At 63.6% G+C, this 57,380-nt stretch carries 51 protein-coding genes and 4 tRNA genes (2 of these 55 running past the window's edge); 34 read left to right on the top strand and 21 right to left on the bottom strand.

What is annotated here, in order from left to right; translation table 11 throughout:
• A protein-coding gene (locus P3T42_RS34080; protein ID WP_429308470.1) for a tetratricopeptide repeat protein crosses the window boundary here: on the top strand, positions 1-622 show its final stretch. The gene continues 1,226 nt to the left of window position 1, outside the view; 622 of the gene's 1,848 nt are visible here — the last part of the coding sequence; its start codon lies beyond the left edge, outside the window; its stop codon occupies positions 620-622.
• A 114-nt stretch (positions 623-736) separates the two neighbouring features.
• On the opposite strand, the gene P3T42_RS34075 is transcribed toward P3T42_RS34080, so the two are convergent.
• A complete protein-coding gene (locus tag P3T42_RS34075) occupies positions 737-2,032 on the bottom strand; it encodes an MFS transporter (protein ID WP_074301725.1) in 1,296 nt (431 codons plus the stop codon).
• Positions 2,033-2,361: 329 nt separating this feature from the next.
• On the opposite strand from P3T42_RS34075, the gene P3T42_RS34070 reads away from it, so the two are divergent.
• Positions 2,362-2,907 carry an N-acetyltransferase family protein gene (locus tag P3T42_RS34070; protein WP_429308469.1) on the top strand — a complete coding sequence of 182 codons (546 nt, stop codon included), beginning with the start codon at positions 2,362-2,364 and terminating at the stop codon, positions 2,905-2,907.
• Between the two features lie 120 nt (positions 2,908-3,027).
• Here the strand turns inward: P3T42_RS34070 and P3T42_RS34065 are convergent, their stop codons facing one another.
• From P3T42_RS34065 to P3T42_RS34055, 3 genes are all read right to left on the bottom strand, one after another.
• Positions 3,028-3,786 (bottom strand): DUF2968 domain-containing protein, encoded by a 759-nt coding sequence (locus tag P3T42_RS34065; protein ID WP_429308468.1) that lies wholly within the window; start codon positions 3,784-3,786, stop codon positions 3,028-3,030.
• Positions 3,787-4,129: 343 nt separating this feature from the next.
• Complete coding sequence (locus tag P3T42_RS34060; RefSeq protein ID WP_429308467.1) at positions 4,130-5,626, bottom strand: gamma-glutamyl-gamma-aminobutyrate hydrolase family protein; 1,497 nt, start codon at positions 5,624-5,626, stop codon at positions 4,130-4,132.
• Between the two features lie 160 nt (positions 5,627-5,786).
• Positions 5,787-7,544, bottom strand: a complete 1,758-nt coding sequence (locus P3T42_RS34055; protein ID WP_429308466.1) for a cation:proton antiporter — start codon at positions 7,542-7,544, stop codon at positions 5,787-5,789.
• A 165-nt stretch (positions 7,545-7,709) separates the two neighbouring features.
• On the opposite strand from P3T42_RS34055, the gene P3T42_RS34050 reads away from it, so the two are divergent.
• From P3T42_RS34050 to guaD, 10 genes are all read left to right on the top strand, one after another.
• A complete protein-coding gene (locus P3T42_RS34050; protein WP_074300420.1) occupies positions 7,710-8,396 on the top strand; it encodes a DUF2848 domain-containing protein in 687 nt (228 codons plus the stop codon).
• Between the two features lie 7 nt (positions 8,397-8,403).
• Positions 8,404-9,771, top strand: a complete 1,368-nt coding sequence (locus P3T42_RS34045; RefSeq protein WP_429308465.1) for an MFS transporter — start codon at positions 8,404-8,406, stop codon at positions 9,769-9,771.
• 123 nt (positions 9,772-9,894) lie between these two features.
• Positions 9,895-10,572 (top strand): GntR family transcriptional regulator, encoded by a 678-nt coding sequence (locus P3T42_RS34040; RefSeq protein WP_429308464.1) that lies wholly within the window; start codon positions 9,895-9,897, stop codon positions 10,570-10,572.
• A gap of 33 nt (positions 10,573-10,605) precedes the next feature.
• Entirely contained in the window at positions 10,606-11,985 is a 1,380-nt protein-coding gene (locus P3T42_RS34035) for an amidase (RefSeq protein ID WP_074300423.1), read from the top strand.
• Between the two features lie 88 nt (positions 11,986-12,073).
• Complete coding sequence (locus P3T42_RS34030; protein WP_074300424.1) at positions 12,074-12,583, top strand: disulfide bond formation protein B; 510 nt, start codon at positions 12,074-12,076, stop codon at positions 12,581-12,583.
• Between the two features lie 406 nt (positions 12,584-12,989).
• Positions 12,990-14,534 carry a xanthine dehydrogenase small subunit gene (gene xdhA / locus P3T42_RS34025; RefSeq protein ID WP_429308463.1) on the top strand — a complete coding sequence of 515 codons (1,545 nt, stop codon included), beginning with the start codon at positions 12,990-12,992 and terminating at the stop codon, positions 14,532-14,534.
• Positions 14,534-17,008: a xanthine dehydrogenase molybdopterin binding subunit gene (gene xdhB / locus P3T42_RS34020; RefSeq protein ID WP_429308462.1), complete on the top strand. Its 2,475-nt coding sequence runs from the start codon at positions 14,534-14,536 to the stop codon at positions 17,006-17,008. Before xdhA ends, xdhB begins: the two co-directional genes overlap by 1 nt.
• Positions 16,993-18,000, top strand: coding sequence for a xanthine dehydrogenase accessory protein XdhC (xdhC, locus tag P3T42_RS34015; protein WP_429308461.1), 1,008 nt, complete (start codon positions 16,993-16,995; stop codon positions 17,998-18,000). The genes xdhB and xdhC overlap by 16 nt, the downstream gene beginning before the upstream one ends.
• Positions 18,001-18,072: 72 nt before the next feature.
• Entirely contained in the window at positions 18,073-19,107 is a 1,035-nt protein-coding gene (locus tag P3T42_RS34010; protein ID WP_429308460.1) for an adenosine deaminase, read from the top strand.
• A gap of 124 nt (positions 19,108-19,231) precedes the next feature.
• A complete protein-coding gene (gene guaD / locus P3T42_RS34005; protein WP_429308459.1) occupies positions 19,232-20,587 on the top strand; it encodes a guanine deaminase in 1,356 nt (451 codons plus the stop codon).
• Between the two features lie 19 nt (positions 20,588-20,606).
• Here the strand turns inward: guaD and P3T42_RS34000 are convergent, their stop codons facing one another.
• Positions 20,607-21,296 (bottom strand): DUF4136 domain-containing protein, encoded by a 690-nt coding sequence (locus tag P3T42_RS34000; protein ID WP_074300427.1) that lies wholly within the window; start codon positions 21,294-21,296, stop codon positions 20,607-20,609.
• Positions 21,297-21,477: 181 nt separating this feature from the next.
• On the opposite strand from P3T42_RS34000, the gene pepN reads away from it, so the two are divergent.
• From pepN to P3T42_RS33975, 5 genes are all read left to right on the top strand, one after another.
• Positions 21,478-24,180, top strand: a complete 2,703-nt coding sequence (gene pepN, locus P3T42_RS33995) for an aminopeptidase N (RefSeq protein ID WP_429308458.1) — start codon at positions 21,478-21,480, stop codon at positions 24,178-24,180.
• A gap of 181 nt (positions 24,181-24,361) precedes the next feature.
• Positions 24,362-24,643: a type II toxin-antitoxin system RelE/ParE family toxin gene (locus tag P3T42_RS33990; protein WP_074300429.1), complete on the top strand. Its 282-nt coding sequence runs from the start codon at positions 24,362-24,364 to the stop codon at positions 24,641-24,643.
• 17 nt (positions 24,644-24,660) lie between these two features.
• The gene (locus tag P3T42_RS33985) at positions 24,661-25,116 is read left to right on the top strand and encodes a HigA family addiction module antitoxin (protein WP_074300430.1); all 456 of its coding nucleotides are present in this window, start codon (positions 24,661-24,663) and stop codon (positions 25,114-25,116) included.
• A 121-nt stretch (positions 25,117-25,237) separates the two neighbouring features.
• Complete coding sequence (locus P3T42_RS33980) at positions 25,238-26,254, top strand: class 1 fructose-bisphosphatase (protein ID WP_074300431.1); 1,017 nt, start codon at positions 25,238-25,240, stop codon at positions 26,252-26,254.
• 54 nt (positions 26,255-26,308) lie between these two features.
• Positions 26,309-26,384 (top strand) — tRNA-Thr (locus tag P3T42_RS33975).
• Positions 26,385-26,439: 55 nt separating this feature from the next.
• Here P3T42_RS33975 and P3T42_RS33970 read toward each other — a convergent pair.
• The 3 genes from P3T42_RS33970 to P3T42_RS33960 all read right to left on the bottom strand — a co-directional run bounded on the left by P3T42_RS33970 (position 26,440) and on the right by P3T42_RS33960 (position 29,573).
• The gene (locus P3T42_RS33970; protein ID WP_429308457.1) at positions 26,440-28,677 is read right to left on the bottom strand and encodes a TOMM precursor leader peptide-binding protein; all 2,238 of its coding nucleotides are present in this window, start codon (positions 28,675-28,677) and stop codon (positions 26,440-26,442) included.
• A 171-nt stretch (positions 28,678-28,848) separates the two neighbouring features.
• Positions 28,849-29,202: a BMA_0021/BMA_0022 family TOMM bacteriocin gene (locus P3T42_RS33965; protein WP_429308456.1), complete on the bottom strand. Its 354-nt coding sequence runs from the start codon at positions 29,200-29,202 to the stop codon at positions 28,849-28,851.
• 23 nt (positions 29,203-29,225) lie between these two features.
• Entirely contained in the window at positions 29,226-29,573 is a 348-nt protein-coding gene (locus tag P3T42_RS33960; RefSeq protein WP_429308455.1) for a BMA_0021/BMA_0022 family TOMM bacteriocin, read from the bottom strand.
• Positions 29,574-30,194: 621 nt separating this feature from the next.
• Here P3T42_RS33960 and P3T42_RS33955 point away from each other — a divergent pair.
• Positions 30,195-31,013 carry a hypothetical protein gene (locus tag P3T42_RS33955; protein WP_429308454.1) on the top strand — a complete coding sequence of 273 codons (819 nt, stop codon included), beginning with the start codon at positions 30,195-30,197 and terminating at the stop codon, positions 31,011-31,013.
• Between the two features lie 48 nt (positions 31,014-31,061).
• Here P3T42_RS33955 and P3T42_RS33950 read toward each other — a convergent pair whose 3' ends face one another.
• Positions 31,062-32,123, bottom strand: coding sequence for a saccharopine dehydrogenase family protein (locus P3T42_RS33950; protein ID WP_429308453.1), 1,062 nt, complete (start codon positions 32,121-32,123; stop codon positions 31,062-31,064).
• Positions 32,124-32,263: 140 nt separating this feature from the next.
• On the opposite strand from P3T42_RS33950, the gene P3T42_RS33945 reads away from it, so the two are divergent.
• Complete coding sequence (locus P3T42_RS33945) at positions 32,264-32,857, top strand: TetR/AcrR family transcriptional regulator (protein ID WP_429308452.1); 594 nt, start codon at positions 32,264-32,266, stop codon at positions 32,855-32,857.
• 39 nt (positions 32,858-32,896) lie between these two features.
• Here the strand turns inward: P3T42_RS33945 and P3T42_RS33940 are convergent, their stop codons facing one another.
• Positions 32,897-34,108: an MFS transporter gene (locus tag P3T42_RS33940; RefSeq protein ID WP_429308451.1), complete on the bottom strand. Its 1,212-nt coding sequence runs from the start codon at positions 34,106-34,108 to the stop codon at positions 32,897-32,899.
• Between the two features lie 125 nt (positions 34,109-34,233).
• Complete coding sequence (locus tag P3T42_RS33935; RefSeq protein WP_074300439.1) at positions 34,234-35,160, bottom strand: LysR family transcriptional regulator; 927 nt, start codon at positions 35,158-35,160, stop codon at positions 34,234-34,236.
• Between the two features lie 118 nt (positions 35,161-35,278).
• On the opposite strand from P3T42_RS33935, the gene P3T42_RS33930 reads away from it, so the two are divergent.
• From P3T42_RS33930 to P3T42_RS33920, 3 genes are all read left to right on the top strand, one after another.
• On the top strand, positions 35,279-36,403 hold the full coding sequence (locus tag P3T42_RS33930) for an aldo/keto reductase (RefSeq protein ID WP_429308450.1): 1,125 nt from the start codon (positions 35,279-35,281) through the stop codon (positions 36,401-36,403).
• A gap of 812 nt (positions 36,404-37,215) precedes the next feature.
• On the top strand, positions 37,216-37,365 hold the full coding sequence (locus P3T42_RS33925; protein WP_171991723.1) for a hypothetical protein: 150 nt from the start codon (positions 37,216-37,218) through the stop codon (positions 37,363-37,365).
• Between the two features lie 232 nt (positions 37,366-37,597).
• Entirely contained in the window at positions 37,598-38,194 is a 597-nt protein-coding gene (locus P3T42_RS33920) for a chorismate mutase (protein WP_074300441.1), read from the top strand.
• Between the two features lie 14 nt (positions 38,195-38,208).
• Here the strand turns inward: P3T42_RS33920 and P3T42_RS33915 are convergent, their stop codons facing one another.
• Positions 38,209-39,366, bottom strand: coding sequence for an exonuclease domain-containing protein (locus P3T42_RS33915; protein ID WP_074300442.1), 1,158 nt, complete (start codon positions 39,364-39,366; stop codon positions 38,209-38,211).
• 427 nt (positions 39,367-39,793) lie between these two features.
• A complete protein-coding gene (locus tag P3T42_RS33910) occupies positions 39,794-39,997 on the bottom strand; it encodes a cold-shock protein (protein WP_074300443.1) in 204 nt (67 codons plus the stop codon).
• Between the two features lie 414 nt (positions 39,998-40,411).
• On the opposite strand from P3T42_RS33910, the gene P3T42_RS33905 reads away from it, so the two are divergent.
• Positions 40,412-40,660 carry a hypothetical protein gene (locus P3T42_RS33905; RefSeq protein WP_074301728.1) on the top strand — a complete coding sequence of 83 codons (249 nt, stop codon included), beginning with the start codon at positions 40,412-40,414 and terminating at the stop codon, positions 40,658-40,660.
• A 542-nt stretch (positions 40,661-41,202) separates the two neighbouring features.
• Positions 41,203-42,354, top strand: a complete 1,152-nt coding sequence (locus P3T42_RS33900) for a porin (RefSeq protein ID WP_429308449.1) — start codon at positions 41,203-41,205, stop codon at positions 42,352-42,354.
• 117 nt (positions 42,355-42,471) lie between these two features.
• Here the strand turns inward: P3T42_RS33900 and greB are convergent, their stop codons facing one another.
• Positions 42,472-43,041 carry a transcription elongation factor GreB gene (gene greB, locus P3T42_RS33895; RefSeq protein WP_429308448.1) on the bottom strand — a complete coding sequence of 190 codons (570 nt, stop codon included), beginning with the start codon at positions 43,039-43,041 and terminating at the stop codon, positions 42,472-42,474.
• Between the two features lie 119 nt (positions 43,042-43,160).
• On the opposite strand from greB, the gene P3T42_RS33890 reads away from it, so the two are divergent.
• Positions 43,161-43,237: transfer RNA gene (locus tag P3T42_RS33890), tRNA-Arg, on the top strand.
• 85 nt (positions 43,238-43,322) lie between these two features.
• Positions 43,323-43,399 (top strand) — tRNA-Arg (locus tag P3T42_RS33885).
• A 78-nt stretch (positions 43,400-43,477) separates the two neighbouring features.
• On the opposite strand, the gene P3T42_RS33880 is transcribed toward P3T42_RS33885, so the two are convergent.
• The 5 genes from P3T42_RS33880 to P3T42_RS33860 all read right to left on the bottom strand — a co-directional run bounded on the left by P3T42_RS33880 (position 43,478) and on the right by P3T42_RS33860 (position 48,402).
• Entirely contained in the window at positions 43,478-43,966 is a 489-nt protein-coding gene (locus tag P3T42_RS33880) for a phage protein NinX family protein (protein ID WP_074300446.1), read from the bottom strand.
• An 83-nt stretch (positions 43,967-44,049) separates the two neighbouring features.
• A complete protein-coding gene (locus P3T42_RS33875; RefSeq protein WP_074300447.1) occupies positions 44,050-46,422 on the bottom strand; it encodes a RelA/SpoT family protein in 2,373 nt (790 codons plus the stop codon).
• An 81-nt stretch (positions 46,423-46,503) separates the two neighbouring features.
• Positions 46,504-46,707, bottom strand: coding sequence for a DNA-directed RNA polymerase subunit omega (rpoZ, locus tag P3T42_RS33870; protein ID WP_031359151.1), 204 nt, complete (start codon positions 46,705-46,707; stop codon positions 46,504-46,506).
• A gap of 60 nt (positions 46,708-46,767) precedes the next feature.
• On the bottom strand, positions 46,768-47,448 hold the full coding sequence (gmk, locus tag P3T42_RS33865) for a guanylate kinase (RefSeq protein ID WP_074300448.1): 681 nt from the start codon (positions 47,446-47,448) through the stop codon (positions 46,768-46,770).
• A gap of 30 nt (positions 47,449-47,478) precedes the next feature.
• Positions 47,479-48,402, bottom strand: a complete 924-nt coding sequence (locus tag P3T42_RS33860; protein WP_074301729.1) for a YicC/YloC family endoribonuclease — start codon at positions 48,400-48,402, stop codon at positions 47,479-47,481.
• A 239-nt stretch (positions 48,403-48,641) separates the two neighbouring features.
• Between P3T42_RS33860 and rph the strand changes: the two genes are divergently transcribed.
• The 5 genes from rph (at position 48,642) to P3T42_RS33835 (ending at position 53,021) form a co-directional block, all read left to right on the top strand.
• Positions 48,642-49,394 carry a ribonuclease PH gene (gene rph / locus P3T42_RS33855; protein WP_074300449.1) on the top strand — a complete coding sequence of 251 codons (753 nt, stop codon included), beginning with the start codon at positions 48,642-48,644 and terminating at the stop codon, positions 49,392-49,394.
• 76 nt (positions 49,395-49,470) lie between these two features.
• Complete coding sequence (gene rdgB / locus P3T42_RS33850; protein ID WP_429308490.1) at positions 49,471-50,061, top strand: RdgB/HAM1 family non-canonical purine NTP pyrophosphatase; 591 nt, start codon at positions 49,471-49,473, stop codon at positions 50,059-50,061.
• A gap of 5 nt (positions 50,062-50,066) precedes the next feature.
• Entirely contained in the window at positions 50,067-51,287 is a 1,221-nt protein-coding gene (hemW, locus tag P3T42_RS33845; RefSeq protein ID WP_429308489.1) for a radical SAM family heme chaperone HemW, read from the top strand.
• 65 nt (positions 51,288-51,352) lie between these two features.
• Positions 51,353-51,442, top strand: a tRNA-Ser gene (locus P3T42_RS33840).
• An 811-nt stretch (positions 51,443-52,253) separates the two neighbouring features.
• On the top strand, positions 52,254-53,021 hold the full coding sequence (locus P3T42_RS33835) for a hypothetical protein (protein WP_429308447.1): 768 nt from the start codon (positions 52,254-52,256) through the stop codon (positions 53,019-53,021).
• A 265-nt stretch (positions 53,022-53,286) separates the two neighbouring features.
• Here P3T42_RS33835 and P3T42_RS33830 read toward each other — a convergent pair whose 3' ends face one another.
• Positions 53,287-53,952 carry a LexA family transcriptional regulator gene (locus tag P3T42_RS33830; protein ID WP_429308446.1) on the bottom strand — a complete coding sequence of 222 codons (666 nt, stop codon included), beginning with the start codon at positions 53,950-53,952 and terminating at the stop codon, positions 53,287-53,289.
• 132 nt (positions 53,953-54,084) lie between these two features.
• On the opposite strand from P3T42_RS33830, the gene P3T42_RS33825 reads away from it, so the two are divergent.
• The 3 genes from P3T42_RS33825 to P3T42_RS33815 all read left to right on the top strand — a co-directional run bounded on the left by P3T42_RS33825 (position 54,085) and on the right by P3T42_RS33815 (position 56,513).
• A complete protein-coding gene (locus tag P3T42_RS33825) occupies positions 54,085-54,534 on the top strand; it encodes a hypothetical protein (protein WP_429308445.1) in 450 nt (149 codons plus the stop codon).
• A 90-nt stretch (positions 54,535-54,624) separates the two neighbouring features.
• Positions 54,625-55,056, top strand: a complete 432-nt coding sequence (locus P3T42_RS33820) for a nuclear transport factor 2 family protein (RefSeq protein WP_429308444.1) — start codon at positions 54,625-54,627, stop codon at positions 55,054-55,056.
• 2 nt (positions 55,057-55,058) lie between these two features.
• A complete protein-coding gene (locus P3T42_RS33815) occupies positions 55,059-56,513 on the top strand; it encodes an MFS transporter (RefSeq protein WP_429308443.1) in 1,455 nt (484 codons plus the stop codon).
• Positions 56,514-56,567: 54 nt separating this feature from the next.
• Here P3T42_RS33815 and P3T42_RS33810 read toward each other — a convergent pair whose 3' ends face one another.
• On the bottom strand, positions 56,568-57,380 hold the 3' portion of the coding sequence (locus P3T42_RS33810) for a DSD1 family PLP-dependent enzyme (RefSeq protein WP_429308442.1). It continues 366 nt past the right edge of the window; the window shows 813 of its 1,179 coding nt (coding positions 367-1,179); its start codon lies off the right edge, out of view; its stop codon occupies positions 56,568-56,570.

The raw sequence follows: 57,380 nt of genomic DNA, 5'->3' as shown, positions 1-57,380 counted from the left end.
GATCGCCCAGGGCACGCCGCGCCCACAGGCAGATCTGCAATGTCCGCTGCTGAGCTTGCCGCTGGCGCTCGGCATGAACAGCGAGACCATTCCGGCGCGCACGCCCTACCTCAGCGTGCCGCCTACCTACCGGCGCAAGTGGCGCGGCTCGCTCGGCGGCCACGCCAAGCGCAAGATCGGCCTCGCCTGGTCCGGCCGCGTCCAGCAACATGAAAACCGCACGATGCCGCTCGCCGTGCTCGAGCCGCTCTTCGCGCTCGAAGGCATCGACTGGATCGTCCTGCAGCCGAATCTCAGCGCGGCGGAATGCGCCACGCTCGACTCGCATCCGCGCGCCGGCTCGATTCACCGTTTCGACAAACGTGTCGGCGATTTTGCGGACACCGCGGCGATCATCGAACGGCTCGACGCGGTCGTTTCGATCGACACCTCGATTGCCCATCTGTGCGGCGCATTGCGCAAGCCGCTCTGGCTGATGCTGCCGTTCGCCGCCGACTGGCGCTGGTTCGTCGACGAACCGCGCAGCCCGTGGTATCCCGGCGCGCGCCTCGTGCGTCAGCCGCAACCGGGTGCGTGGGATGCCGTGGTCGAGAAGGTCGCGAACGAACTACGTCAGGCTTAGACGGCCGCCTTCGCAGCCCCAGACGCTCCAAAAGAAACCCCCCACGCTCTTGCGAGCGTGGGGGGTTTCTTTGCATAGGGGCCTGAAGCCGCTTTGAAGCCGCTTTGAAACCGCTTAAGCCGCGCGGTACTGGTTGCGCGATTCGGGCGTGCGATACAGCACGAGCGTCGCGATCAAACCGCAGATTGCCGCCAGACCGAGCCACAAGCCAGGCGCAGCCTTGTTGCCGGTCGTATGGATCAGCAGCGTGGAGATGGCCGGCGTGAAACCGCCGATCGTCGTCGCAAGGCTGTAGGCAAGCGAGAAACCCGCGGTACGCACTTCGACCGGCATCACTTCGGTCAATGCCACCACCATCGCACCGTTATAGCAGGCGTACAGGAACGAGAGCCACAGTTCGACAATGAGCAGGCGAGCGAACGACGGCTCGGCCACCAGCCATTGCACCGCCGGATAGGCCGTGAGGATCGTCAGGATGGTGAACACCAGCAGCACCGGACGACGCCCGACGCGATCCGAGACCGCGCCGGCGAGCGGCAGCCAGACCAGATTCGACAGCCCGATGCAAACCGTGACGACCAGCGAGTCGAGCGACGACAGCTTCAGCACTTCCTTGCCGAAAGTCGGCGTGTAGGCCGTGATCATATAGAACGAGACCGTCGTCATGATCACCATGCCCATGCCGCCGAGCACAATGCCCCAGTTGTCGAGCATCGACTTCATGATCTCGCGCATGCTCGGACGATGCTTGCGCGCCGCAAACTCTTCAGTTTCCTGCAGCGAACGGCGGATCAGGAACAGGAACGGCACGATCAGGCAGCCGATCAGGAACGGCACGCGCCAGCCCCAGTCAGTCATCTGTTCAAGCGGCAGAATCTGGTGCAAGACGACACCAATCAGCGCCGCAAACACGACAGCCACCTGCTGGCTGCCCGACTGCCAGGAGCAATAGAAGCCCTTGTTACCCTTGGTCGCGATCTCCGACAGGTAGACCGACACGCCGCCCAGTTCCACGCCGGCCGAGAAGCCTTGCAGCAGACGGCCCAACAGAACGAGAGCCGGCGCGAGCATGCCGATTGTCGCGTAGCCCGGAATGGCCGCGACCGTCAGCGTGCCGAGCGCCATCAAGCCGAGCGTCAGCATCAGGCCTTTGCGCCGGCCGTGATGGTCGATGTAAGCGCCGAGGACGATGGCGCCGAGCGGCCGCATCAGGAAGCCTGCGCCGAATACCGACAACGACAGCATCAGCGAAGCGAAATCGCTCCCGCTCGGGAAGTAGGTCTTGGCAATATACGAAGCGTAATAGCCGTAGACCATGAAATCGTACATTTCCAGAAAGTTGCCGCTGACGACGCGGAAAACTGTCCGGACCTTCGATTCATTGGAAGATGCGTGAGACGCAGTAGACATGACATTCTCGAAATGGCCCACCGCCGGATCGAGCCCGGCATGATTGGGCAGTTGACAACACTTCACCGCGTCGGCGAGCAGAGGCCACTGGCGAGGGAAAACCTGGGAACAAACAACGCGCCGGGGGCGCTGCATTTTGATGCTGTGCAGATTGCAGCGGTATAAGGGTAAACCTAGGGGTGCCGCTGCGATATCTGCGAGACCGCATGTTACCGTTCCTGACGCAAGCTTGCAGTCAAGTAACGCAATGATCGCGCCCCTTCGCGGCGCTCGCAGTACACTCGCGGTACCCTTGGTCGATTCCCCTCTTTCACGTGACTGTCGAACAGATGTCCACCGCCCGCGCGCTTTCGTTGCGCCCCGCCACGCCGGCCGACGCCGACCTGATCGCCTCGATCCATTCCACCAGTTGGCAAGCCACCTACCGTGGCCTCTTGCCCGACGCCTTCCTCGACGGCGAGGTAACGCGCGAACGCGCCGCCTACTGGCAGGTGCGGCTGAACGCGCCGGGCGCCGAACGGCGCAATGTGGTGATCGCCGAGATCGCCGGCGAGCCGATCGGGTTTGCGTGCGTCGAACGGCAACCCGACTCCCAGTGGGGCGTCTTGCTCGACAACCTGCATGCGCTGCCCGGCCACCAGGGAATCGGCGTCGGCAAGCTGCTGATGCGGGCGGTCGTCGACTGGGCACGCGCGCAAGGCGAAAACCAGATTTATCTGTACGTGCTGGAGGGCAATACGCCGGCCATCGGTTTCTACGAACGCCAGGGCTGGCAATTCGTCGGCGCGGAACCCGATCACATGGGCGGCGTGGATATCACCGCGCTGCGCTATGTATTGCGGCTGGAAAGCGCTTCCGGTACCGGCGGACGTTGAAGCAGCCGGCGGTGTCGGTACGTCGGCAAAGCGGGAACCCATCAGCGGCGGCCCACAAGCAGAAAGCCCGGCAATTTGCCGGGCTTTCTGCCTGAAACCACTACGAGGATTGCGGCCTGCCTAACGCGTTGGCGGCAACCCCGACTCGTTCTGACGCTGCAGTTGCAGCACCTGGTTTTGCACGGCACGCAACTGGGCCTGAGCCTTTTCCTTCTCGGCCCGCAGCGCAACCGCCTCGGTCTGCGACTGGCGCTGGTAATCGTTGACCTTGGCCTGCTGGGTACGCGCCACATCCAGGTCAGCCTGCAGGCGCTTCGCGCGGTCTTCCGACAGTGCAATCACATCCTGGATAAACGCCTTTTGCGCCTGCAACTGCGTGCGGCGGATTTCCACTTCGGCCAGTTGCGCGGTTTGCTGCACGAAGCCGGCATAAACAGCCTCGGCGCGCGCATCGTCCTGCGACTTGATGACCCGCCAGAAATGCTTGTCTTGAAACAACGCTACGTAGTACGTCATTTCCTGCGGATAGAAAAACAGACTCGCGCCATAGCTGCCGTTGTAGCTGGTGCGCAATTCGGTGAGTTGCGAGTCGTGAATCATTTGCATCAGCTCGGCGACATTGCCTTGCGCATCGCCGCCGGCGCTATCTGCAGCAACGGCGCCACTCGAATCGCCGGCACCGCCTGCAACCGACGCCGCTTGCAAGGCCGCGGCAACCGGCTGTGGCGTCAGCGTATTCATGGCCGGACGCGTGCCGACGACCGGCACCGAACCCGATGAACCGGCGCCCTCTCCTGCCAGCACGAGACCACCATGCTGCAGCAGCGCGCACGTGGTCGCGAGCAGCATTGCGCGCCGTACAGTTAAGAGGTACTTCATACTTGCATGCTCCATGCGAATTCCAAACAGCCGTGGATTATCGCGCGGATTTAGATGCAAGCGAAGCGTTACCGTGTCGCGTAACGACACTTTAAATCGAGATAGATGACAATCTTAGGATTCCATCAAATCAATCTGCACATCGCGAAAAAGTGTCCTGCTTGATGCGCTAAAAAAGAAACAATTGCATCACTTACTATCGCGCTAAAGCAGCGCATGGCCGCTGTCCTCTTTCAATCAAATCGCGAGACAGTATCTCCATAAGGAAACGGCTCCGTATGAAAACGGAGCCGTCTGGGTGTCGTCGCATCGAATCCGGCAGCGTGGTGCTGCAAACGCGTCCCTAGAAACGCGTTTCGCGCGCCACACGCAAAAACGTATCGAGCAGCGGTGTGCAGTCGAGCAACTCGGGGCCACCGGCACGGTGAAACTCGGGGTGCCACTGCACGCCCATCACGAAGGGCGCGCGTCGATAGCGAACCGCTTCGATGATGCCGTCCGCCGCCGACACCGCCTCAATATTGAGATCGCGTCCGAGCGTCTTGACCGCCTGGTGGTGAATCGAATTGACGATCGCGTCGCGGCGGCCCGGGAACATGTTGGCGAGCGTCGAGCCGTCCGGAAAATGGATGCCGTGGCGATGCTGGTCGTAGTGCTCGTTGACGTGCGCGCCGGCGGTCGGCACATCCGTGGCGATGTCCTGATACAGCGTCCCGCCGAATGCCACGTTGATTAGCTGACAGCCCCGGCACACGCCGAGCACCGGCTTGCCCGACTCGATGAATTCGTGCAGCAGTTCCAGCTCGTACATGTCGCGCACGCGGTCGCCTGGCCACTCGGGGCTCGTCGCCTGTTCCGCGTAAGACTGCGGCGACACATCCGCGCCACCTTGCAGCAACAGGCCGTCGAGATTCTTCGCGTAGTCGCGCAAACGGATATTGCTCGGATGCAGCATGCCCTGATGGCCGACCGTCGGGATCATGAAGACCAGCACGTCACGCGACATCACCCAGTGCGCGATCGATTCTTCGAGATATTGCAGGGTCTTGCCGCGCAGGCCTTTGGCGCCCGGCTCCGGGTGGAAAATCCGCGCCGATACGCCAATCCGCAAGGTACGCTGGGTGATCCGTCGCCCTGCCCGGTCGAAGATCTGGCGCGCCCGCGCCGCGATGATGCGGCCGAACACGGACCAGGCCGAGTCCGTCTGCTTCAGATAACGCGGCGGAGACGGCGGCAGCGCGTTCGGCGGTGGGGGATTCGTGGCGGTGAAATCCGGGGCGGCGCCGAAACCCGGCGGCACCGAACCCGCTCCGGCACGCGCGCCGGATGGAGCCGACGAGGCGCTCTCGGCATTCGCATTCGCTGCTGCCGCAGACGCCGCTTCCGCGGCGCGCGGCGCGGCGGCCGGCCCGGCACGCGCGGCGTCGCGTAACTGCTTCGTCTGGGTTTCCTGCTGTGCGTAAGCCTCCTGCCGCGCCGTCGATTCGGCAGCGGACGCGCGCGCTTCGGCGGCATCGCGTTGCTGGGCCGCTTTGGGATCGGTGGGTGTGACGCTCGATGCGCTGGCGGGATCGTCGGTCGACGAGCGAACCGCAGCTGCTTCGGCCGCAGGCGATGGTGTGACCGCCGGAGCAGACAGATCTTTGAGCGGCGACTGGACGGAATCCTCGTGTGAAGGCGGCAAGGTGACCTTCGGGGAGGTGGACGCAGTATCGGCTTGCGAGCCAGCGGCCTGTGAACCCGCTGACTGTGAAACTTCAGGCTTGGAAACCTCAGCCGGCGCGCCGGACGGGGATGGGGTGCCGGGCGTACCGGCATTCTCTGGCTTGTTTTCGCTCATGACTGTCGGACGGGCGCCTTCCACGCGAACGAATGGATATGGTTTGATTATCCGCTACCGGGCCATGCGCGGCAAACCTGCACACAATTGCTCACATTGTTCCGCCACGTTCGCCGGTTCATCGGCCGGCGCAACAACAGGATTCACGCGCGGCCGTCGCTCATGGATCAGGCTGCTCGTCGAACGTTTCGCGCAGTGCGATCTGCAAGGTCGCGTGGATTTTCACGCACCAGCGCCACAGCAGCGTCATCAGCAGCGCGGCGCACACCAGCACGACGATGAGCAGCCCGGTGGGCGGCAGGATGCCGCCCGAGAGCGCCGCCACCAGCAGAAACACGCCCACCATCGAGACCACCGGCACGAGGTCGGAAATCGCCGAGCGGATCGCGCGGGTGAAGCGCCCCGCTTTGGCCGGCTGGACGCTCAACTCGGCAAGCAGCAGCGCGAGCGATTTGGTCTTGCGATAGACCGCCACCAGAAACGGCATCGACACCAGCAAGGCCGCACTCCACAGCACGACGCGCTGCAACGGTTCGGACGGCAGCCAACGATCGAGCAGCGCACTCGCGTGAGGCGCGCCGTACGTCGTCGCGAGGAAGATCGCCACCACCAGCGCGAGGTTCACGACGATCTGCAGAACGATCCGGCGTGTGATGCCGAACAGCGTCGGGCCGTCGCTGGCAGGCCGCAGGCTGCCGAGCCATTGCGAATACATGCCGAACACATTGGCCACCGTGCGCGGCATTGCGTGGCCGAGCCGCTGCGTGAGGGGATCGGCGGCGCGGATCAGGTAAGGGGTGAACAGGGTCGTCAACGCCGACACCGCGACCGCGATCGGGTACAGGAACGCGCTCGTCACCTTCAGCGTGAGACCGAGCGAGGCGATGATGAAGGAGAACTCACCGATCTGCGACACGGTCATGCCGACCCGCATCGCCGTGCGGCCGTCCTTGCCGGCCAGGAAAGTGCCGAGGCCGCACGAGACGATCTTGCCGACGATCACCGCCACCGTGATCACCGCGATCGGCCAGGCGTAGTCGACCAGCACATGCGGGTTGAGCATCAGCCCAATGGTGACGAAAAAGATTGCCGAGAAGGCGTCGCGCAGCGGCGCAATCAGATGTTCGATGCGCCGCAGATGCCGCGACTCGGCCATGATCGCGCCGATCAGAAATGCGCCGAGCGCGATGCTGTAGTCGAGCTTCACAACCAGCAGACAGAAGCCGAAACAGAAACCGAGCACCGACACGAGCAGCATCTCGTCGCTACCCGAGCGCGCCACGTAATTCAGCGCCCGCGGCACGACGAGAATGCCCACCACCAGCGACACGGTCATGAACAGCAGCAGCTTGCCGAGCGTGACCAGCGCGACGCCGGCGCTCAACTGCCCGGTCTGCGCGATGCCGGACAGTAGCACCAGCATGGCGATGGCGAGGATGTCCTCGACGATCAGAATGCCGAACACCAGTTGCGCGAAGTTTTCGCGCTTGAGGCCGAGCTCGGACAGCGCCTTGACGATGATGGTGGTGGACGAGATCGCGAGGATCGCGCCGAGAAACAGCGAGTCCATCGGGCTCCAGCCGAACGCGCTGCCGATCTCGTAGCCGAGCCACAGCATCAGCACGATCTCGGACAAGGCCGCGACGATCGCCGTCGCGCCGACCTGAAACAGCTTGCGCAAACTGAATTCGAGCCCCAGCGAAAACATCAGGAACACGACGCCGAGCTCGCCGAGCGTCTGGATGGTCTGCTCGTCGTGGATCAGCTGGAACGGCGGTGTGTACGGCCCGATGATCACCCCAGCGGCGATATACCCGAGCACCACCGGCTGTTTCAGGCGATGGAACAGCACGGTGACGACGCCCGCGAGCGCCATGACCACCGCCAGGTCCTGAATGAAGCCGATACCGTGGTGCATAGGCCAAGCCTCCTTACAAAAAGTAATCTGAACGCCAGATAGTAACGCACCGCGACGACAAGCCCATCTGCCGTGCCGTCCGGCACAAAAATGTTTTTGAAACGCTGGACGCCTGTGAAATATCACAATAATATTTGCCGAATATTCAGCAGACGGAGTGCAGCAATGACGCAGGTATCGTTCAACGTGGTCAGCCGTTCGGGGGCAAGCGCCGCCTGTGCGGTCGAGGTGAACCGCTTGACCATCGCAGGCTGGGCGGGACGCGACCGCGCCGCGATCGAACACCACATCGCCGAACTCGCGGAACTGGGCGTCAAGCGGCCGTCGACCACGCCCTGCTTCTACCGCCTCGGCGCGGAACTGCTGACGCAGGCCGAACAGATCGACGTGGTCGGCGCGCATTCGAGCGGCGAGGCCGAGTGCGTACTGGTGCAATCGGCGCAAGGCCTGCTCGTGACGGTCGGCTCGGACCACACCGACCGCCTCGTCGAAGCCTATGGCGTCACCGTGTCCAAGCAGATCTGCCCGAAGCCCATCGCGCGCGACGCGTGGCGCTTCGATGACGTCGCCGGGCATTGGGACCAGTTGCAGTTGCGCGCCTTCGCGATCGTCGACGGCGTGCGGCGCGTCTATCAGCAAGGCAGCGTCGCCACGCTACTGGCGGCCTCCGACCTGCTGGAGCGCGCCCCCGTCGCAGCAGGGGCGGCCATGTTCTGCGGCACGCTCGCGGTGGAAGGCGGCATTGTCGGCATGGCCGAGGGCGACGCGCTCGAACTCGAACTGCACGACCCGGTTCTGAACCGCACGCTGCGCCACGCCTATCGCGTGCATGCGCTGCCCATCGTCGAATGAGACGCCCATGAACCCCGTTCCGTCTTCAGCCACGCCGCCCGCCGCTCAAGCCGCCGGCTCGAGCGCGGCGCCCGACGCCGCCCTCGAAGCCACCGCGCTGCGCAAGATCACCTGGCGCATCATGCCGTTCCTGTTCCTGGTCTACGTGCTGTCGTATCTGGACCGCGTCAATATCGGCTACGCGAAACTGCAGTTCACCGGCGATCTCGGTCTGTCGAACACGGCCTACGGGCTTGGCGCAGGCATCTTCTTCTTCGGCTATTTCGTCTTCGAAGTGCCAAGCAACCTGCTGCTGAAGAAGTTCGGCGCGCGCGCGACGATCGCCCGCATCACGATGCTGTGGGGCGCGCTGTCGTGCGTGATGATGTTCGTGCGCTCGGAGACGATGTTCTACGTGCTGCGCTTTTTTCTCGGCGTGGCCGAAGCCGGACTGGTGCCGGGCGTGGTGCTGTACCTGACGTTCTGGTTTCCGTCGGACCGGCGTGCCCGCATGGTCGCCGTGTTCATGGCGGCGATTCCGGTGGCCGGGATCATCGGTGCGCCGCTCTCGGGCTTTCTGATGTCGGCGCTGCACGACGCCCATGGGCTGCGCGGCTGGCAGTGGATGTTCCTGATCGAAGGCATTCCCTCGATCCTCGCCGGCTTCTGGGCGCTCGCGGTGCTGCGCAACACCCCTGCCGAAGCCGCCTGGCTCAGCGATGACGAAAAGCGCGTGGTCCTCACCCGGCTGGCCCGCGAAAACACCGCCGCCGCCACGGCCGGCGCCGAACATAGCCTGCGCGCGGCACTCGCGTCGGGACGCTTCTGGCTGCTGACGCTGATCTACTTCTGCCTCGTCACCGGCAACGCGGGCTTCTCGTTCTGGCTGCCGCAGATCGTCAAGGATCTCGGCGTGACGAATCTGGTGAGCAACGGCTTCGTCACCGCGATTCCGTATCTGGCGGCGGGGATCGGCATGATCCTGATCGGCCGCTCATCGGACATCACCGGCGAGCGGCGCTGGCACTATGCCGTGTGCTGCTTCATCGGCGCGGCGGGGTTGCTGGGCAGCGCCTCGGTCACGAACTCGATCCCGCTGGCGGTGACGGGGCTGTCGATTGCCTACATCGGCATCCTGGCCGGCTTCGGCATCTTCTGGTCGATGTCCACCACGTTCCTGCAAGGCAGCGCCGCCGTGGCCGGCATCGCCGTGATCAATTCGATCGCGAATCTCGCCGGCTACGTGAGCCCGTATGTGCTCGGCGTCGTCAAGGACGCCACCCATAGCGTGACCTTCGGCCTCGTGCTGATCGCCGGCGCGCTGATTGTCGGCGGTCTGGTGACGCTGATGATGCCGCGGGTCAAGGTGCCGCACGGTGTGGCGGAGCTGGCCTGATGGCGCGCTTCGGGTCGCCTGAGGGTGCGCCGCCAGCCTCAGGCCGGCGGCGTGAAGCCTTGTTCTACAATGCGTGCGAATGAGTTTCACCTTGGCCCCCGACCCCGTCCGCACTTCCTGTTCATGACGCTTTCGCAAACTTCCCTCGCTCCCAGGGCCGCCCGGCAAAACGGCGCGAGCCTCGCCGAACAGGCCTATGAATTCGTCAAGCGCGAAATCATCACGATGCGTTTGCGTCCGAGCGAAGTGCTCAACGAAGCCGAACTGATGACGCTGACCGGCATCGGCCGCACGCCCGTGCATCAGGCGCTGCACCGGCTCGTCCACGAAGGCATGCTCACCATCATGCCGCGCAAGGGCATCATGGTGCGGCCGGTCTCGCTCGACGACGTCCTCGCCATCATCGACGTCCGTCTGATCAACGAAGGCCATTGCGTCGAACTGGCGGCGCGCCACGCCCAGGCGCACGACTACGCCGCGATGGAAGCGCTGCTCGAGCGCTCGAAGGTGTGCGTCGCCGCGCACGACGTGGAAGGCATGATGGAGATCGACCGCGAGTTCCATCTGGCCATTTCGGCGGCCTCGCGCAATCCGGTACTCGCCGACATCCTGCGCGGCCTGCATGAACGGTCGCTGCGTTTCTGGTTTATCTCGCTGTCCGAGCCGCACCATCTCGAAGATGTCCACGAGGAACATCTCGAACTGTTTCGCTTGCTGCGCGAGCGCGATGCCGAGGGCGCCCGCCAGTCGGTGCAGCGCCATATCGAAGCGTTTCGCGCGACTCTCTTCAACCGGATTTAACCGTCAATCGCCTCTAACCGGACCCGAACGACCATGGCCACTGAATTCACGCCCTTCCCGCCGCTCGCCCAGCTTGCCGCCGATCTGGCCGCGGGCCGCACCACCAGCCGCAAGCTCGTCGAAACCGCGCTCGAACGCATCGCCGATCCGGCCGGCCAGGGCTCGACCGTCTTCATGCACGTGGATGCCGACAGCGCCCGCGCCGCCGCCGACGGCCACGACCGGCTGCGCGCCGCGGGCACGGTGCTGTCGCCGCTGGCGGGCATCCCGGTGTCGGTGAAGGACCTGTTCGACATCGAAGGCCAGGTGACCCGCGCCGGTTCGACCGTGCTGGCCGATGCGCCGCCCGCCACCGCCGATGCAGTCACGGTGGCTCGCCTCAAGCGGGCCGGCGCGGTGATCGTCGGGCGCACCAACATGAGCGAGTTCGCGTTCTCCGGGCTCGGCCTGAACCCGCACTACGGCCATCCGCTGTCGCCCTATCGCCGCGACGTGAAGGGCGACGAGCGGGTGTCCGGCGGCTCGTCCTCGGGTGCGGCGGCCTCCGTGGCGGACGGCATGGCAGCGATCGCGCTCGGCACCGACACCGGCGGCTCGATCCGCATCCCGGCGGCGCTGTGCGGCCTGACCGGCTTCAAGCCCACCGCCGATCGCATCCCGAAGCACGGTGGCGTGCCGCTCTCGGCGACGCTCGATTCGTTCGGGCCGATCGGCGTCTCGGTGGCGTGCTGCGCGCTGGTCGACCGCATGCTGGCGGGCCTCGAGCCGCGCATTCCGGCGGTTCGCCCGCTCGAAGGCGTGCGCCTCGGCGTGCTGACCAACTATGTGACGGATGGCGTGGAGCCGGCGGTGGCCGCCGCCCTCGACACGGCGCTCAAGCATCTGGAAGCCGCCGGCGCGATTGTCAGCGAAGTGCGCTTTGCGCCGCTCGACCGCTTGCCGGAGATCAACCGCTTCGGCTTTCCGTCGATCGAAGCGTATGCGTGGCACCGGCCGCTGCTGAACAAGCACCGCGAGCAGTACGACCCGCGCGTGCTGCTGCGCATCCTGAAGGGGCAGCCTGCCAGCGCCGCCGACTATCTCGACCTGGTGGCCGAACGCACCGCGCTGCTGGACGCGGCCCGCAGCACGCTGTGGCAACGCTTCGACGCGATCGTCGCGCCCACGGTGCCGGTGGTGCCGCCGCGCGTAGCCGACCTCGTTCAGGACGACGATGCCTTCACCCGCACCAACGCGTTGATCCTGCGCAATCCGAGCGCGTTTAACTTCCTCGATACCTGCGCGCTCTCGCTGCCCTGCCACCGGCGCGGCGACGCCCCGGTCGGGCTGATGCTGGCGGGCGCGCCGCACGGCGACGACGCGCTGCTGGCGATCGGCCGCGCCGCCGAAGCGGTGCTCAACACGATCCGTTAGCGATCCGTCGGACGAAAAACAAAGGGGCGGTGTTCGCGCTAGAATCGCGGGCACCCGCCCCTTTGGATTTTCGACAGCCACACGATCCATGAATAACGACAATGCGATGCTGCGCCGCGAGCGCACCCTGCTGGTTCTGCTTGGCCTGATCTGCGTGGCGCTGGTCGCCGGCGCGCTGTACCTGCAATACGGCCTGCACGAAGACCCTTGCCCGCTGTGCATTCTGCAGCGTTACTTCTTTCTGCTGATTGCGATCTTTGCGTTCCTCGGCGCGCGTTTCAATACCTGGCGCGGCGTGCGGCTGCTTGAAGTGCTGGCCGCCATCTCGGCGCTGGCCGGCATCGTGACGGCGGCACGTCATGTCTACGTGCAGGCGAACCCGGGTTTCAGTTGCGGCTTCGACGCGCTGCAACCGGTGGTCGACAGCCTGCCGCCGGCTCACTGGCTGCCGGGCGTGTTCAAGGTCGCCGGCTTGTGCGAGACGGCGTATCCGCCGATTTTCGGCCTTTCGCTGCCGCAGTGGTCGCTGCTCGCCTTCTTCGTGGCGTATGTGCCGCTGGCGCTGAGCCTGATCCGCAATCGCCGCCGGATTGCCTGAAAAATAAGCCATGAACCCGGCTCCCCGCCGGGTCGCGACACGCCGCCAAAGCGCGCGTCGTCGTAAACACCTGGGCGCCGGCTCGGCCCCTTTTTACCCCCTTCCAGCCTCGATTTCCGCCCATCGGCACCTGATCGGCGCCTCTCAGCGCCCCACGCGGCGGCCGCCGCGCCCGGCTCCGCCTGGCTTTCCGGCCCAACCGCCCGCCCTCGCCGCCGCGCCGTAGCCCGCGTCGCGTCCGACGCTCATGACCACCCGCGAATAACCCGCATCACCCAGGGGAAATATTTTCGGGACAAGGTAGTGCTATCGTCGGATATGGATGGCGATCTACGTGCGCGAGGCCGGCTACGGTACGACCCCCTGCGTAACGCGCGCCCGGTCCGCAATGTCTTTCGGATTCGCCATGACAACGCAAACCATCCGTTTCTATCACCGTGGGGCCGTCCGTGAGGTTCTGGGCGTGCCGGCGACGCGCACCGTGCTGCAGCACCTGCGCGAGGACCTGCATTGCACGGGCACCAAGGAAGGTTGCGCGGAAGGCGATTGCGGCGCCTGCACGGTTGTGGTCGGCGAACTCGATGTCGATGGCGGCCTGACGCTCAAAGCCGTCAACGCCTGCATCCAGTTTCTGCCTACGCTCGACGGCCGGGCGCTCTTCAGTGTCGAGGACCTGCGCGCGGCAGATGGCGCGCTGCATCCCGTGCAGCAGGCCATGGTCGACTGTCACGGCTCGCAATGCGGCTTCTGCACGCCCGGCTTTGTGATGTCGATGTGGGCGCTGTACGAAAACCAGCCCGCTGCCGCCGGACTTCCTACGCGCGACGAAATCAATACCGCCTTGTCCGGCAATCTGTGCCGCTGCACGGGCTACCGGCCGATCGTCGAGGCGGCGCAGAAGATGTTCGACTACGGCCAATACCCACGCGTACCGTTCGATCGCGCCGCCGTCGCCGAGGCACTCGAGCCGCTGCAACGCAAGAACACCTTCGAATACCTCGCGCCCGACGTGCGCGGCGCCGCTTTCGGCACACCCGCGTTCTACGCACCGGTGACGCTGCAGGCCTTCGCCACCTTGCGCGCGCAGCATCCGCAGGCTCGCATTCTCGCCGGTAGCACGGATGTCGGCCTGTGGGTCACCAAACAGTTTCGCGACCTCGGCGAGATCCTGTATCTCGGCAACGTGGCCGAACTGAAGCGCATCGAGCGCGATGCGCAAACGCTGACGATCGGCGCGGCGGTCACGCTGGAAGACGCCTACGCCGCGCTCGCCGTGGATTACCCCGAACTCGCCGAACTCTGGACCCGCTTCGCCTCGCTGCCGATCCGCAATGCGGGCACGCTCGGCGGCAATGTCGCGAACGGCTCGCCAATCGGCGATTCGATGCCGGCGCTGCTCGCGCTCGGCGCCGAAGTCGTGCTGCGGCACGACGCCAAAACTCGCACGCTGCCGCTGGAGGCGTTTTACCTCGGCTATCAGAAGACCGCCCTCGCCGCCGGCGAATTCGTCGCGGCGATCCGCGTGCCGCGTCCGGCGCCCGATCTGCGCTTTCGCACCTACAAGGTCTCGAAGCGGTACGATCAGGATATCTCGGCGGTGTGCGCCGCCTTCGCGCTGCGCGTCGCGGACGGCGCGATCGTCGAAGCGCGCATCGCCTTCGGCGGCATGGCGGCAACGCCGAAGCGCGCCGCCCACGCGGAAGCCGCCCTGACCGGTGCGGTCTGGGATGACGCGACGGCCCAGCGCGCAATGGACGCGCTCGCCGCCGACTATCAGCCGCTCAGCGACATGCGGGCGTCGAGCGCCTATCGCTTGAAGGTGGCGCGCAATCTGCTGCGGCGCTTCCAGATGGAAACGCGCGATAACGCACCGCTCGCCCTGCTCGACGTGAATGCCTTCGCATTCGAGGCCGGCGTGATGGGCGCGGCGGCCGCGCAGGAGTCGTCGTGATGAACAAGCAAACCGACGCTTTCATCAAACATGCCGCGGACCGCGAGCAAACCGCCGCGATCGGCACCTCCTTGCCGCATGAATCCGCCGCGCTGCATGTGAGCGGCGAAGCCACCTATACCGACGATCTGCCGGAACTGCACGGCACGCTGCACGCCGCGCTCGGACTGGCGCGCCATGCACATGCGCGCATCGTGTCGCTCGACCTCGCCGCGGTACGCAAGGCGCCAGGCGTGATCGCGGTGCTGTCCGCGGCCGACATCCCCGGTGAAAACAACTGCGGCCCGGTGCTGCACGACGATCCGATTCTGGCCGACGGCGAAGTGCTGTATCTCGGTCAACCGGTGTTCGCGGTGATCGCCGAGAGCCACGAACTGGCGCGCCGCGCCGCTGCGCTCGCGAAAAGCGACGACGTGGTCCGCTACGAACCGTTGGAAGTCGTGTTGACGCCGGCCGAAGCCAAGGCGAGGAAGCAGTTCGTCCTGCCGCCGCTGCATCTGAAACGCGGCGAGCCCGCCGCTAAAATCGCCGCCGCGCCGCACCGGATCGAGGGGACGTTCGAAGTCGGCGGTCAGGAACAGTTCTATCTCGAAGGTCAGGTCGCCTATGCGATCCCCAAAGAGATGAACGGCATGCTCGTCTACAGTTCGACCCAGCATCCGAGCGAAATGCAGCAGGTGGTCGCGCATATGCTCGGCTGGCCGGCACATGGCGTGGTCTGCGAATGCCGTCGCATGGGCGGCGGCTTCGGCGGCAAGGAATCGCAGTCGGCGCTGTTTGCCTGTATCGCAGCGCTCGCAGCCCAACGGCTGCAGCGCCCGGTGAAAGTGCGCGCCGACCGCGACGACGATTTCATGATCACCGGCAAGCGACACGACGCCGTCTACGAATACGCAGCAGGCTTCGACGAAACCGGCCGCATTCTCGGCGCGCGCGTCGAGATCGCGCTGCGCGCGGGCTATTCGGCGGACCTGTCCGGCGCCGTGGCCACGCGGGCCGTGTGCCACTTCGACAACGCGTATTACCTGTCCGACGTCGAGATCGTCGCGTTGTGCTGCAAGACCAATACGCAGTCGAACACCGCGTTTCGCGGCTTCGGCGGCCCGCAGGGCGCACTCGTGATGGAAGTGATGCTCGACAGCATCGCGCGGCAACTGAAGCGCGATCCGCTCGAGGTACGGCTCGCCAACTACTACGGCGTGGGCGAGCGCGACGTGACGCCGTATGGCCAGCGGGTCGAAGACAACGTGATCGCGCCGCTCACCGACGAACTGCTCGCCAGCAGCGACTATCGCGCGCGCCGCGCGGCGCTGGCGGCGTATAACGCGGCGAGTCCGGTGCTCAAACGCGGCATCGCCTTCTCGCCGGTGAAGTTCGGCATTTCGTTCAACGTACCGTTCCTCAATCAGGCCGGTGCGCTGGTGCATGTCTACAAGGACGGTTCGATCCTCGTCAATCACGGCGGTACGGAGATGGGCCAGGGCTTGAACACGAAGGTGGCCCAGGTGGTGGCGAACGAACTCGGCGTGCCGCTCTCGCGCGTGCGTTCGACAGCGACGGACACCTCCAAGGTCGCCAACACGTCCGCGACGGCCGCCTCGACCGGCAGCGATCTGAACGGCAAGGCGGCCGAAGCCGCGGCGCGTACGATCCGCGACCGGCTGGCCGCGCTGGCCGCCAAAGAACTCGGCGGCGAACCCGAGGCGGTGCAGTTCAGGGACAGCATGGTGCACGCCAACGGCGTGGCGATGCCCTTCGCACAACTCGTCAACGCCGCGTATCTGGCCCGCGTGCAGTTATGGTCCGACGGCTTCTATACGACGCCCAAGGTGCACTGGGACGCCAAGACGCTCACCGGGCATCCGTTTTACTATTTTGCGTATGGTGCGGCGGTATCGGAAGTGGTGATCGACACGCTGACCGGCGAATGGAAGCTCGTGCGCGCCGACGTGCTGCACGACGCCGGGCAGTCGATCAACCCGGCCATCGACATCGGTCAGGTAGAAGGCGGCTTCATCCAGGGGATGGGCTGGCTCACCACTGAGGAACTCTGGTGGAACCGCGAAGGTCGACTCATGACGCACGCGCCGTCGACGTACAAGATTCCGGCCGTGAGCGACACCCCGGCGGCGTTCCACGTGCAGCTCTATCGCAACGAGAATGCCGAGCCGACGGTGTTCCGCTCGAAGGCGGTCGGCGAGCCGCCGTTGCTGCTGCCGTTCTCGGTGTTCCTCGCGATTCGCGACGCGATTGCGGCGGCAGTGCCCGAAGCGAACCATGCGCCACCGTTGCGCGCCCCGGCGACGCCAGAGGCGATTCTCGACGCGCTGGAGGCAATGGTGCAGCCGGCAGCGACACCGCCACCTGATTTTTCACGCGCTGCGCGACACGAACGCACAGCGCCATGCGTAACCGGCCATACGGACACCCCGTGCGGCCATGGACGGAGCACCACCGGATGCAAGCCTGGCTGACCGATCTGCAACAACTGCTCACTCACGGCGACGCCGCCGTGCTGGTGACGGTCGCGCGCGTCGAGGGTTCGGCGCCCCGCGAGGCCGGCACGAAGATGATCGTCACGCGCGATTCGGCGCGCCATACGATCGGCGGCGGCCACCTCGAATGGAAAGCCATCGAAACCGCGCGCCAGGTCCTCAAGGAAGGCATGCGCGTGCCGCATCTGCGCCGGCTCGAACGCTTCGCGCTCGGCCCGAGTCTTGGCCAATGCTGCGGCGGCGCGGTGGTGCTGGCGTTCGAACGGCTGGACGTCGGCGATCTCGGCTGGATCAGCTCGCTCGCGAAGCGCGTGGCGGCAGGTCTTTCGACCGTGCGTAGCGTATCATTCGGCCCCGCACCGGATGCGGTGATGCTGTCCGAGCCGGAACCGGGCGTCGAAAGCGCCGACTGTCTGCTGTGGGACGGCGCCGGTTTCGACGAGAGCAGTTCGCTGCTCACCGAAACCATCGCGCCGCGCGACTTCGCCGTCGTGCTGTTCGGCGCCGGTCATGTGGGCGCGGCGCTGGTGCGCGTGCTGGGCACGCTGCCATGCCACGTGCGCTGGGTCGACGAGCGCGATGCGCAATTTCCGCCGCCCGAATTGCTGCAGGCGTCGAACGTGACGATCGATCCGAACGACGCGCCCGACGAGGCCATCGACCAGGCTGCGCCGCACACGTACTTCATTGTGATGACGCACAACCATGCGCTCGATCTCGACCTCGCCGAGCGCATCTTGCGGCGCGGCGACTTCGCGTTCTTCGGCATGATCGGCTCGCACAGCAAGCGCAAGCAGTTCGAGCACCGGCTCGCCGCGCGCGGCCTCGACCCTGCGCTGGTGGCGCGGATGAAATGCCCGCTCGGCGTGGACGGCATCGTCGACAAGTCGCCGGAGATCATTGCGATCTCCGCGGCCGCGCAGGTGTTGCAGGCGGTCGAAGCGAACGCTCACGCCACCCAGGCAGCATGATGGGGCAACGTTCGGCGGCACGCATCCGGCGCGGCTCGACTCATCCCGAATCACCTCATTAAACCAACGAACATGAATACGACGACCACCCTCACTCTCGCCGACAAGGTGGCAGCCGCGCCGAAGGCCGAGCTGCATATCCATATCGAAGGCTCGCTGGAACCCGAACTGATCTTCGCGCTTGCGGAGCGCAACGGCGTGAAGCTCGCCTACGACTCGATCGAGGCGCTGCGCGCCGCGTATGCGTTTACCGACTTGCAGTCGTTCCTCGACATCTACTACGCCGGCGCCAGCGTCCTGCTGCATGAGCAGGACTTCTACGACATGACGATGGCCTACATCGAGCGCTCGCTCGCGGACAACGTCACGCACACCGAAATTTTCTTCGATCCGCAAACGCATACCGAGCGCGGCGTATCGATCGCCACCGTCGTGGCGGGTATCGAGCGCGCGCTGGCCGACGCCGAAAAGCGCGGCCTGACGAGCAAGCTGATCCTGTGCTTCCTGCGCCATCTGTCCGAAGAGGATGCGCTCGCAACCTTCGAAGAGGCGTTGCCTTTGTTCGACCAGTACCCGCATCGGCTGATCGGCGTGGGCCTCGATTCGTCGGAGCGCGGCCATCCGCCGTCGAAGTTCGAGCGCGTGTTCGCGAAGGCGCGTGCCAAGGGGCTGAAGCTCGTCGCGCATGCGGGCGAAGAAGGCCCGCCGTCGTACATCTACGAAGCGCTCGATCTGCTGAAAGTGGATCGTGTCGATCACGGCGTGCGCAGCATCGAAGACCCGGCGCTCGTCACGCGTCTGGCCGACACCCGCGTCGCGTTGACCGTGTGCCCGCTGTCGAACCTGAAGCTGTGCGTATTCGACGACCTGACGAAACACACGTTGAAGGCGCTGCTCGACAAGGGTGTCGCCGTCACTGTGAATTCCGACGATCCGGCTTACTTCGGCGGCTACGTCAACGCGAACTACCTCGCCACCATCGAGGCGCTCAAGCTCACCGACGCCGAGGTCTACACCATCATCCGCAACAGCTTCGAGGCCGCGTTCGTCACGCCTGCCGAACGCGACGCCTTGATCGCGAAGCTCGACGCGCACTGGCACGGCTAAAACACGAACCGACTGGCGCGGTTGCGATTGACCAGCAGGGGCGGCGCATTCAGTGTCGTTCAAGCGCCGTCGCCTGCGTCCCCTCTACACGCTTATTGCTCATATAACGGAGACAGTTTTCCTCATGACTCACTCGGCTCAAGCGGTCCAAACCGCATTCCGCGCGCAACTGCTGACGTTCAACGGCGACCCGGCGCAATCGTCCAACGCGGCGGTCTTCCACGAAGACGGCCTGCTGATCGTCGCAGACGGCCACGTCGTCGCGACCGGCGCGTATGCCGCGCTCGCGTCGCAACTCGCGCCCGGCACGCCGGTGCAGGACCTGCGCGACAAGCTGATCGTGCCGGGCTTCATCGACACGCACATCCACTATCCGCAGACGGACATGATCGCCTCGCCGGCGCCCGGTCTGCTGCCGTGGCTCGACACCTACACGTTCCCGACCGAGCGCCGCTTCACCGACCCGGCCTATGCGCAGGACACCGCGAGCTTCTTCGTCGAGGAACTGCTGGCCTGCGGCACGACCACGGCGCTGGTGTATTGCACGGTGCATAAGGAATCGGCGGATGCGCTGTTCACCGAGAGCGAAGCGCGCAACCTGCGCATGGTGGCCGGCAAGGTGCTGATGGACCGCAACTGCCCCGAGTTCCTGCGCGACACCGCGCAGTCGGGCTACGACGACAGCGCCGAGCTGATCGGCCGCTGGCACAACCGCGGACGCCAGATGTATGCGCTCACGCCGCGCTTCGCGCCGACCTCGACCGAAGCGCAACTCGAAGCCTGCGGCGTGCTGGCGCGCCAGCATCCGGACATCTTCATCCAGAGCCATGTCGCGGAGAACACCGACGAAGTGAAGTGGGTAGCGGACCTGTTCCCCGGTCACCGCAGCTATCTGGACATCTACGATCACTATGGCCTGCTGCGCCGCCGCGCCGTGTACGGCCATTGCATCTACCTCGATCAGGAAGACCGCAAGCGGATGGCGCAGACCGGCACGGTGGCCTCGCACTGCCCGACCTCGAACCTGTTCCTCGGCAGCGGCCTGTTCGATTTCGACAAGGCCGACGAAGCCGGCATGCCGATCGCACTCGCCACCGACGTCGGCGGCGGCACCTCGTTCTCGATGCTGCAGACCATGAACGAAGCGCACAAGGTGGCGCGCCTCACCGGCCATCATCTGACGGCCACGCGCATGTTCTGGCTCGCTACCGCAGGTGCGGCCGAAGCGCTCGACCTGGCGGACAAGGTGGGCACGCTCGCGCCGAAGTCGGAGGCGGATTTCGTCGTGCTCGATCCGCAGGCTACGCCGCTGCTCGCGCGCCGCACGGCGCGCACCGGGTCGCTTGAAGAACTGCTGTTTGCCTTCGCCCTGCTCGGCGACGACCGCGCCATCTTCGAAACCTACGCAGCCGGCAAGCGGGTGCACAAGCGCGACGCAGCGCGTCAACATGCGGCGCGCGGGACGAAGATCGCGGCGTAACGCCCTCAGGCCAGAACCGTTACTGCACCACCACCGGCGCGGAAGCCGGCGAAGCGGGCGCCGGCGCGCCGGCCGCCTCGTTCGAGATCCCGGCGTTCTTGTCCACCGGCAGCTTGACCGTACGCACAGCGCCGTTGCCGAGCGGGAAGTCCGCCAGCGCGCTACGCGCCAGATACGGCATGGCCCGTACCAGCGACGGCTCGTCGCCTGCATTGCGCGCCATCACGTTGTAGACCTCCTTGCCGGTCGCTCGCTCTACGATGCGGATGCCAAGCGTATGCGTAAATACCGGGTACGACTGGCTCACATAGGCCGGCGGGAACGCGCCGAACGGCCCCCACGGGTCGAGCGGACGGCCCCAGTAAGGCCCGGGCCACGGGCTGCTGTAGAACACCGGCTGGGTGACGCTCATCGTCTCCGTCTTGCTGCCGTAGGAGAGGCCCACCAGGTAGTGAGCCTGCTGCGCATCGACCTGGCGGAACGCGCGCGTGGCCAGTTCATTGGCCACCAGCACTTCATAGGTTTGCTGCTCCAGGCTGTTCTGCTGCGTAGGGCCGCGCGTGAACGCATAGGTGCGGCTCGCGTCGTTGCCGCTCCAGTCGGAGAAGGCCGTCACCTGGGTCGTCACATAGCTGGTGCAGCCGGAGAGCACTGCCGTCAACGCCGCCAGCATCAGCATGGCGCGCCGGGTCCAACGATCTGATTTCATGGTCTTCCTCGTCCTTACGTTTAATCGCCGCACGCACGCGCGGCGGCCCGATCATACGCTGACCTGGCCCCAAGGCAAAAAGTTCGGCGCGCAGAGCGCGCCCGGGCTTTGTACAATGGCTCGGTATACCGGTGCGCACTGGGTGCGCGGCCGGCTTGAGACCCTATTCTTACAAAGTGCCATGGCTGATACCGCTACGCCCCCTGTCATCCGCCGCGCAGACTATGCGCCGCCCGCCTTTCTGATCGATACCGTTGCACTCGAATTCGATCTCGTTGCCGAACGCACAGTCGTCAAGAATACGATGCGCGTGCGCCGCAACCCCGACGCCACCCACGCCGCACATCTCGAACTGCTGGGCGAGCGCCTCGAATTCGTTAGCGCAGCCATCGACGGCGCGCCGTACGCCGCCGTGCGCCCGAACGAACACGGCCTGACGGTCGAAAACGTACCGGAAGCCTTCGAGCTGACGCTCGTCAGCCTCTGCAAACCCATTGAAAACACTACGCTCTCCGGCTTGTACGTGTCCAGCGGCAACTTCTTCACCCAATGTGAAGCGGAGGGCTTTCACGGCATCACCTACTTCCTCGACCGGCCGGACGTGATGGCGACGTATACGGTCACGCTGCGCGCCGACAAGGCCGCGTACCCGGTGCTGCTGTCGAACGGCAACCTGCTCGAAGAAGGCGACCTGCCGGACGGCCGGCACTTCGCCCGCTGGGAAGATCCGTTTCGCAAGCCCTGCTATCTGTTCGCGCTGGTCGCGGGCAAGCTGGTGTGCGTCGAAGAGCGCGTGAAGAGCGGCTCGGGCAAGGAAAAACTGCTGCAGGTGTGGGTCGAACCGCACGACCTCGACAAGACGCGTCACGCCATGGACTCGCTGATCCATTCGATCCGCTGGGACGAGGAGCGCTTCGGGCTCGAACTGGATCTGGACCGCTTCATGATCGTCGCCGTGAGCGACTTCAACATGGGCGCAATGGAGAACAAGGGGCTCAACATCTTCAACACGAAGTACGTGCTGGCGAACCCCGAAACCGCGAGCGATACCGACTTCGCCAACATCGAAGCCGTGGTCGGCCACGAGTATTTCCACAACTGGACCGGCAACCGCGTGACCTGCCGCGACTGGTTCCAGTTGAGCCTGAAGGAAGGCCTGACGGTGTTCCGCGACCAGGAGTTCTCCGCCGACATGGCAGGCGGCCAGAGCGGCGCCAGCGACGAAGCCGCGCGCGCCACCAAGCGGATCGAGGACGTGCGGGTGCTGCGCCAGATGCAGTTCGCCGAGGACGCCGGTCCGATGGCGCATCCGGTGCGCCCGGAAAGCTACGTCGAGATCAACAACTTCTACACGATGACCGTCTACGAGAAAGGCGCGGAAGTCGTGCGGATGTATCAGACGCTGTTTGGCCGCGACGGCTTCCGCAAGGGCATGGACCTGTACTTCAAGCGGCACGACGGTCAGGCGGTGACCTGCGACGACTTCCGTCATGCGATGGCGGACGCCAACGGCCGCGACCTCACGCAATACGAGCGCTGGTACAGCCAGGCGGGCACGCCGCGCGTGGCCGTCAAGACCGCGTACGACGCCGCCCAGCGCAGCTACCGCGTGACGCTCACGCAGGGTTACGGCGACGCCGCACCGGCTGCTCGCGAAACGCAAAAGGGCGCGCTGCTGATCCCGTTCGCCATCGGTCTGATCGGCAAGGACGGCGCCGATCTGCCGCTGCGGCTGGAGGGCGAAGCGAGCGCCACACCGGCCACCACGCGCGTGCTCGAACTGACGGAGACCACGCAGACGTTCACATTCGTGGATGTCGCCGAGAAGCCGCTGCCTTCGCTGCTGCGCAATTTCTCGGCGCCGGTGATCGTCGAATACGACTACACCGCCGAGGAACTGGCCTTCCTGCTCGCTCACGACAGCGATCCGTTCAACCGCTGGGAAGCCGGTCAACGGCTCGCAACACGTGAGCTGCTCGCGCTGACCGGGCGGGCCGCGACCGGCGTGCCGCTGCAACTGGACGATTCGGTCGTCGCCGCGTTTGCGCGCGTGCTGAGCGACGAGTCGCTCTCGCCGGCGTTCCGTGAGCTGGCGCTGATCCTGCCGTCCGAAGCGTACCTGGCCGAGCAGATGGCCGAGTCGAACCCCGCCGCCGTTCATACCGCCCGCCAGTTCGTGCGCCAGCGCCTCGCCACCGCCCTCAGGAGCGAATGGCTCGCGGTGTACGAGCAACACCATGCACCGGGTGTGTATGAGGCGACGTCGAAGGCCAGCGGTCATCGCGCGCTGAAGAACCTCGCGCTCTCCTACCTCGCCGAACTGGACGATCCCGCCGAGGCCGTGCGGCTCGCTTCGGCGCAGTACGCCGCGGCCAATAACATGACCGATCGCTCGGCAGCGCTGTCCGCCCTGCTCAATGCGGCGGCAGCAGGCGGCGGCACGCAGGCGCAAGACGCATTGGCCGACTTCTATCGCCGCTTCGAGCAGGAGCCGCTCGTCATCGACAAGTGGTTCGCCCTGCAGGCCACCCAGCGCGGCAGCGCACAGCGGCCGGTGATCGACACCGTGCGCAAGCTGATGACCCATCCGGCCTTTAATCTGAAGAACCCGAACCGCGCCCGCTCGCTGATTTTCAGCTTCTGCATAGCCAACCCGGCGCAGTTCCACGCCGAAGACGGTTCGGGCTATGCGTTCTGGGCCGAGCAGGTCATCGCGCTCGACGCGCTGAATCCGCAGGTCGCCGCGCGTCTGGCGCGCTCGCTTGAACTGTGGCGGCGCTTTACCCCCAGGTTGCGCGACGGCATGCGTGCGGCGCTGGAAAAGGTCGCCGCGCAAGCGAAGTCGCGCGATGTACGGGAGGTCGTGGAGAAGGCCCTGGCCTGATCTCGCAGGCGCAGTCGCGTAGGAAAAAGCCGGCACGTGTTGCCGGCTTTTTTTCGCCCGTAAGAATGAGTCGTAGGAATTAATTAGCCATCCGGACGACTGTTCTTGTTGGCTCGCAGGGGTGAAAGTAAACACATTCAATTAACGGTTTACGCTTAACGCATCGCGTTATATCATTCCCATGATCACAACATTTGGCAACAAGGCTACGGCACTCTTGTTTAGCGGCAGCTTCGTCCGGTCGCTGCCCACGCAGATCCAGCACATGGCGTTTCGCAAGCTGGTCATGATCGATACCGCGTCATCGGTCGAAGACCTGTACACGCCACCCGGCAATCGGCTGGAGGCGCTGCAAGGGCAACGCAGTGGGCAATGGAGCATCCGCATTAATGCGCAGTGGCGTATCTGCTTCCACTTCGTGGGCGGCGAGGCGCTGAATGTCGAGATCGTCGATTATCACTGATTGATTGGGAGACCACTATGGTCATCAAACGCTCCGAGCTGGACAGCATCGACTTTTCGGACATCGACACCGGCGAGCGGATTGCGCCGGTCCATCCGGGAGAGATCCTGCGCGGCGAATTCCTCGACCCGCTCGGCATGTCGGTCAACGCACTGGCAAAGGCCCTGCATGTGCCTACGCCGCGCATCAACGACATCATGCTCGGCAAGCGCGCCATCTCGGCAGACACGGCACTGCGCCTCAGCCGCTATTTCGGTGCGAGCGCGCAGTTCTGGCTCAACCTGCAGATCGACTACGACCTGCGTATCGCCACCGCAGCAGCCGGCGAGCAGATCGCCAACGAGATCGAACCGCTCGCCAGAGCGCGGCGCCCGAAGCTGCCCGGAACGCCGCGCGCTCGCGCAAGCGCTACCGCTCTGGCTAGAAAGGTCGCCAGCAGCGTGGCTGCGGTCAAACCTCGGCGCAAGCCCTGAGACTGCGCCGGAATGCGCTGGAATGAGCCGAGGTAGCGTGCACATTCCGTCTCAAAAGCGCGGGAAAGTCACAGCGAGCGGTTAAAATCGCACTATTCCTTCGCCTTATCGGAGTACTGCAATGGCTTTGCAACGTCGTACCACTCTTACGAAGTACCTGATCGAGCAGCAGCGTGAGACCAATAACCTGCCGGCGGATCTGCGGCTCCTGATCGAAGTCGTTGCGCGGGCGTGCAAGGCGATCAGCTACCACGTCAGCAAGGGCGCACTGGGCGATGCGCTCGGCACCGCGGGCAGCGAGAACGTTCAGGGCGAGGTGCAGAAGAAGCTCGACATCCTGTCCAACGACATCCTGCTCGAAGCGAACGAATGGGGCGGCAACCTCGCCGGCATGGCGTCCGAAGAAATGGAGAAGTTCTCGCCGATTCCGGCCAACTATCCGAAGGGTGAATATCTGCTGGTGTTCGATCCGCTGGACGGCTCGTCGAATATCGACGTGAACGTGTCGATCGGCACCATCTTCTCCGTGCTGCGGTGCCCGGACGGTCAGCAGCCGACCGAACAGTCGTTCCTGCAACCGGGCACCCAGCAGGTTGCCGCCGGCTACGCCGTCTACGGTCCGCAAACCGTGCTGGTGCTCACCACCGGCAACGGCGTGAACTGCTTTACGCTGGACCGTGAACTGGGTTCGTGGGTGCTCACGCAGAGCGACATGAGCATTCCGGTCGAAACGCGCGAATTTGCCATCAACGCGTCGAACGAGCGCCACTGGTACCCGCCCGTCGAGCAGTATGTCGGCGAGCTGAAGGCCGGCCAGGACGGCCCGCGTCAGGCCGACTTCAATATGCGCTGGATCGCCTCGATGGTTGCCGACGTGCACCGTATCCTGAACCGCGGCGGCATCTTCATGTACCCGGCCGACAAGCGCACGCCGGACAAGCCGGGCAAGCTGCGCCTGATGTACGAGGCCAATCCCATGGCGTTCATCGTCGAACAGGCGGGCGGCGCCGCGACCAATGGCGAGAAACGCATTCTGGATATCGTCCCGAAGAGCCTGCACGAGCGCGTGGCGGTGTTCCTCGGCTCGAAGAACGAGGTGGATCGCGTGACCCGCTACCATCGCGAAACAAAAAATTGAGTCAGGGGCTTGCCAAAGCGCCAATGAAGTCCCTATAATCTCGGTTCTCCTGATGCCGGAATAGCTCAGACGGTAGAGCAGCGCATTCGTAATGCGAAGGTCGGGGGTTCGATTCCTCTTTCCGGCACCAACAGATTCAAGCACTTAGCCCAGTCATCGCGACTGGGCTTTTTGCTTTCTGGCTGTCAAAGAAAAAGCAGCGCGCCATTCAACGCTTCTTCATCCCGAGGATGCGTGAGCCACCCCTGCTTGACCGGCACCGAATAAAGACGAGGCGCGCCAAAGCGCGGCCAGAAATGACAAAGCCCCGGCACAATGGCCTGTACCACCGGCAGGCCGATGTCGGGGCGGGTCTTGTCGACCACCAGCAGTTCCATGCCGGCAGCGGCGAGCCGCGCCTTGCAATGCTCGATGGCCTCTTTCAGGCTCTGGAATTCGAGGCGCGGCCAATTCGATGCGTCGGCCACAGCCAACGTCTCGGCCGGATAGAGAAACTGCTTCGAGGTAAGTTTCGCTGCGTCCCACGGGCTCGGCGCATCCGCCGCGAGGTCGAGCAGTTGATTGACCTCGGTGAGCGCGCGCTGCACGGCGATGCGGCTGTCGAGATGGCAGCCGAACCCGATCGAGAAGCGCCCCGTCTCCGGCTCTTCGGCGAGAGCGACCACGACGGGAATGCCGAGATCGTGCGTGATGTCGAGGGCCCATAAACGCCAGCCGAACGACGCGTACTCCCGCACGAGCGAATCGAAGTAGGTATCGCCAAAGCTCGCCAGGTCGATGCCGGGGCGCGCGACCTGGTTGTACCACCAGATCGCGGTCGCGTCGCGCTCGATCAATTCCAGCAAGCCTTGCAGAATCGCTTCCTCCAGGCAGGCGCCAGCGGCGCTGCCGTTCGGATTGTGCACGCAAAAGAACAGCCCTTGCGCGGACTCGGGTGTTTCGGCATAGCAGTAGCTCAACGGCACGCAGCGGCGTGCCCCTGTGGTCAGCGACCATGCCGGCGTCCAGTCGATTGCGACATCCGGCGAAAACGGCAGGGGAACCTGCTTGCGGACGTCGTCGGTCAGCGCATTGTCCTGCTCGCGCCGCGCGAATTGACGCTCGCTGAACTGCTGAAGATCGTTGATAGCGATTGGCAATCCGAAATATTCAGGATCGGCTCGCAGTTCGTTCATGCTTGCGCGGACCGTCGCCTCATCGCCTTGATACACGCCGCTGAAACGCTCCAGCGTCTCGCAGAGTGCGCTGACGCGCGCCTGTTCGTCGGTGCGGCCCTTACCCGAGCAAATCCGGTCGAAGCGGTTGGTGCGCGGCGTGCCGGCCGGACGGACCAGATAACCGGCCGCATAGACATGGCGCAGGCCCACATGACGCTTGGGCATCGGATGCAGATAGGCGATTGCGCCGCTAACCGGCGATATCAAATGCTGATAGCGTTGCCAGACTTGCCGGGGATCGGCCGACCGGAAGCCCGACTCGCGCTGCGCAATGGCCGTACTGTCCTTCAGCGACGGCGCGCGCGCGGCCTGCTGCCGCATCCAGTGCGGATTGCCGCAGCAATGGCACTGAGGACGTTTGACGACACGATGCGCGGCCACCATCGACGTATCGAGCCGTAGCGACAGAATCTGCCCGCGCGCGGTGTCGCGACGCGCCTCGCTCACCGTGATCTGCTCGACCAGCGCGGCGACGAATGCGCACACGGCGTTCACGCCGGCCGACGTATGCGCGGGCGCGAGGCGCCTCGCCGCATCCCCGTGATGCCGGGCGAGGACGGCTTGTACGGGTTGATTCAGGCCGATCCAGTATCGGACACATTCGATGCACGGGCCATCATGTCCGTCGTTGGGTCCGGCCAACAGCGGGCCGACCAGCGGTTGCACACCGTAGGGCATCACGACGAGCAGCATGCCGTCGCGCGCAAGCACTTGTACCGCGAGTTCGGCAAGCTCATCCCGCTCGTATGAGTCGGTCAAGGCGACGACCAGCGGCGCCTCGCCGCTCACCTCCATGCCGCTTGCCTCGAATGCGCGAATCTGGGCGCGCGCATCGACACCGAATGCGCGTACCTCGACACGCTGGCGATCGATACGCTCGCAGGCCGTCCGCGCATCGATCCCGATACGCTCGAAAAAGCCACGCGCCGCGTCGCGTTCGTCGGCAAGATCGATGCTGACGTAGCCCTTGCTCACCAGGTGATCGAGCGCGGCAAGCACCTGCCATTCGGAGAACGTTTCCGACAGCGTCGCCAGCGTTTGCGCGATCGTCATCTGCTCGCGCATGCACGCGGCGATCCGGACGTAGAGCGAGCCCGCGAGTACCGATCGCCTGAACTCGTCCACCACGAACAGCGTTTCGGGGCCTGCGTCGAGTACAAGCAGATGGGATTTGAAGCGCAGCACACGGGAGAAATCGCCGAGCATGACGTGATCGATCGGAGGGGAAAAGCGGGAAAGGGAAATACCGGGAACATGGCCGCACCGAACCGCGGCACCGCATTCAGCGAGCATGGGCGCACATGTCAGTGCGCCCATGCCCTTCACGGATTACCTGCGACGAGGCAATCGATCGCGGGTTAACCGGGTCACCGCGGCTCAGCAGCAGGTGAACAGATAGGCCGGGCCTGCATCGTTGTAGGCGGCCAGCGCAATCGCTTCTTCGCTACCCGCCGAAGGGCGCACCGGCACGCCGAAGCTCATGACATTGTTCGGCAGCGACCAGCTTTGTTTTCCTGCGTCCCACCCAGCGCCTTCCGGTGCTTCGACCACATTGAGGTCGATCAGCCAAGGGCAGGTGTAGTGAAAGTAGCGGCCCAGTGCTTCGAGAGGGTTTTTCAGCAGCGCGCCCTTGAATTCAGCGTCCTCCCACGAGAGCGCGATTGCGCGCAGATAGACTTCCTGAAACTCGAGCATCGACTCGAACGACGGAACAGCATTGTTGAGCGCCATATCGGACTCCGTAGTTATTCAGTTCAATCGAGGATGTGGATGTGTTCCGTGTTGTAGGCCGCGAGTGCCGCGGCACGCTGCTCTTGCTGCGCGGGTGCCGGAGGCAGGACCAACTGGAGCGTGTCGTTCTGTTGTGTCGTCCAGCCACCCGTTCTCGCCGGCGTCCACGCGGCGCTGCCGGTACGCACCTTGAGGTCGAGGCTGAACGGATACTTGTACCCGAAGCGATCGAACAGTGCCTGCTTGGGGCTGTCTTTCAGGTACTCGAGGAAGGCCGGGTCGTGCCACGCGGCGGCAATCGCCTGGATGACGACGGCGCGGTATTCAAGGAACTGCTCGTAGGTTGGAATCCTGCTGCCTAGCTCACTCATTGACGCTCTCCAGAGGGATGATGGTTTCCTGCTGAAATTGCCTGAACGAAACGGACTGCGCAGATCGGCGCAAACATTGCGCGATGTGTTCCTGGTGCGGAGCGTGGCCATGCGCCGAAACGACAACAGGCGCAGATCAGGCGGCGATCATGACCTCGCGATGACCAGCCCGGGGCCGCACTGGAATGGGGAGTGCTTCAGCAACAGTGCCGCGCGCCGGACTTGCGCAAAACGTCAATACGAGTCACTGACGCGTTGAGCGCAACCGATCCTACTCTTCATACCAGGTGCATGCAAGGCGTCGAAATAGTCGGGTCAAGTGTGCAAAAAAGCGGCGAAATCTGGCGGCGAAGCCGTATGTTGCAGAGTCGTTAGATTCGGTAAGGAGCCTGCGTCCTCGACGCCGCTCGCGATCCGTACAATCGCCTCAGAATGAAACTCAGGCGGGGGCGCCAGGTGAAAGCAATGCGAGTACACGTCCGGCTTTGCGCTCGATTATTTCGATGCCTGTCAGTCCTTGCCGCTCTTGTCTGCAGCGGTGCCCAATCCGCGTATGCCGACTGCGTCTCCAACGGTATCAACCTGCCTCTGGATCTCACGCTGCCGTCCGCGAATATCGCCGTGTCGCCGAGCTTGCCTCTGGGTGCGACGCTCGGCTCGGTACGCGTCGCGGCGCCGCAAAATATTCCGTTCGCCTGTAGCGGCACGTCGAACGCGCGCGAGGCGCGCTTCGTCATGGCTGCGATTCCCGTGACCGATTTCGCCGGCGTCTATCGCACCAACCTCGCCGGCGTTGGCATGCGAATCAGCGTGAGCGGTGGGAGTTTTGCGGGTATCGACGACGGTCCCCGCCTCGCGCCCTACAAGGTCCCGCTGCCGCACGAAGCAAGCCATTTGACAGGCTTCGCGCTCCAGGTCGACTTCATCAAGACCGGGCTGGTGCAAAACGGAACCCTGGCTGCGGGCAAGCTCGTGAGCGTGCTGGTCGGCGGGGCGGAGCTTGTCGACGTGGCGATCCCGAGCGGCGCCGTCGTGTTTGCGGCGAATCAGTGCGACGCGGTGCGTGTCGGAGGGGCTGTCGCAACAGGCATCGGCAGCGGCGGCGCGTTCACGGACGAAAGCATCGCCGTGGGTTTCGGCTGCAATCCAGGAATCGGCGTCATGGTGCAATTGAATCAAGACTACGTGTACGGTAGCGCGCCGCTGCTGACTCACGACAATCCGGACAGGAAGGTCGCGGCAGCCCCTGACGGCGCGTTCGTTCACCATGCCGACCGGCGCCTGCCGGACCCGAATTCAATCGACGCCACCAACAGCGGTCCCAGCTTCAACTCAGGTGCGTTCGATTCGAACGCGTCCGGCTCCGGTTCTTTAAGCGGGAACACCTTCGGCGGAAATGCATTTGACGGAAGCAGCCGGGCAATGGACTTTCGCCGATAAGCCCGGCGCTCCACGAGCAAACATTGACGCAACCGAAGTCGCGCGCCTTCATCGTGCCGGCCCGGGCTCGACTCTCCTGCTGAACGGCAGGCTCGACGAAGCGTCGTAGGACACCGTCACCGTCTCGAGCGCGGCAAGAAAGTCCCGCGCATCGAACAGGTCGCCAAGACTCGAGACGCCGCCGCCCGCTGCAACCTTGCCCTGCAGCAGACGCTCAGTCGCCTCCACCACGATCGGTGCGCTGACCGCATAGATATCGCGACCAATTGCCGTGGCACGGCGCGTCGTTCCGCTTTGTTCGATCACAACGTCCACGATAAATTGCTGAGCCGAGCGACCCTGCTCGTCCTGAGGATGGGGCGTCGGTGTGTTGGGATCGCGAATGTCGCGCAGAGCCGAGAGCGCAAGCCAGGACTCGAGCGTGTCAATGCGCAAATGACGCGAAACGGTGAGCACTTCGGTAAAAGGCAGCATCACGACGTCCATGCTGCCGAGCGGCGACGGGAACGACCACACGCCTTCCGGCGCAGGCTGCGGAACAGGCGCGAGTCGCCCCGCCTGCTGGATGAGCCGCGTCGCGCGATTGCGGGCGCCGGTCAAACGCGTGCCGGGCGTGGGATGCCAACTGTCGAGGCCGATCGCGATGTCGACCCTGTCGAGCGGCTTGTCTTCGTCTGCGATTGCCGTGACGAGCAAATCGGCGAGTCCACCATAGAACGCCGCTGCGGGGATGAGCCTCACCCCGGCCGCGCGCGCGCTCGTGTCGCGTTGCTCGATCAGCTCCTGCAGCGCAGCCTGTTCCGCCATCACGTCGAGATAAGGAATCCCCGCGCGCAACGCGGCATCGACGATCGGCAACGCGGTATCGAGGAAAGGTCCGGCGCAGTTGATGACGGCGTCCGTACCATGAATCGCCGCGTCGAGTTGCCTGGGGTCGTCGATGACTGCGACGCGCCATGGAGCCGAATCGCCAGCGCCACCTTCCCGCAGGCGCGCCGCATCGCGCCCTATCCGGACCACGCCAATGCCACGCCGCTCCAACTCCGCCACAACAAACTTGCCCGTGTGACCCGTGGCCCCGTAAACCGCAACCGTGATTCGATCGTTCATGCTTGTCTCCGCTCCTGGATTGATTGATTAACGCTACAGACCGGTATGTTTTATAATACAGATCTGTAGCGCCGTCAACCGGCGAGTGCTATGATCGAAGCGAGTGTTTCGGCATGACCAATCTTTGAGGTTGAAGCGGAATGAAGAAGGGAGAACCAGCGCGCGCAGCCGCACCGGATACGCGCGAGCGCATCCTGCGGACCGCCAGCGAACTTTTCTATCGCGAGGGCACGCGTGCAGTGGGCGTCGACCTGATCGTGGAGCGGGCGGGTGTCGCCAAGACCAGCCTGTATCGTCATTTCGGCACGAAAGACGATCTGATCGAAGCCTTCCTGCTCCTCGAGGACGAAGACTTCTGGCGGCACTGGGATGGCGTCGCCGCACAGCACAAGGGCGCGCCGCGCGAGGAACTGGACGCGCAACTTCAATGGATCGGCGAACGTATCGCACGGCCGGGTTACCGCGGTTGCCCGCAGATCAACATCGCCGCGGAATATGCGGACGACAGCCACCCGGCCCGCAAGGTCGCGGTAGCGCACAAGCAGGAACTGCGGCGGCGGCTCGCGGAGTTGGGGCGAGCCTTGCGCGTCGATGAGCCGGAGACGTTTGCCTTACGGCTGGGAACCATCATCGACGGCGCACTCAGCAGCGGTCGCGCACTGCACGCAGAGGGCCCCGTACGGTTCCTGCAGGAACTGGCGCAACTCCTGATTCCGAAAAAGACCCGCAAGTGACGCCCTCGTCCTGCATCGCGTCACACCATACATCGGGCCTCAGGCGGCCGGCGCGGCGCCATCCAGCGCGGGTCTACGGCGCGTAAGCAGCAACAGCAGAAGCAGCGCCGTACCGGAACACAAGATCGCAACCTCCAGCAAGGCGTCGCTGCCTAACCGGGTCAACAGCGCGATAAACAGCGGCGGCGCAGCGGCTGAAATCACGTTCAGGGGCAGCGCGATGCGCGACGCAGCCAACGCGTACTCGGCCTGGTCATAGAACACCAGCGGTATGGTTGCGCGCGCAACGGCAAGTGCGCCGCTCCCCAACCCATAGACCACGACGAACACCACGACCGCCGAATGCGACCCGTGACCCACGATCAGCAGCACCATCGCCACAGGAAGCGCAATGCCCGCAAAGATGCCGGTGGAAACGCCATCCCATTTGCCGCCGCCGAGGAAATCCACCGCTCGCGCGCCGACCTGAATCACGCCGAGCGCCGAACCGAAGGCGACGGCCTGCACCGCGGGCAGTCCGACTGCCTTGAGCAATTCGATAAAGATCGCGCTAAACCCAAACGTGACGAACGCATTCAAGGCGATTGCTGCCGCGATGAAGTAGAACGTGCTGCGGCGCGCCGGCACCTGGGCCGCTGCGGCGGGGAGACTGCGCGCGCGTTGAGGTGCGCCCGGCGTCTTCGCCGGAAGTCCGAACACGTAGAGCGGAAGGGATACGAGCATCATCATGCCGGCATAGACCGCGCAGGTTCCCTGCCAGCTCAACGCGTTCGCCAGCAGCGATGCCAGTGGCCAAAAGAAACTGCTCGATAGCCCGGTGAGCAACATCAGGCCGCCGATCGCGCGTTTCGCCTTCGCTCCGGCCAGTTCGTTGAGCATGATGTAGGCGGCCGTCGAGAGCGTGGCGCTCCCCGCGGTTCCCAGTGTTACCCAGGCCGCGAAATACATGAGCGGTCCACGAGACGACGCAAGCACCAGGAACCCCAGGGCCGCCAGGACCGTGCCGCCCATCATCAGGCGCCGTGCGCCCAATCGGGCGAACGCGCGGGCCAGAAGCGGCGCCCACAGTCCCATCACGACATAGAACACGGAGCCGCCGGCGAACACCGACGAAAAATCCATCCGGAGATCGACGGCCATCTGCCTTCCCACGATCGCCGGCAAGCCGACGGTGCCCCAGCCGATGATCTGCGTGACGGACAAGACGAAGAGCGGGACGGCGATCTTTCTGTCGAATGAAGGAATACGCATCGGCTGTCCGTCGTCAAAGGAAATGGGACTTCAGTGGGCGAACCGGTGTGCAGCGTTTCGACTGCCGGCGCAAACCGATTTTAAGCAGTCTTTTTAGGCGCGTCTCGGCAGACAGGCGGATTGGATCATCGGATTGGCGCCGCAGGCCGGTTCAGCTTGCCCTGCAGGAAGTCGATCAGCACGCGCAGCTTGAGCGGCATCTGCGCACGGCTCGCGGTGTACAGATAAAAGCCGGCGAATCTCGGGCACCACGCGTCGAGTACCGGCACGAGCCGGCCATCGGCAAGCTGCTCCCGCACAAAGTCTTCCATCACGTGCAGCAATCCGACACCCTGCTCCGCGGCGCGCACCATGGTGCGCAAATCGTTGGTCACGAAGCTGCCGTGCGTGTCCGCCTCGAACACCCGCGACGGATCGCCCTGCGCCGCAAACTCCCAGCGGTAAATCCCGCCGCTGGTCGAGAAGCGGTAGCGCAAACAATCGTGCGCGGACAGATCGTCGGGCGTCTGCGGCTGGGGATAGCGCTCGAAATAAGCCGGCGAGCCGGCCACCACAATGCGGATCTCGCCGCCCAGAGGAATCGCCACCATGTCCTGCGCGAGCCGCTCGCCCAGCCGGATCCCGGCATCGAAGCCTTCGCCGACCAGGTCCGCGAGACCGTCGTCGAGCGACATCTCCAGGCTGATATGCGGATACAGGCGAGCGAACTCGCCCAGATGCGGCGCGACCAGCAGTTCGCTCGCCACGCGCGCGAGGTTGATGCGCAAGGTGCCGGCCGGATGATCGCGGGTTTCGTCGAGCGCGTCGAACGCGGACTCGAGGGCCGCGAGCGCGGGCCGCACGCGCTCCAGAAACTGCATGCCCGCCTCGGTGAGGGCGACGCGGCGGGTGGTCCGGTTGAACAGGCGCACCTTGAGCTGCGTTTCCAGCGTGCGCACCGACTGGGACAACGCCGACGCCGAGACGCCCGACTCGCCCGCCGCACGCGTGAAGCTGCCGTGCCGCGCTACGGCGGCAAATGCCATCAATGCCGGTAATTGAGCGGGATCCATACGTCGTTTCCATTGTGAAGCACGACTTCATAATCCTTCCAGACAACCGCTATTTTTCCAAGCAAAGAATCGGCGCAGGATAGCTCCATCGACCCACGTGTTCTGGAGGACACCCGCCATGACCATGAATCACTACACCCTGCTCGGCCGTTCCGGCCTGCGCGTCAGCCCTATCTCGCTCGGCACGATGACCTTCGGCACCGAGTGGGGCTGGGGCGCGCAGGAGCAGTCGGCGCAGCGCCTGTTCGATCTCTATGTGGATGCGGGCGGCAACTTCATCGACACCGCCGACCTCTACACCGAAGGCACCAGCGAAACATGGCTGGGCAAGTTCGTCGCGGCGCGCGGCCTGCGGGACCGCCTGGTGATCGCGACCAAATACGGCTACAACGCCGGGAGCGGGAATCCGAATGCCGGCGGCAACCATCGCAAGAATCTGCTGCGCGCGCTGGAGGGCTCGCTCAAACGCCTCGGCACCGACTACATCGACCTGTACTACCTGCACACGTGGGATCGCGTCACGCCCGTCGACGAAGTCATGCGCGCGATGGACGACGCAGTGCGGGCGGGCAAGATCCGCTACGTCGGCCTGTCGGATACGCCCGCGTGGTTCGCCGGACGCGCCCAGACGCTCGCCGACTGGCGCGGCTTCGAGCCGGTGGCGGCCATGCAGCTCGAATACTCGATGATCGAGCGCAATGCCGAGAATGAGTTTGCCGACCTCGCCGCCAGTCTCGGCATGGGGCTCGTGCCGTGGAGTCCGCTCGGGATGGGCGTGCTGTCGGGCAAGTATCGTCCGTCGCAGGACGGCGCGAGCCGCGGCGTATCGGGTGACGGCCGGCTGGCAAGCCTCGCGGGCAGTCCCCCGCCCGGCTTCGACAAACTGACCGAGCGCAACTTCCGCATCGTCGCCGAACTGGAGGCCGTTGCACGCGAAGCGGGCCGGCCAATGGCGCAGGTTGCGCTGAACTGGCTGCACCAGAAGCGCGGCGTGTCGAGCATCATCGTCGGCGCCACCAAACCGGAGCAATTGCAGGAATCGCTCGGGTCACTGGAGTTCACGCTCGAGCCGGCGTTGATCGCACGACTCGATGCGGTGTCGGAGCCCGCCCGGCCGTTTCCGTATTACATGTTCGCCGACGGTCATCAGGCGCGCATCCACGGTCAGGTCGAGGTGACCGACAAGCCCGCGGCATTCGACCGCCCGGTACGCGTGCCCGCTCCGCGACCTGCTGCTTCCTGACGCGCGCGGTAGATCGGCTGACAGATTGTTCCGCGTTAATTCGTCAGGCTAATTCCTGAAACCGTTTACAACCTTCCGACAATTGCACGCCGCTTTCAATCGGAATGCGGCGTGCATTCTTCTTTTCATAGACATACGTAAAAGAACGTCAGACGCGTCAACGGAATGCGCTAATTCGTCGTTAACCAAAAAATGCGGAGCAATTCGACGCATTTGAATTGGGCAGCGAACGGAGCCTATACGTTTCGGACCACATTGTGTCCTGTGTGCAGTGCAGCGAATGGATTGCTTAACGCTCCTGACAATCGACCGACGTGACCTGGGGAACCCGGCATGTCTGGACGCAACGCGCGCCGCAGTGAAGGCTGCGCGAAGCACCATGACCTGTACGGCATGCCCACGCGCAAAGGATGTCGGTACGCTGCAACGCACCATTTTAGCGCTGCATTTGCAGGGCGAAACGCATTTGGCGCACATCCGGCACGCACGACGACGAAGCACCGGTAGCGAGCCGTTGCAGGTTTCAGGTTGGACTAGCGAGCGGGGTCGAGACTATGCACAACACGCTGCCGCAAGACCGCGTGCTACACGTGGTGGCACGCGCGGCGGACACCGCACCGACGATCCGAGCGAATCAGTGCGACCGTTCGCAAATGCAGGGCAACCGTTAAATTTTATTCAAACGAATTCAAGCAAAGTGACGCTGTGCCGTTAAAGCAACAAATGGCGAATGAAATGCGGCGTTATGGGTTTGCAGCACTGGTGCAAAACGGGGACCGAGGCTGATAATCGGTCCGTACAGGAGAAATATCATGGATGCCAAACCGCCCAAGATTCCGACCCCGGATAAAGTTTTCAGTCCGGATCCGGAACCCGCTGGCGTTGAGTTCCTGGGCGCCGAACTGCCTGAGCATGTTCGCGCGTTCTTCGACGAACAACGCAAGTCGTGCGAGCAGAAGTAACAGTCAGCTGGCGCGCTGCAACATCGGGGAGTCGCACGCTGTGCGTCGCCGGTGACCCGCTGCGCGCGTGCTACGCAGGTCGCAACGGGTCGCGCTAGCCGATCGTACGCGCTGAGGTTCGCCTCATAGCGCGTGATCGTCGTGCGTCTCGTCACCGCATCCGCGCCGCTTCCCCTTCGCATCGTTTATTCTTCAGGCTTTTCCGCTTCGACCGTTCGGTCGCTCTTCCTTCATGAACCGTTTGTATCGTAGTGGCGTGCTGGGCGCGCTTGCGTGGTGTGCCGCATTGGCTCTCACGCCGACACCCGCTCACGCAGACAGCGACGACACCGCCCTGACCAACCTGATCTCGCTCGTCTCGCAACGGCTCGCGCTGGCCGAGCCGGTCGCGCGCTGGAAATGGGCCAACCATCAGGACATCACCGACACGCCGCGTGAAGCCGCCTTGCTCGCCGACGTCGCCAAACGCGCCGCGGCCGCGCAGGTCGATCCGGCGTTCGCCCGTGCCTTCTTCCAGGACCAGATCGACGCCAGCAAGGAAGTGCAAAACGCCCTGTTCGCCACCTGGCGCAGCACCCGGCCGCCCGAAGGCGCGCCGCCCGACCTCGCCACCAGCACCCGGCCGCAGCTCGATCAGCTCACCCAATCGATGATCGCCGGGCTCGCGCGCGTGCAAACGCTGCGCGCGGCGGCGGACTGTCCGTCGCGCGTCGCGCAGGGGATTGCAAACTGGAAGACGTTGACGCGCTATGACTCCGCGCGCTCGGGTGCCCTCACCCATGCGCTCGGTCACGTGTGCGAAACGGGCGGAGTCGGCGCGACCGGCTAGATCGGCTATGCCGCTTAGGCGACGCTCGCCGCGGCCGCGACGACGGAAACGCCCAGCGGCATGACCCGTAAGCCACGCGCCAGATGGCTTTGCAGAATCCGGTAGGTGGAGAGTTCGAAGGTACCGGTCCCGGTGACGCTCGTTGCGTGCAAGCTCGCCGCCTCGGCAAGCGTTGGGGCATGCCCGACGTAACGCCAACGGTCCACCACGTGAAAGGCGCGCGCCTGCAATTCCGCGTCGCGCTCTTCGAAGACAATGGGACCGTCGAACGGCCAGGGGGCATCGACAGGGTCGCTCTTCGCCCCCCGCGGCAAACGGTTTTGCCCCGGGCGCAGCGTCGCGATCCATTGCGCTTCCGCCAGCATGGCGCCCAGTTCGCCGCCGGTTGCGAGCCATTCGACACGCCGCACCTGTTGCGCGAGCCGCAGGTCTTTCGACGAACGGCGCTCGCCGGTCAGATGCGAGCGCAGACGCTGCCGGACCCGCACACTACGGCCGACGTAGAGCGGCACATCCTCCTCCCCGAAGAACGCATAGATGCCGCAGCCGGCGGGCGCCGTGTCGAGCAGGTCTTCCGTGATCTCGCCGGCCAGCCGGTAACGCCTAAGCGTGCGCTCGATCTGCGCCTGCAGCACTTCGAGCGGGACGAGGCCATGCAGACGCTGCCAGAACTGCCACAGCAGATCGGCGTCGGCGAGAGCACGGTGGCGGTCGGACGGTACCAGCGCGTGACGCTCCACCAGCGCGTCGAGTCCATGGCGCTTTTCCGCCGGAAACAGCGCGCGCGACAGACGCACCGTGCACAGCACATCCGGGTTGAACGCGAAGCCCGCGCGACGAAACTCACTGCGCAGAAAGCCGCGATCGAAACTTGCGTTATGTGCAATAAACAGCTTGCCGTCCAGACGCTCGAAAAGGCCGGGCGCGACGGCATCGAAGGTGGGGGCGCCGCGCACCATGGCATCGGTGATGCCAGTCAATTGCTGGATAAACGGCGGAATGGCTTGTTGCGGGTCGACCAGCGTACTCCAGCGGGACACACCCTCGGGCCCCACTTCGACGACGCCGACTTCGGTGATGCGATGCTCGCCGGTCGAACCGCCTGTGGTCTCGAGATCGACAAATGCGATCGGCATATCGATCGCGGGGTTCTGCAAAAACTGTTCAGACATGGGGACGGATAGGTTTCGATGCGTAGCTTGCGGCAAGTATGCACCAGTTGGCGTCCGGACACGCAAGCGGCATGGCCGCTTTAACGCCAAGCGCGAACAGTCCGCGGTCATTGCTCTTTGTGATTGGAAGCCGCCGTCGCCCACGCGGGATTATATTTTTATGACCGGCATGCTGGAGAGCCGGGTGTTTTTTATACTCGAAAACCCTGGGTAACTAGCGTGAAACGGCGCAATATAACTTAAGCACGTTATATAAACAAAACGGCGCCCTTTTTAACCGGATTCCGACATGTCATGACGACGCTCGCCAGAACATGTTCCCGAAAAGACAGGCACCAATGCTTTGGCCCATAAAAAAAGCCCCCGGCAACGCGAGGGCTTTCTTCGTTCCACGATGCAGTGCATGCGACTGCATGGTCCGCACGACTTACAGGGGCTGGATGTTTGCCGCCTGCTTGCCCTTCGGGCCGGTCTTCACTTCGAAGGAAACGCGCTGGTTTTCCTTGAGCGACTTGAAACCTTCGCTGCGAATTTCCGAGAAGTGAGCAAACAGGTCGTCACCGCCGGAGTCCGATGTGATGAAGCCAAAGCCCTTAGCATCGTTGAACCATTTTACGATACCGGTTTCCATATTCCAGTTTCCCTCGAGATTTGATTTAAGACGGGCAATGCCCTCAGCCGATTACGATGCGCCCTGATACAGGTACGTGGCAACGATACGCTATCACGTTTGCTAATCGAAAATTCAGCATTGCCGTTATACGGGGAAGAAAGATCGGCCGTCAAGAGAATTTTTAATCGGCGCTTATCAGGTTAAAACATAACGGAATAACACCTGATCTGGCGCAATAGCCAACCACCTGTTAAGTAACAACCGAATAAGCGATACGTCGTTTTTACTCGATTAAATCCTCATTACGCATATCACCGGGAATTTTTCCCGCTATGTGTAACAAATCATGACATTCGTAAGTGTTTGTCCGGGTTGCTCGAGTAATAGGCCCCGCTCATGATGGACATGCGCAGTTGGTATCGGGAGATTGGCATGCTACTGAACGAATACCGTCGCCTCGCCGCATGGCTTGGCCGCGCGATCCACAAGGCACCCGTGGACACGACAACGCCGGCGGCCACAACCAGTTCGGCGTTCGACTTCGATCCCATGTGGCACGGCGATCACTGGCAAAACCTGCTGTCTTCCCCAATGGACGCACGCCACTATGTAATGGAAGATTGGAGCGTCGTAACGGACACTGATTTCGAGACAGCCGGACTGGCCGCCCAGATTCGCTAAAAAGAACCCGCCGGAATGATGGGCAAACGAAGGGCAAAAAAAAGCGCGACTGGGAAGTCGCGCCGACAAAGGTTTGGAGATCTTTTTCGTCAACGAAAAAGTCTGCTTCGGAAAGCAGAGACTTAAGTATATAGCGGAAGCATCTGATGATTTGAGGCGCAATCGGCAATCATCTATTGCGGATACGACAACAATGTCGATTTTTCATCGTTTTGGCGTTGTTTTTTTACATCGTTTCATGTAGCAATTGAACAACGCGCCACGGTTGACACCGCCGCCCTCACCCCCTTCTATCCCCGCAAAGCCTTTTCCAGCAAGGCCTCAACAGGCATCGCCAATAATTGCGCGTCAAGTAATACTTTATTGCGCAAATCGGAATGTCAGCTGGCCGACCGCATCCCTACACTCTGCCTGTCCGGAAACAAGCGCGCTGGATGTACCGCGCGTTTTCACGCAGATCACATCGCCTCTCGCAGCGTAAGCGTGACGTTTCCTTGAAGCCTGGGTTTCCAGAAACCCATCCTGTTCTCGGAGTTACAAAGATGAAAAAGACACTCATGGTCGCGGCCCTGACGGGCGTTTTTGCTACTGCAGCGCACGCACAAAGCAGCGTCACGCTGTACGGCCTGATCGATGCCGGCATCACCTACACGAACAACCAAGGCGGTCACTCGAACTGGCAAGAAACGAGCGGCTCGGTCAACGGTAGCCGTTGGGGCCTGCGTGGTTCGGAAGACCTCGGTGGCGGTCTGAAGGCAATCTTCACGTTGGAAAACGGCTTCAACATCGCTAACGGCAACCTCGGCCAAAACAGCCGTGAATTCGGCCGTCAAGCGTTCGTCGGTCTGGCAAGCGACCAATTCGGCGCAGTGACCCTCGGTCGCCAGTACGACAGCGCTGTTGACTACCTGGGCCCGTTGGCACTGACCGGCACGCAATACGGCGGCACGCAGTTCGCTCACCCGTTCGACAACGACAACCTGGACAACTCGTTCCGCGTTAACAACTCGATCAAGTTCCAGAGCGCAAACTACAGCGGCTTCAAGTTCGGCGGCCTGTATGGCTTCTCGAACGACGCAGGCGAGTTCTCGAACAACCGCGCATACAGCGTGGGCGCGTCGTACAACTACGGTGGCCTGAACGTTGCAGCTGCATACCTGCAACTGAACAACAGCGTCGGCGCACTGGGCGCAAGCACGAACTCGAGCGGCGCGGTCAGCGGCGACAACACGCTGCTGGCTGGTCGTCAGCGCACGTTCGGTGCTGGCCTGAACTACACGTTCGGCCCGGCAACGGCAGGCTTCGTGTACACGCAAACGAACCTCAACAACTTCGCTGGCATCAGCTCGAGCGCTTCGGGCATTGCTACGACGGGTGTGCAGTTCGCAAACGTAACGAGCGGTCACTTCCAGAACTTCGAACTGAACGGCCGTTACCAGATCACGCCGGCTATCAGCGTTGCTGGTGCGTACACGTACACGCAATCGAGCATCGAAGGCACGAACCCGAAGTGGAACCAGTTCAGCCTGCAAACCGCGTACGCGCTGTCGAAGCGTACGGACGTGTACCTGCAAGGCGAATACCAACACGTCAGCCAGGACGGCTCGGGCCTGAAGGCAGACATCAACAGCCTGGCAGCTTCGGGCAACAACAACCAAGTCGCTGTGACGGCTGGCCTGCGCCACCGCTTCTAAAGCATCAGGTTGTAGCAGTATCGAAAGGCGCCGCTTGCGGCGCCTTTTTTTCGTTCTCAGATAGGCGCAAGCGATCCCGTGGTGGGCGCCCTGTCCGTGTCCGCGCCTTGGGACCGATCAGCCGCCCGCATCCGGCGGCGGATAATGGACGTCGACCACATCGATCGGTTCAGGCCCCGCCGGCGTATGCAGCGTCACCTGGTCGCCGATCCTCGCCTTCACCAGCGCCCGTGCAACGGGCGAGATCCAGCTCACCCGGCCGTGGTCCAGGTCGACCTCGTCGACGCCGACGATCGTCACCGTGTGCGTCTCGCCGTCCTGTGTCTCGTAGTCGACGGTAGCGCCGAAGAACACCTGATCGACGTTTTCCTGCTTGCTGCTGTCCACGATCTCCGCGAGATCGAGGCGTTTGGTCAGGAAGCGGATGCGCCGGTCGATTTCGCGCAGACGCCGCTTTCCGTAGATGTAATCGCCGTTTTCCGAACGGTCGCCGTTCGAGGCCGCCCACGACACCAGCTTCACGACCTCCGGGCGCTCCTCGTCGATCAGATGCAGCAATTCATCGCGCAGCCGGCGGTAACCGGCAGGCGTAATGTAGTTCTTCGCACCTGCGGGAATCGCAGGTTGCGCGACGTCGAGGTCGTCGTCATTTTCTTCACTCGACTCTTTGACAAAGGCCTTGTTCATGATCTTCCATAGACTGCAGCAAACCCTGCCTATCAAGGTTACACGATCGAGACAATGAGACAAATCGTAGTTTGAGGCTTCCCTTTTTTTGAAGCTTTGCTATAATCCCGTTTCTGCGTGCGGCTGTAGCTCAGTTGGATAGAGTACTTGGCTACGAACCAAGGGGTCGTGGGTTCGAATCCTGCCAGCCGCACCACTTATTTCGAGGGCCTCCCTCCGGGGAGGCCCTTCTGTTTCACCCCGGGGTTGTTGTGATACCGGCGTTGTACCCGTTTTAGCGTGCGGCTGTAGCTCAGTTGGATAGAGTACTTGGCTACGAACCAAGGGGTCGTGGGTTCGAATCCTGCCAGCCGCACCACCTTATAAAGGGCCTTCCAGATGGAAGGCCCTTTGTCTTTGGTTCGACGGATTACGACACCCCGCAGGGACGAACACGTTACCGGGGTGCAGACTGAATGTCGCCGATCTGCCCATCGGGCACCGGTATGTCTTCGACAGAGAGATCCCGGGTTTCTTCGCCGATAAGCGCCGCACTCAGGCCTGCGAGCGCCTGAGACTGCTGCAGCACGTCATCCACAGCGTCGCCGAAACGGCTCGCCACAAATGCGCGCAGTAGCGCGATACGCAGCGTCTCGCCGCGCCCCTCTGCCGTCCTGTGACCACCTTCGAAGTCCGCGATGCAGTACGCCTGCTGACGGCTCCCATGCTCGCGCACCTCCAGCCGCTGTGCGCGCTCCAGCACGACTGCCGCCGCCTCCCACGACGTGGACGGCGTGAAGCGTCCATCCCACGGACGTCCACGATCCTCGCCTCGAATCGAGACGGTCTCTCCGCTGTCGGTAAAGTGAATTTCGCGCACGAAGTCGTGCAGGCTGCGAGCCACCCAATAATCGAGCGCCGCGCCGGCCAGGTCAGCTACGTTCATCGCATGTCCCCTTAAGAACAGGGTGAGACTCGAATCCGGTGTGAGTGTTCAGACTTGCGCCGTGGCGCGCGGGTGGTGCCCGGTCAGTAATCGGCCCGCTCGCGATCGATGCGCATCCCGCCGTCATGACGGTGATGCCCTTCCTCGCTTGGCCGTTCGCGCGCGATGCGCATCACGTCCGGATTGGTCCTGACGCGGCGCATCACATTGGCGAGATGCACCCGGTCGCTGACCTGAATCACGAAGCGCAAAACGGTGGATTCCTGCGACAGGTCTTCGTCCATCGCGATGTGGACGATGTTCGCGTCGGCGGAAGTGATATCCGCCGCCACGCGGGCGAAGACACCCTTGGTATTCTTCACGAGCACCTTCACCGCGACGTCGAACAGACGTCCGGGCTGCGGCGCCCATGCCACGTCGATCCAGCGGCCTGGGTCGCGCTTGTGGATGCGCTGGGCGACGCGGCAATCGGTGGTATGGATGGCCATGCCGAGACCGATGCCGATATAGCCCATGATGTCGTCGCCCGGAATCGGCCGGCAGCAGGCCGATAGCTGGACGGACATGCCTTCCGTGCCGGTGATCACCACCGGCGGCGCATGCGAGGTGTGGCCGGATTCGGAGCGCGGGCTGTCGTCGTCGGCGTCGCGGCCGCTCATCAGCACCTCGATGCGCTTGGCCATCACCGCTGCCACGCGCCGGCCGAGGCCGATGTCCGCGAAAATCTCCTGGCGGCTCTTGTTACCGGTCCACTGCACGAGCTTTTCCCACGCTTCCGGCGTCACATCCGACAGCGCGAGGTCGTAGCCCTTCAGCGCCTGGTCGACCAGCCGTTCGCCCAACTGCACCGACTCGTTCAGGCGCATCGTCTTCAGATAATGACGAATGGCCGAACGCGCTTTGCCGCTTCGCACAAAACCGAGCCAGGCCGGATTCGGCTTCGAATACGGTGCCGTGATCACTTCCACGATATCGCCGCTCTTCAGCTCGGTGCGCAGCGGCAGCAATTCATTGTTGATCTTCACCGCGACGCACTGGTTGCCCAGGTCGCTGTGGATCGAATACGCGAAGTCGAGCGCGGTCGCGCCGCGCGGCAACGCCATGATCTTCGACTTCGGCGTGAACACGTAGACCGCGTCCGGGAACAGATCGATCTTGACGTGCTCGAGGAATTCGCTCGAATCGCCCGCTTCGCTCTGAATATCGAGCAGCGACTTCAGCCACTGATGCGCGCGCTTTTGCACGTCGTTCAGGTCGGCGCCGCCGTTCTTGTACAGCCAGTGCGCCGCGACGCCCGCTTCGGCGATCTCGTGCATCTTGCGCGTGCGCACCTGAAACTCGATGGGTGCGCCGAACGGACCCACCAGCGTGGTATGCAGCGACTGGTAGCCGTTCACCTTCGGGATGGCGATGTAGTCCTTGAACTTGCCCGGCACCGGCTTATAGAGCGCATGCAGTGCGCCGATGCAGGTGTAGCACTCCAGCGCGCTCTCGACGACCACGCGGAACCCGTACACGTCGAGCACCTGCGAGAACGACAACTGCTTGTCGCGCATCTTCTTGTAGATGCTGAAGATGGTTTTCTCGCGGCCGGTGACTTCGGCGTCGAGCTTCGCGTCCGCAATGGCGCGCTGCACCGACTCCAGAATCTTGCCGACCACTTCCCGCCGGTTGCCGCGCGCCGCCTTGACGGCTTTTTCGAGCGTGGCGTAGCGATGCGGGTTGAAGTTCGCGAAGCTCAGGTCCTGCAGCTCGCGGTAGGTATTGTTCAGACCGAGCCGGTGAGCGATCGGCGCGTAGATATCCAGCGTTTCGCGTGCCACGCGGCGGCGCTTTTCCGGCGGCACCGCACCGAGGGTGCGCATGTTGTGCAGCCGGTCGGCCAGCTTGACGAGAATCACCCGCACGTCGCGCGCCATCGCGAGCAGCATCTTGCGGAAATTCTCCGCCTGCGCCTCCTCGCGATTGCGAAACTCCATCTTGTCCAGTTTCGACAGGCCGTCGACCAGTTCCGCGACCTTCGCGCCGAAGCGCTCGGCGAGTTCGGCCTTGGTCACGCCCTGGTCTTCCATCACGTCATGCAGCAGCGCCGCCATGATCGACTGGGCGTCGAGCTTCCAGCTGGCGCAGGTCTCCGCGACAGCAACCGGGTGCGTGATGTAGGGTTCGCCGCTCTGGCGATACTGGCCGAGGTGGGCCTCGTCGCTGAAGTGGAAGGCCGCCTTGACGTCCTTGATCTCTTCCGGCGACAGATAGCCGGACAAGGTGGTGGTCAGCTTGGCGATCGAAACGACGTCGTGCCGGCGCGGCTGCTCCGGCGTGGCGGTCGGCCCGAACAGATGGCGAAACGACTGTTCGAGGACCGCGTCGATGTACTTGCGTGCAGAAGCCGGTGAGTCGCCCTCGTGGGCTTCGTGCTCCACTTCCGTGACGGGGGGCGAGGGATTGGTGCTCATATTCGCCTCCGTATCGGGTTGGGCGCCGGTCTGCACGCGTGTGTTGAATTACATGGCAATCGAATACGGATGAAGCGTACCTTAGACCGGTACCTTCTTCAGCATTTCGACGCCAACCTGGCCTGCCGCGATTTCACGCAGCGCGACAACGGTGGGCTTGTCGCGGCTTTCGATCTTCGGTGTGTGCCCTTGTGCGAGCTGGCGTGCGCGATAAGTTGCGGCAAGTGCCAGTTCGAAACGATTCGGGATCATTTTCAGACAGTCTTCGACGGTAATGCGGGCCATGTTGGGTTCCTTCTCAGTATGTTGCTTATTCTACCTTATGTGCTCGGTACCTCGCCGCGATCACGCGTGCGGAAGGTGGATGCCAAGCTGCACAAAAAGGTCCGTGTGGCGTGCGTATTGGGAGGCGAAGCGCAAGCGCGTCGAAGCAACCAGACACTGCAGCTCCGCGAGTGCGCGGTCGAAGTTCTCGTTGATCACCACGTACTCCGCTTCAGCCGAGTGTGCGATCTCGCTACCGGCCGCCAGCAGGCGCCGCGTGATCACGTTCGGTTCGTCCTGGCCGCGCTTTTTCAAACGCTCTGCGAGCGCTTCGAGCGAGGGCGGCAGAATGAAAATTTCGACTGCATTGCGAAACTGCTTTTTGACCTGTTGCGCGCCCTGCCAGTCGATTTCGAGCAGGACGTCATGGCCGCTTTTCATCTGCTCTTCGATCCACAGACGCGAGGTCGCATAGTAGTTGCCATGCACCTCGGCGCTTTCGAGGAACTCGCCCTCGGCGTGGCGCTTCAGGAAATCGTCGACAGTCGTGAAGTGGTAATGCTCGCCGTCCTTCTCCTTCGGACGCGGTGGGCGCGTCGTGTAGGAGATCGACAGGCGGATCGCCTCGTCGCGCGCGAGCAGCGCGTTGACGAGCGTCGACTTGCCCGCGCCCGAAGGCGCGACCACCATGAACAGGTTGCCGGGATAAGCACCGGCGTAGGGATTGCGCGGTGCGCTGCTTTCGCGTGTGTGGTCGGTCATTGCAATCGTTGTCCGAGAGTGGCTCGAAGATTACTCCAGATTTTGTACCTGCTCGCGCATCTGTTCGATGAGCAGCTTCAGGGTCATCGACGAATCCGCCAGTTCCTTCGCGGCCGCCTTCGAGCCGAGCGTGTTCGCTTCGCGATTGAGCTCCTGCATCATGAAGTCGAGGCGCTTGCCCACCTTGCCGCCCTTTTCGATCACGTGACGCGTTTCGTTCAGGTGAGCGGTCAGACGCGACAGCTCTTCCGTGATGTCGATGCGGATGCCGTACATCGTCACTTCCTGACGGATACGCTCGGCGATTTCCTCGCGCGAGATGCTGGTCGTCGCCGTGTCCGGCACGGCGATGCCGAGCGCTTCCTGCAGACGCTCGACAATTTTCTGTTGATGCCGGGTGATCAGTTCCGGCACCAGCGGCGTGATCCTGGCGACGATCGCTTCCATCTCCGTGACGTTGGCGAGCAGCATCGTCGCCAGTTGGGCGCCTTCGCGGCCGCGCACGTCGATCAGATCGCCAATCGCCTGCTTGCCGCACGCCAGCACCGCGTCGCGCAACAGATCCGCGGCCACGCCGCTCTCGGCCAGCACGCCCGGCCAGCGCAGGATCTCGCCGGTGCGCAGGCGGCCGGCTTCCGGAAACGCGTTCACAACCGCGCGTTCCAGCAGCGCCAGTTGGCCGAGCGCCTCATGATTGATCGCGCCGGCGTTAGCCGACTGTTCGCTACGCTGCAGATTGATACGGATATCCACCTTGCCGCGCGAGAGCTTGTTCATCAGCATTTCGCGCAAGGTCGGCTCGCAGACCCGCACGTCTTCGGGCATCCGGAAGTTCAGATCGAGGAAGCGCGAGTTCACCGTGCGCAGTTCGACCGATACGCTCACGCCGCCGTTGCCTGAGGCCGCTGCGAGTTCGCGCGTGGCGCTCGCATAGCCAGTCATGCTGTAGATCATCATTTGTCTCGCGATGGAGGCCATGCCGTTGAGCGGCTGGCCGGAAGAGTCGAATCGCCCGGCGTGTACGAGACGCGGGGCGGGGAAGCCGCATTATCCCATTTTTGGCGGGATGTCCCGCCGTACGCGGATCGGGCCTCCCCGGCAGCGTACGCTGGAGCGCATAAGGAGCCGCCCCGCGCGATCAGCGGTAAAATCCACGTTTCCCTCCCGCACTCTCTCCACACCGATCCCCAACGATGAACGACACCACCGCATTTTCCAAAGGCCGCCCCAGCGGCCGCCGCGCCGACCAGCTGCGCGACGTGCGCATCACGCGCCACTATACGAAGCATGCGGAGGGCTCGGTGCTGGTCGAATTCGGCGACACCAAGGTGATCTGCACGGCGAGCATCGCCGAAAGCGTGCCCGGCTTCCTGCGCGATCGCGGCCAGGGCTGGTTGACGGCTGAATACGGCATGCTGCCGCGTGCCACCAACACCCGCAACGACCGCGAAGCCGCGCGCGGCAAGCAGACCGGCCGCACCCAGGAAATCCAGCGGCTGATCGGCCGCGCGCTGCGCTCGGTGTTCGACCTCGAGAAGCTCGGCCAACGCACGATGAACATCGATTGCGACGTCATCCAGGCCGACGGCGGCACGCGCACGGCCAGCATCACCGGCGCGTTCGTAGCGGCGCACGACGCGGTGACGAAGCTGCTCGCCAGCGGCAAGATCGAGCGCTCGCCGATTACGGACTTCGTGGCGGCGATTTCGGTGGGCGTCTACAACGGCCTGCCGGTGCTCGATCTCGACTACGACGAAGACTCGCAGTGCGACACGGACATGAACGTGGTGATGACCGGTGCAGGCGGCTTCGTGGAAGTCCAGGGAACGGCCGAGGGCACGCCGTTCTCGCGCGACGAGATGAATACGCTGCTCGATCTCGCGCGCGACGGCATCAGCACGCTGGTCGCGAAACAGAAGGCAGCGCTGGAGTGGCAGGGTGAATGATCGTCAAGGCGCCGGCGGCGCGGCTTCGCAGGCTTCAGGGGCTGCGCGGGACGCAGCCCCTGGTTCGCTCGGCAAGGTGGTGCTGGCCTCGAACAATGCGGGCAAGCTGCGCGAGTTCGCGGCCCTGCTGGACGCGGCCGGCATCGAACTGATTCCGCAAGGCGCGCTCAACGTGCCCGAAGCGGAGGAGCCGTATCCGACCTTCGTGGAGAACGCGCTGACAAAGGCGCGTCATGCGGCGAGGCTCACCGGCTTGCCGGCACTCGCCGACGACTCGGGACTCTGCGTGCGGGCACTGCGTGGCGCACCCGGCGTGTATTCGGCGCGCTACGCGCAACGGGCCGGCGGCCCGAAGAGCGACGCGGCGAACAATGCGCATCTCGTCGGGCAACTGCAAGGCGAGGCCGACCGCCGCGCCTACTACTTCTGCGCACTCGTCCTCGTGCGCCACGCTGACGACCCCGAGCCGCTGATCGCCGAAGGCCGCTGGCCAGGACAGATCATCGACGTGCCGCGCGGCGCGCATGGCTTCGGCTACGATCCGCACTTTTTCCTGCCGGAGCTGGACGCCACCGCGGCCGAACTCGACCCGGCGGTGAAAAACACCAGCAGCCATCGCGCGATCGCGCTGCGGCAACTGCTCACGCGTCTGACGGAGGAAGCGTGATTCCCATCCAGCCCGCCGGCCAGAGCGGCGCCGGGGTGATCAAGGCGTTCACGGCGCCGGGCCGCATCCATCTGACGTCCCTGCCGCCGCTGGCGCTTTACGTGCATTTCCCGTGGTGCGTGCGCAAGTGTCCGTACTGCGATTTCAACTCGCACGAGTGGAAAGGCAATGCGTTCCCGGAGACCGAGTACCTCGACGCGTTGCGCACCGATCTCGAACTGGCGCTGCCGCTCGTGTGGGGACGCCAGGTGCATACGGTGTTCATCGGCGGTGGGACGCCCAGCCTGCTGTCGGCGGCGGGACTCGACCGGCTGCTCTCCGACGTGCGCGCACTGCTGCCGCTCGACGCCGACGCCGAGATCACGCTCGAGGCCAACCCCGGCACCTTCGAGGCGGACAAGTTCGCACAGTTTCGTGCGAGCGGGGTGAACCGGTTGTCCGTGGGGATCCAGAGTTTCAACGAGGCGCATCTGAAGGCGCTCGGGCGGATCCACGACGCGGCGCAGGCGCGCCATGCCGTAGAGGTCGCGGCTACCACCTTCGACAACTTCAATCTCGACCTGATGTTCGCGCTGCCACGGCAAACGCTCGCGGAGTGCCAGGCGGATATCGAAACCGCGTTGTCGTTTGCGCCGCCGCATCTTTCGCTGTACCACCTGACGCTCGAGCCGAACACGCTGTTTGCGAAATTCCCGCCGCCGCTGCCGGACGACGATTCGTCCGCCGACATGCAGGACTGGATTCACGAGCGCACCGCAGAGGCCGGTTACGGACGCTATGAGGTATCGGCGTATGCGCAGCCGCATCGTCAGAGCCAGCACAACCTCAACTACTGGCGCTTTGGCGACTACCTGGGCATCGGCGCCGGCGCGCATACGAAGCTGTCGTTTCCGAACCGCATCCTGCGGCAGATGCGCTACAAGCATCCGACCACTTTCATCGAACAGGCCAAAGCCGGTACCCCAGTGCATGAAGAGCACGAAGTCACGCCGCGCGATCTGCCGTTCGAATTCATGTTGAACGCGTTGCGGCTCGTGGAGGGGTTTCCCGTGCATCGGTTCATCGAACGTACGGGCATGTCGATGACGTCGATCGAACCAGCGTTGCAGGAAGCGGAACAGCGTGGCCTGATCGTGCGGGATTACGAAAAGATCGCACCGACGGCGCTTGGGCAAGCTTTTCTGAACGATCTGCAGGGGCTGTTTCTGAAAGACCCTGAGCCGTAACTTCGCAGTGATTTTGCGTGCGGAGTTGCCGGGGCGGGGAGATTTCAGGTTACAATTTCGGGCTTGGAGGTGTGGCCGAGCGGTTTAAGGCACCGGTCTTGAAAACCGGCGAAGGAGCAATCCTTCCGTGAGTTCGAATCTCACCGCCTCCGCCAGAACATCCCGCTCGGGCTTATGCCGTTAGAGCGGGATTTTTACTTTCTGAGCGACTCACTCATACCCACGCTGTTGTCGCAAGCGTACTGCGGTCTACTCTGCTTCGCACTGCGGTCGCAATACCGCAAACAAGGTTAGCGAATCGAGCAGGCGGGGCGCAAGAAAATAAAAAAGCCACCGTCAGGTGGCTCTAACATTACTTTCGAAGACGCCGGTTGGTGCGCACGCGCTCCCTTTCGGCCCGCGCGCGAAACCAACGGTGCCGAACGTCTAATCTGACTTCTTCGCCTTTAGGTGGGAAAACGAGAACGTATTTCTCCCCGTCGCCCACTGCTCCGTCAAATACCGGCCGAAGATTCATACCGTGGGTGCTCTTTCAATGCCTTGTCGGTCTTGAATACAAATACCGGCTCCCGCATCTCCGCAGGAAAACCGCACGAACGAACCTGCGGCCTTGGCGCGAACGGTCTGGCGACAATGCCCGATTGGGGATGCCGCCACAAAAATTTGCTACGTCGCCTCATACGCCGAAAGAAACTCCTGGGATTCGAGCAATGTCCCGCCGTGACGACTCCGGCTCGAATGTCATGTGTCGCTCGTCGCGGCGGCAGAACATATAACAGCGCCGCGCATCAATCATCAGTTCTGCCAACCTACCTTCGCGGCGATGATACCGAAGCGGAAAACGAAGAAGGTCAAAATCCGTAAAACCTCAATCGGCGCTACTCGATAGTCGTTTTTCAGACTTTTCTCATATTTCTCGAGCAGGCTAATCGTTTATCTTGCCCAGGCAAAACACTCGGAGATAGAATGAAAAATAGCAGTCCTACGCTTATCCCGTCCTGCTCGTCGGTTCCGGATCGAACTGCAACCATTGAGGCAACAGCGACGGCAAGCACGGCCGAACTACCCGAACCCCTTACGCCCGCCGAATGCGACCTGCGCGACATCCCCTGCATGCCGCTCGATGTCGCCCGCCTGCGCGATTCCGACAGAGCTGCCGACGAAAGTCCAGCCGCGCGCTGGGCCGGCATCCTGCTGTGGTGCGCCGCGTGGCATCAGGTGCCGGCCGCGTCACTGCCTGACGACAACGAATGGCTCGCCAAGCGCGCGAATTACTGGCATCGCGGCAAGATCGACAAGGATTGGTCCGCCATCCGCGCGGGCGCACTGCGTGGCTGGATCAAATGCAGCGACGGGCGCTTGTACCACCCCGTCATCGCAGAAAAGGCACGCGCGGCGTGGAGTTCGAAACTCAAGCAGCGCTTCAAGACGCTGCGCGCACGCATCAAAAGGCGTGGCCAAAGACAGCACATCGAGTACGACGAACCCGATTTCGACGAGCGGCTGTCGTCAGGTTGTCCCCAAAGACATCCGCTGGCGCCTCCAGAGACCGGACCCCGAAGACAATGTTCTCCGGACGAAAAGAACGGCCCGCCAAGACAAGCCGGCGACGTACCCAGAGAAACACCGACCAAAGGAGCGAACGAAGTCACCCTTAGAACCATGGCGACTGACGGCGGCATAGAGGTGCACGTCCGCGCAAGCGCAGTCCCGAGGGTGAAGGCACCGCGATGAGCACCTCCGCCATTAACGACGTTGGTGACGAGGCGTCGCAACCACCCCAGGAAGCGGCCAACGGTTGACGACAGGCACGGCGCGCTTGCCCGAGAAGCATAGACGCAACGTCGTGCGTTCATGCAAGCGCGCTCCGAAAACGTCTGGTGCTGGCGTCAGATAGCAATTGGGTCGTCTCTCTTGCGTCGGACATTGACGCGACCACAAGAGTATAGAAAATCAATCGGCAAAAGTAAAGTTACCTATACTTTTGCCACCACATTCCTTACTCAGGCCGCCACATGGAGGCCTTCACAATCGCCGCGACGTAGTGCAACTGCTCGATCTCCGCATCCTCGAACGAGATCCGCCCATGCTCCTCGTTCACTGACATGAAGTATTTGCGACCATCACGAGAATAGAGGAAGGTCTTGATCATGACGCGACCGTCCACCGCCTTGACCAGGACCTCGTCGCCCGATTGGACAGCATGGTCGGGTTCGACGATCACGAACTCTCCGTCGCGGATGCGGGGCATCATGGAATCGCCCTTGCAGCGCAGCCCGTACGCCTTCTCCCTGGACGGAAACTCCAGATAACCATCGCCGTGCCCTACAGGGGATTCAATTTCAGCCCAAAAGCCTTTGTCGCCTAGCTGTGTCATGCCCACTACCGGAATGCGTTGTCTGCCGGGCAACGAGGTCGGGTCGAACTCGCTGCGCTGCCCGACTTCGGTCACCTTCTTCTCTCCTTTGCCCGTGATGAGCCACTTAACGCTGTAGCCGAACTTTTTCTCGATCGCCTCCGCGTACTCGAACCTCAATTTCTTGATGCGGCGGGACAACCATTGGTTGACAGTGCCTTTGGTAGCGCCGGCGGCATCAGCCAGTTCGGTCTGCTCGAGGCCAGTCTCGTCCAGGACGATCTGAATACGTTCGGGTAGGGTGCTCATGGAACAGGAATCTAAACTATACACGGTTTAGATAACTTTCATTTTTGAGTTTAGCTTTCTGCACTTAACTTTTCGCCATCCCAGCCGATATCACAGGTACGAGTTTCATCAGGACTCGTCTGGGAGACACACATGAAACTTCGTCCCCTCATCACTCTTCTCATTTCAGTCGCCATCGGCGCCTCCCCCGCCCTCGTCAACGCGCTGGCGTCCACCGATCCCGATGTCGCGTCCCTGCTCGGCGCCACGAAGCTTACGACCCTCCAGCAGACGAGCGGCAACGCGACGCTGTCCACGTCGATGGCGTCAGTCGGCGCGGATGTGCTGCGCGGCGCCACCGGTAACGTCGGCGTCAACATCGCCACCGGCGCGCTGAATGCGCAGGCCAATCAGATCGTGCTCGTCAGTTCGCCGTCCGCCGACGTCAACACGCTGCAGGATGCCCGCGCTACGGCCTCGGTCACCGGCGGCGGCACTGCCACGCTCGGCGCAGGCGCGTTGTCGCATGTGAGCGGCAATGTCGGCGTGAACATCGTGTCGGGCGCAGGCAACGTGCAATCGAACGCGCTCGTGATCCACTAAAGGCCGTCCGTATCGTTCGGTACGCGTCGAAGCATCCGGTCGGGGGGCAGCCTCAGACTGGAAGTCCTGCAACGACGACGGAAGCCGATCATGAGCGAGGCCACGCAAGCCGAAATTCGCTACATTTACGACCAATGGCACGACTCGGTCCAAAGGCGCGATCTGAACGCGCTAATGACGCTGTACGCCGACGACGCCGTCCTCGAAAGCCCGCTGATCCTCGCCACGTGGGCGGACCGGCAGAGCGGCATTCTGACCGGCAAAGCCGCAATCCGGGCGTTCTTCGACGCCGGTCTGCGCGCGCCGCCTAACGATCTGGGCCGCTGGTACCGCACCGGCACTTTCTTCTGCAACGGCCAGCAGCTCACCTGGGAATATCCGCGGCACACGCCGGAGGGTGATCAGGTGGATCTGGTCGAGATGATGGATATCGTCGGCGGACTGATCGTCCACCATCGGGTCTACTGGGGATGGGTCGGCTTCAGGTCGCTGCGCGTGGCACTCGCGAACGAGCACGCCTAGCCATGCCGCTCCCCATCAACGCCGCGGCAAGCTCTACCGCCGCCGCCATCTCGCGCCGGGTCCTCGCGGCCACCAGCATCAGCTACACCATCGTTCTGCTCGACGCCTCGATCGTCAACGTCGCGCTCGAACAGATCGGCAGCACGCTGCACAGCAACGTGACCGGCTTGCAGTGGATCGTCAACGCTTACACCTTGAGCTTCGCCAGCCTGCTGCTCACCGGCGGCACGCTCGGCGACCGGCTCGGCGCGAGAAACGTCTACGTGGCGGGTCTGGCGCTCTTCGCGCTGGCTTCGGCACTGTGCGGCATGGCGCCCGACCTGGCCACACTAACCATCGCCCGCGCCCTGCAAGGCATGGGCAGCGCAATGCTGGTGCCGTGCTCGCTGGCCCTGATCAATCGCGCCTTTCCCGACTCCGCCCAACGCGCCTCGGCGGTCGGCGTATGGATGGGCTGCGGCGGTATCGCGATGGCATCCGGACCACTCGTCGGCGGCATCCTGATCCACTGGTTCGGCTGGCGCAGCATCTTCACCGTCAACGTCCCGATCGCGCTGGCCGGTATCTGGCTGACACGCTCGATCGGTCGAAACGACGACGGCGTCGCCGCGCGTCGTCATTTCGACCTCGCGGGACAGGCGGCGGCAATCGTCGCGCTCGGCACGCTGATTGCCGTGCTGATCGAAGGCTCGCGGCTCGGCTGGCGTTCCACGCCTATCGCAATGGGAATGATGATTTGCGCTTCAGCCTGGGTGGCATTCCTGAGCATCGAGAAGCGCCGCGCGCATCCCATGCTGCCGCTCTCGTTCTTCAGGAGTCCGCTCTTTTCGGCGTCCACCGCTGTGTCGATGGCGTCTGCGTTTGTGTTTTACGGGCTGCTGTTTACGTTCAGCATCGCCTATCAGCAACAGCATGGCTTTTCGGCGCTTGAAACCGGACTGGCATTCCTGCCGATGACCGCCATGGTCGCCATCGGCGGTCTCGCGTCGCACCGGATCGTCGAGCGCTGCGGCCCGCGCGCTTCGATGTGTGCGGCGTTCGGGCTCTACGCCGCCGGATCGCTGGGTATGCTCGCCGCCACGCCGCACGCGCCCTACTGGATCGCCGTTGCGCCGATGCTGGCCATCGGCCTCGCCTCGGGCTTCGTTTCGCCCGCCGCAACCTCACCGGCCATGGGCACCGTCGAAAAACAACGCGGCGCCGTTGCAGCGGCGGTCCTCAATTCGGCCCGGCAAACCGGCGCTGCGTTGGGTGTGGCGATCTTCGGCGGCTTCATCGCTGCGGTGAAGCCGTTCGAGCTTGCCATGCAGGTGGCGCTCGGAAGCGCCGCCGCAGTCGCGCTCGCTGCCGGCCTGATCTGGTGGATTGCGGCAAGCGCGTTCAGTGTGGCCGGCGTGCGCCATAAGCCGACGTCGTCATCACAGCTTCAATCTGCAAAACGAAGTGAAGTGCGCTGACCGGGGCCACGGTGCCACAGAGCGGGCGTGTGTGCCAACGCATGCCCTTGTTGCTCACCAGCCGTGAAAACGACTCCACACGCTGATGGCGCCATCGCCGGATAGCGCGTGATACTCGGGAAACTGCGCGCCCGTCGCGCAGGCGTGATTCGGCACGATGCGCAGTTTCGTGCCGATCGGCAAGCGGGTCGCAATATCGTCCGTGGCGACGCCGGGCTCGCCGCTTGCGCTGTCACCCTCACCCACAGGCTGAGCAGGCGCCACGATCCCATGCTCCTGATTCGCACCGATCATCACGTAACCGTCCAATGGCGTACCGTCGAGCGCGCACACCTGACCATAACCATAGTCGTGTGCCTGCTTCGCCGTGCCGCGATCGCGGCTCATCGCCATCCATCCAGCGTCGACAATCGCCCATCCCTTCTCGCTCTGATGACCGATCACCGTGGTCAGCACGCTCAACGCAATCTCGCTCGTCTCGCATACACCAACGTTGCGCATCACCAGATCGAAAAACACGTAGACGCCCGCGCGCACCTCGGTGACGCCTTCAAGATGCTGCGCGCACAGCGCAGTCGGCGTCGAGCCGATACTCACTCCGGCGCACGGCAGGTTTGCGTCGCGCAGTCGCTGCGCGGCGCGCACGCACCCGGCGCGCTCCTGTTCAGCCAGCGCAACCAGCGCATCGAACGCGTTCAACTCGTAGCTTGAACCGGCATGCGTCATCACGCCGCCAATCTGCATGCCGTTGTCGTGCAAAAGAAGCGCGATCTCCAGCAACGCGTCGTCCTCTGGACGGATGCCTGAGCGATGACCGTCGGTATCGACTTCGATCCAGACCTCGAAGCGTTCGCCCTGCGCCTGACC

The sequence above is a fragment of the Paraburkholderia sp. GAS38 genome, assembly GCF_050434965.1.
In the GTDB taxonomy this organism is placed as follows: Bacteria; Pseudomonadota; Gammaproteobacteria; order Burkholderiales; family Burkholderiaceae; genus Paraburkholderia; species Paraburkholderia phenazinium_A.
The sequence above is the reverse complement of the archived record's forward strand: the minus strand, read 5'-3'. Positions and strand labels throughout refer to the sequence as shown.

Bases quoted from the DNA above. Each gene is read 5' to 3' on its own strand.
- P3T42_RS34075 (WP_074301725.1), bottom strand. From the start codon at position 2,032: ATGTCTACTGCGTCTCACGCATCTTCCAATGAATCGAAGGTCCGGACA.
- P3T42_RS34070 (WP_429308469.1), top strand. From the start codon at position 2,362: ATGTCCACCGCCCGCGCGCTTTCGTTGCGCCCCGCCACGCCGGCCGAC.
- P3T42_RS34065 (WP_429308468.1), bottom strand. From the start codon at position 3,786: ATGAAGTACCTCTTAACTGTACGGCGCGCAATGCTGCTCGCGACCACG.
- P3T42_RS34060 (WP_429308467.1), bottom strand. From the start codon at position 5,626: ATGAGCGAAAACAAGCCAGAGAATGCCGGTACGCCCGGCACCCCATCC.
- P3T42_RS34055 (WP_429308466.1), bottom strand. From the start codon at position 7,544: ATGCACCACGGTATCGGCTTCATTCAGGACCTGGCGGTGGTCATGGCG.
- P3T42_RS34050 (WP_074300420.1), top strand. From the start codon at position 7,710: ATGACGCAGGTATCGTTCAACGTGGTCAGCCGTTCGGGGGCAAGCGCC.
- P3T42_RS34045 (WP_429308465.1), top strand. From the start codon at position 8,404: ATGAACCCCGTTCCGTCTTCAGCCACGCCGCCCGCCGCTCAAGCCGCC.
- P3T42_RS34040 (WP_429308464.1), top strand. From the start codon at position 9,895: ATGACGCTTTCGCAAACTTCCCTCGCTCCCAGGGCCGCCCGGCAAAAC.
- P3T42_RS34035 (WP_074300423.1), top strand. From the start codon at position 10,606: ATGGCCACTGAATTCACGCCCTTCCCGCCGCTCGCCCAGCTTGCCGCC.
- P3T42_RS34030 (WP_074300424.1), top strand. From the start codon at position 12,074: ATGAATAACGACAATGCGATGCTGCGCCGCGAGCGCACCCTGCTGGTT.
- xdhA (WP_429308463.1), top strand. From the start codon at position 12,990: ATGACAACGCAAACCATCCGTTTCTATCACCGTGGGGCCGTCCGTGAG.
- xdhB (WP_429308462.1), top strand. From the start codon at position 14,534: ATGAACAAGCAAACCGACGCTTTCATCAAACATGCCGCGGACCGCGAG.
- xdhC (WP_429308461.1), top strand. From the start codon at position 16,993: ATGCAAGCCTGGCTGACCGATCTGCAACAACTGCTCACTCACGGCGAC.
- P3T42_RS34010 (WP_429308460.1), top strand. From the start codon at position 18,073: ATGAATACGACGACCACCCTCACTCTCGCCGACAAGGTGGCAGCCGCG.
- guaD (WP_429308459.1), top strand. From the start codon at position 19,232: ATGACTCACTCGGCTCAAGCGGTCCAAACCGCATTCCGCGCGCAACTG.
- P3T42_RS34000 (WP_074300427.1), bottom strand. From the start codon at position 21,296: ATGAAATCAGATCGTTGGACCCGGCGCGCCATGCTGATGCTGGCGGCG.
- pepN (WP_429308458.1), top strand. From the start codon at position 21,478: ATGGCTGATACCGCTACGCCCCCTGTCATCCGCCGCGCAGACTATGCG.
- P3T42_RS33990 (WP_074300429.1), top strand. From the start codon at position 24,362: ATGATCACAACATTTGGCAACAAGGCTACGGCACTCTTGTTTAGCGGC.
- P3T42_RS33985 (WP_074300430.1), top strand. From the start codon at position 24,661: ATGGTCATCAAACGCTCCGAGCTGGACAGCATCGACTTTTCGGACATC.
- P3T42_RS33980 (WP_074300431.1), top strand. From the start codon at position 25,238: ATGGCTTTGCAACGTCGTACCACTCTTACGAAGTACCTGATCGAGCAG.
- P3T42_RS33970 (WP_429308457.1), bottom strand. From the start codon at position 28,677: ATGCTCGGCGATTTCTCCCGTGTGCTGCGCTTCAAATCCCATCTGCTT.
- P3T42_RS33965 (WP_429308456.1), bottom strand. From the start codon at position 29,202: ATGGCGCTCAACAATGCTGTTCCGTCGTTCGAGTCGATGCTCGAGTTT.
- P3T42_RS33960 (WP_429308455.1), bottom strand. From the start codon at position 29,573: ATGAGTGAGCTAGGCAGCAGGATTCCAACCTACGAGCAGTTCCTTGAA.
- P3T42_RS33950 (WP_429308453.1), bottom strand. From the start codon at position 32,123: ATGAACGATCGAATCACGGTTGCGGTTTACGGGGCCACGGGTCACACG.
- P3T42_RS33945 (WP_429308452.1), top strand. From the start codon at position 32,264: ATGAAGAAGGGAGAACCAGCGCGCGCAGCCGCACCGGATACGCGCGAG.
- P3T42_RS33940 (WP_429308451.1), bottom strand. From the start codon at position 34,108: ATGCGTATTCCTTCATTCGACAGAAAGATCGCCGTCCCGCTCTTCGTC.
- P3T42_RS33935 (WP_074300439.1), bottom strand. From the start codon at position 35,160: ATGGATCCCGCTCAATTACCGGCATTGATGGCATTTGCCGCCGTAGCG.
- P3T42_RS33930 (WP_429308450.1), top strand. From the start codon at position 35,279: ATGACCATGAATCACTACACCCTGCTCGGCCGTTCCGGCCTGCGCGTC.
- P3T42_RS33925 (WP_171991723.1), top strand. From the start codon at position 37,216: ATGGATGCCAAACCGCCCAAGATTCCGACCCCGGATAAAGTTTTCAGT.
- P3T42_RS33920 (WP_074300441.1), top strand. From the start codon at position 37,598: ATGAACCGTTTGTATCGTAGTGGCGTGCTGGGCGCGCTTGCGTGGTGT.
- P3T42_RS33915 (WP_074300442.1), bottom strand. From the start codon at position 39,366: ATGTCTGAACAGTTTTTGCAGAACCCCGCGATCGATATGCCGATCGCA.
- P3T42_RS33910 (WP_074300443.1), bottom strand. From the start codon at position 39,997: ATGGAAACCGGTATCGTAAAATGGTTCAACGATGCTAAGGGCTTTGGC.
- P3T42_RS33905 (WP_074301728.1), top strand. From the start codon at position 40,412: ATGCTACTGAACGAATACCGTCGCCTCGCCGCATGGCTTGGCCGCGCG.
- P3T42_RS33900 (WP_429308449.1), top strand. From the start codon at position 41,203: ATGAAAAAGACACTCATGGTCGCGGCCCTGACGGGCGTTTTTGCTACT.
- greB (WP_429308448.1), bottom strand. From the start codon at position 43,041: ATGAACAAGGCCTTTGTCAAAGAGTCGAGTGAAGAAAATGACGACGAC.
- P3T42_RS33880 (WP_074300446.1), bottom strand. From the start codon at position 43,966: ATGAACGTAGCTGACCTGGCCGGCGCGGCGCTCGATTATTGGGTGGCT.
- P3T42_RS33875 (WP_074300447.1), bottom strand. From the start codon at position 46,422: ATGAGCACCAATCCCTCGCCCCCCGTCACGGAAGTGGAGCACGAAGCC.
- rpoZ (WP_031359151.1), bottom strand. From the start codon at position 46,707: ATGGCCCGCATTACCGTCGAAGACTGTCTGAAAATGATCCCGAATCGT.
- gmk (WP_074300448.1), bottom strand. From the start codon at position 47,448: ATGACCGACCACACACGCGAAAGCAGCGCACCGCGCAATCCCTACGCC.
- P3T42_RS33860 (WP_074301729.1), bottom strand. From the start codon at position 48,402: ATGATCTACAGCATGACTGGCTATGCGAGCGCCACGCGCGAACTCGCA.
- rph (WP_074300449.1), top strand. From the start codon at position 48,642: ATGAACGACACCACCGCATTTTCCAAAGGCCGCCCCAGCGGCCGCCGC.
- P3T42_RS33835 (WP_429308447.1), top strand. From the start codon at position 52,254: ATGAAAAATAGCAGTCCTACGCTTATCCCGTCCTGCTCGTCGGTTCCG.
- P3T42_RS33830 (WP_429308446.1), bottom strand. From the start codon at position 53,952: ATGAGCACCCTACCCGAACGTATTCAGATCGTCCTGGACGAGACTGGC.
- P3T42_RS33825 (WP_429308445.1), top strand. From the start codon at position 54,085: ATGAAACTTCGTCCCCTCATCACTCTTCTCATTTCAGTCGCCATCGGC.
- P3T42_RS33820 (WP_429308444.1), top strand. From the start codon at position 54,625: ATGAGCGAGGCCACGCAAGCCGAAATTCGCTACATTTACGACCAATGG.
- P3T42_RS33815 (WP_429308443.1), top strand. From the start codon at position 55,059: ATGCCGCTCCCCATCAACGCCGCGGCAAGCTCTACCGCCGCCGCCATC.